The sequence below is a fragment of the Streptomyces sp. NPDC003393 genome, assembly GCF_053589015.1.
The window spans coordinates 1-55,071 of record NZ_JBSFRB010000050.1 but is presented as its reverse complement, the minus strand read 5'-3'; the positions used below and the strand labels follow the sequence as shown (position 1 = coordinate 55,071).

Genomic DNA, 55,071 nt, shown 5'->3' with positions numbered 1-55,071 from the left:
CTGGGGGGGGGGGGGGGGGGGGGCGGCCCGCCCCGCCCCGTGGGGGGGGGGGGGGGGCGCCCCCCGCACCCCCCCGCGGCCCCGGCCCCCCCACCACCCGCCGAGCCGTCGTCAGACCTTCTCGAGGCCGGCGGTTTCCAGCTCGCGAACCAGGCGGGACGCTACGTCCTTGGCGTCTCCGAAGAGCATGAGCGTCTTGTCGAGGTGGTAGAGCTCGTTGTCGACGCCGGCGAAGCCGGTGCTCATCCCTCGTTTGACCACCATGACGGTGCGGGCCGAGGCCACGTCGAGTACCGGCATGCCGTAGATCGGACTGTCCTCACGGGTGCGGGCGGCCGGGTTGGTGACGTCGTTCGCGCCGACCACCAGGGCGACGTCGGCCTGCGGGAAGTCGCTGTTGATCTGGTCCATGTCCAGGATGCGGTCGTAGGGCACGTCGGCCTCCGCGAGGAGGACGTTCATGTGGCCGGGCATGCGTCCGGCGACCGGGTGGATGGCGTAGCGCACCCGCGCACCTCTGCGCTCGAGGATTTCGGCGACTTCCTTGATGCGGTGCTGCGCCTGGGCGACGGCGAGCCCGTAGCCGGGAACGATGATGACGTCTCTGGCCGTCTCGAGGATCATGGCGGCCTCGTCGGGGCCCGCGCTGCGCACCGGCCGGTCCTGCGCGTCACTTCCCCCGGCGGCCGCGGTGGCCTCTACCTGTCCGAAGGCACCGAAGAGCACATTGCGGAAGGACCGGTTCATGGCACGGCTCATCATCACGGACAGCAGGAGGCCGGAGGCCCCGTCGAGCGCGCCAGCGACGATGAGGGCCTTGTTGTCCAGGACGAGCCCCATCGCCGCACCGGACAGTCCGGCATAGGAGTTGAGCAGCGAGATGACGGTGGGCATGTCGGCCCCGCCGATCGGCACGACGAGGAGAATGCCGAACAGCGCGGACGCCCCGATCAGCAGCGGAAACCGTGCGTCGGCCGACGGGGCGACGATCAGCCAGAGCGCGATGAGGACCGCCGCCGTGAACAGGAGCAGATTCACCGGCTGCTGGCCGGGAAAGACCGTCGGGCGGCCCGGGAGGATGCCCTTCAGTTTCCCGAACGCCATGAGGCTGCCGGTGAACGTCACGAACCCCAGGAGGACTTCACACATCAGCGCGGTGGCGGTGAACGTGCCGAGTGACGCGGCGTGCTCGTAGTACTCGGCGGTACCGACGAGCCCTGCGGCCAGCGCGCCGAAGGCGTGGGAGAGGGCGATGCGTTCGGGCATGGCGGTCATCGGCATGTACCTGGCCATGGCGCCGCCGATGACGGAACCGATCACGACGGCCGGCAGGATCCAACGGAAGTCGACGATCTCTTTGTCGACCAGGGTGCCGACGACGGCCGCCGCCATGCCGACCACGGTCAGCAGCAGACCCCGGCGCGCGCTCCGGGGATGAGCCATACCGCGCAGGCCGAGGATGAAGAGGGTGCCGGAGGCCAGGTACAGCAACGGAATGACGATGTCACGCATCGGCCTTGGCCTTTCCTGCGGCGGGGGCTGCGTGGCTCGGCCGGAACATGCGCAGCATGCGGTTGGTGATCAGGAAGCCGCCGACGACGTTGATGCTCGACGCGGTGACGGCGACCGTGCCCAGCACGGTGATGAGCGGGCCGCGGTCGGAGCCGGCCAGCAGCAGGCTGCCGACCAGCGAGATCCCGGCGATCGCGTTGGTCAGGGCCATCAGCGGGGTGTGCAGGAGAGCGGGAACGCGCCGGATGACTTCCAGACCGACGACGGATCCGAGGACCAGGACGTACAGGCCGGCTTCGATGGTTGTTGACATGATCAGTTTCTTTCTGCGGTCACGGCGTGCAGGTGGCCCGCGGCTGAGGCGCTGGGGGCGTCCGAGTCGAGCAGGGTGCGCAGCCGGGGATGGACGACCTGTCCGTCCCGGGTCAGAAGGGTTTCCTGGATGATCGGATCGTCGGTGGTGAGCCGCGGGCCGTCCTCGCCCAGCAGGTGGCGGGCGAAGTTGGCGAGGTTGCGTGCGTACAGGCGGCTGGCGTGGGCTGCCACACCGGCCGGCAGGTTGGTGGGCGCGGTGATCGACACGCCGGAGAGCTCGACGGTCGCGTCGGGCACGGACAGGGCGCAGTTGCCGCCCTGGGCGGCCGCGGCGTCGACGATGACGGATCCCGGGCGCATCGCGCGCACCATCTCCTCCGTGACGAGCACCGGTGCCGGCTTCCCGGGAACCTGAGCGGTGGCGATGACGATGTCGGCGGCGGCGACTTCGGCGGCGAGGACCTCGCGCTGTCGGGCGTAGAACTCCTCCTGCTGCGCCTGGGCGTAGCCGCCGCTGTCTTCGGCCGAGGAGGTGTCCAGGGGCAGGTCGACGAAGACGCCTCCGACGCTCTCGACCTGCTCACGTGCCGCGGCGCGGACGTCGTAGGCGCGGACGACGGCCCCCAGCCTTCGCACGGTGGCGATGGACTGCAGCCCGGCGACGCCCGCACCGAGGACGAGAACACGCGCCGGGGTGATGCTGCCGGCCGCGGTGGTCATCATCGGCAGCATCTTGTCGACCCGCTCGGCCGCGATCAGAGCCGCTCGGTAGCCTGCGACGGCGGACTGCGAGGACAGCACGTCCATCGACTGGGCCCGGGTGATGCGGGGCAGCAGATCGAGGGAGAAGGCGGTGACGCCGTGCTCGGCCAGGCGGCGGACGGGCTCGGGGTGACTGAGCGGGTCAGCCAGGCCCACCAGTACGGCCGCGGGGTGCGTCAGCTTCAGATCCTGGGCGAAGGCCGGGTCGGACGCGTGGCGGCCGGCTCCGGCGAGGTGCACCTGCAGCACCATCTCGGCGCCGAGTGCGTCGGCACGGGTGCCGGACAGGGCGCCGGCGGACAGATAGGAACCGTCGGGATGCCCCGCTCGGTAGCCGGCTCCCTGCTCGATCACGATCTGATGACCTTCGTCGGCCAAGGAGCGGACTTCGTCGGGGGTGAGAGCGACCCGGGTCTCTCCTGGGGCGACTTCACGTGGGACGCCGATGTGCATGTGCGTCATTCCTTTCACGCCGCCGGCAAGTGGTCGGCGCTTGACTCGTATCGGGGGTGCTCGGCGCGCTGAAGGCACGACGGCCGGTGCCCTGGTCGGGCAGGCCCGCGCTGGTCCGGGCCGGGCGCAGGCCGGTGCACGGGGAGGGGCGACACCGCCGACCGGGCCGGCAGCGGACACGGCAGCGGACCGCCCCGCTCGAGGCGGTCCGCTGGAGTCGCGGTCGGGGCCGCGATCGGTCAGACGCCCAGTGCCATGAAGCCGCCGTCCACCGGCAACGTGACACCGGTGATGTAGGCGGCGCTCGGCGAGGCGAGGAAGACGATCGCTGCGGCGATCTCACGGGGCGACGCGAGCCGGGCCAGGGGCACCTGGGACCCCAGGGCCTCGAAGTCCTCCTCGCCGATCATGTCGACCACGTTGTCCGTGCGGGTGTGACCGGGCGCCACCGCGTTGAACCGGACGCCGCGGCCACCGAACTCGACCGCCCACGTGCGCGTGAAGGAGTCGACGGCGGCCTTGGACGCCCCGTACACGGCCGTGCCCCGAACACCGCTCAGACCCGCGATCGTGGTGACGTTGACGACGCTCCCACGGCCCTTGGCGGCCATCTTCGACACCAACGCCTGGGTGAGGAAGAACGTGCCGCGCACATTGGTGTCCAGCAGCGTGGCGAACGCCTCCGGCCCCTGCTCAAGAGTGGGAGCGAAAGGAAAGGCGCCGGCATTGTTCACCAGCACGTCCACGTCCCCCGCCTCCTCGGCGAGCCGACGCACGGAGTCCAGGTCGCTGAGATCGGCCGCGACGAACGTGGCCTTTCCGCCCGCGGCCTCGATCGCGGCGACCGTCTCCGCGCCCTTGGCGGCGTTGCGGCCGGAGACGATCACGGATGCTCCCTGCTCGGCCAGCAGCAGTGCGGCCTCACGGCCGATACCGGAGGTGCTGCCGGTCACCAGGGCGGTCTGGTTCTCGAATTGCATGGGGATACCTTTCGGTGCCGCGGATTTACCGCGCTTCAGGTACGAGTAATTCCGTACCACTGTCGGTGTATCTGATCGTTCCCGCAAATCAGCTCTTCTGCGGGAGGTGAATGCTGAATATCCCTGTGGACTGGGCATTCCTTGTCATGGGTCCATGGATCCGATGGCGGCCATAAGTGGATCGGTGAGCGGAAGCCTCTTCAGGCTTCGCCGACTTCTACCTCTGCGCTTCTGGCGCTCCGAGTGGACTTTTCCCGGGTTGCGGGCTTCCGTTGGCGGCCGCTTGAGCGGGATCAAGGAAGGTGCGCAGACGGAAAAAGGTCGAGCGGGCGACATACAGAACAGGGGAACGGTCCGCGGGTCAGTTCACACTCTGACCGCCATCGACCATCACGGCCTGGCCGGTGACGAACGACGCCCGGTCCGAGAGGAGGAAGAGCGCCACCTGCGCCACGTCCTCCGCCTCACCGAAACGACCGAGCGGGATCTTCTCACCGTGCGGGTGGTGCTCCGAGCCGTCGTCGTTCCTGGTGATCCCGCCTTCCGTCAGCGGGGTGCGGATGATGGTCGGGTTGACGGTGTTGACGCGGATCCCGTCAGGGCCGAGTTCGACCGCCGCCGCGCGGGCCAGTGCCTCGACACCGCCCTTCGTCGCGCTGTAGACGGAGATGCCGTGCGTGCCCAGCTCGGCGAACACCGACCCGTTGAAGACGACGGCCCCACCGTGACCCTGCTTCTTCAGCTGAGCGACCTCGGCCTGGAGGTAGAAGAAGGAGCCCTTCAGATTGCCGTCCACCAAGTGATGCCACGCGGTCTCGTCCACCTCCGTGATCGGGCCGACCGCGGCGGTGCCCGCGTTGTTGAAGGCCACATCCAGCCGGCCGAAACGGTCGACGACCCGCTGCACCACATCAGCGGCGCTCGTGATGTCGGAGGCGTCGGCCTTGATGAACAGGGCCTCGCCGCCGTTCTTCGTGATCTCGTCCACAACCTCCATTCCCGCGCCTTCACGTCGGCCGGTGAAGGCCACCTGCGCACCTTCCTGTGCGAACAGAACGGCGGCAGCACGTCCGATTCCGGAAGTTCCGCCCGTGATCAATGCGACTTTTCCGTCCAGCAGGCCCATCATTACTCCTCGTTTTCTCGGCCCGTGACCGCCGAATATCGTCCGTGGTACCCGGCCGGCTTGCCACCGTGTGGTGACAAGGGTCCTCAGCAATGCCGCATCCGCCGCCATTCCGAGCCGGCTATTACGGGAACCGATGGCCGCGGAAAGAGAAATCAATCGGATGTGCGTTCACAGATCGGCCAGGTCGTCCGGACCGGTCGGCGTGGGCCCGGTACGCCGAGAGCCGGTCCGACGCCGCTGGGGGAGCCGGTGGCGGGGATCCTGCTCATCGGGCGGTGTCATGACGCGCGCGGCGGTGGGCGTGCGCCGGCTGCGTGTCAACGCCCCCGAGGACGGGGGCGTTTCGCGCTGTGAGCGCTGTGAGCTGACTCATCCCCGGACCTGCCATACTGCGGGCGACCGCCAGTTGGAGACCGGGGCCGGAATTGAATACGAGTGCACACCGCGAGAGCGCCCACCCCCGGGCGCGCGGCACTGAGCGTTCGTCGGCACGTCGTGCCGAACTCATCGCGATCGGGCGGCGGTTGTTCGCCGACACCTCCTACGACGCCCTGTCGATGGACGACATCGCGCGGGAGGCCCATGTCGCCAAGGGGCTGATCTACTACTACTTCCAGTCCAAGCGCGGCTACTACCTGGCCATCGTCGAGGACTCGGTCGCCGACCTCGTCACCTTCGCGGCGGGGGGACGCGACCTCCCGGCCGTCGAGCGGGTGCACCGCACCGTCGACGGCTATCTCCGGTACGCGGAACACCACCAGGCCGCCTACCGCACCATCGTCAGCGGCGGGGTCGGTTTCGACGCGGAGGTGCACGCCATCCGTGACGGCGTGCGCGAGGCGATCGTCGCGACCATCGCGGAGGGCGCCTACGGCCGCACCGCCATCGCGCCGCTCGCCCGGATGGGCCTGCTCTCCTGGGTGTGCGGCGTCGAGGGTGCCACCCTGGACTGGATAGACCACCCGGAGCTCTCCCGCGACGCCATGTGCGAACTGCTGGTGAAGACACTGGGCGGTGCCCTGCGAGCCGTGGAGGAACTGGACCCGGCCTATCCCGCCCCTGCCCCCGCACGCCGGAACGGCTGAGAAAGCCGGCCGGGGCCGGCGCGACAGCGGCGGTCCGTCCGGCGGGGCGGGAGCCGGCCATCCCTTTCTTGAAGTAAGCGGTCGTTAACCGGTGACTCCGTGCCGTCGATCGGGCATACTCACAGCGCACAGCCGCTGGTCAGCCGCTTCCGTGACCCGAAAGCGCGAGCATCTGCCGGCTGAGGAAGACTCCGGCGGAGCCGCCCCACCCAAGGCGCACGTCCGCCGATGTGCCCGACAGGGAGGAGAGCGTCGCCATGCCCGACCGCGCCCCGCAACCGGTGGAACGGCAACTGCCCACGGACGAGGCCCGGGACCTGATCTCGCTCGTCCGCGACATCGCGCAGCACGAGATCGCCCCGAAGGCGGCCGAGGAGGAGGACGCCGGGCGCTTCCCGCGCGAGGTCTTCACCCTGATGTCCCGCTCGGGGCTCCTCGGCCTGCCCTACGACTCCGAGTACGCGGGCGGCGACCAGCCGTACGAGGTCTACCTCCAGGTCCTGGAGGAGCTGGCCGCGGCCCGGCTCACCGTCGGACTGGGCCTGAGCGTGCACACCCTGGCCGCGTACGGGCTGGCCGCGTACGGCACCAAGGAGCAGCAGACCGAGCACCTGCCCGCCATGCTCGGCGGCGGACTGCTCGGTGCGTACGCCCTCTCCGAGCCCGCCTCCGGCTCCGACGCCGCCTCGCTGCGCACCAAGGCGGTCCGGGACGGTGACGACTGGGTGATCACGGGCACCAAGGCCTGGATCACGCACGGCGGGATCGCCGACTTCTACACGGTCATGGCCCGCACGGGCGGAGAGGGACCGCGCGGGATCACGGCCTTCCTGGTGCCGGGGGACGCCGAGGGGCTGAACGCGGCGGCACCGGAGAAGAAGATGGGCCTGAAGGGTTCGCCCACCGCCCAGATACACCTCGACGGGGTGCGGGTCTCCGACGACCGCCGGCTCGGGGAGGAGGGCCAGGGCTTCGCCATCGCACTCTCCGCGCTGGACTCGGGGCGGCTCGGTATAGCCGCGTGCGCCATCGGACTCGCCCAGGCGGCGCTCGACGAGGCGGTCGCCTACGCCGCCGACCGGCGGCAGTTCGGGCGGCCGATCGCCGACTTCCAGGGGCTGCGCTTCATGCTCGCCGACATGGCGACGCAGATCGAGGCGGGCCGGTCCCTGTACCTGGCGGCGGCGCGGCTGCGCGACGCGGGCCGGCCGTTCGCCCGGCAGGCGGCCATGGCCAAGCTGTTCTGCACGGACACGGCGATGAAGGTCACCACCGACGCCGTCCAGGTGCTCGGCGGATACGGCTACACCGCGGACTTCCCGGCCGAGCGCTACATGCGCGAAGCGAAGGTGCTGCAGATCGTCGAGGGCACCAACCAGATCCAGCGGATGGTCATCGCCCGTCACGTCGCGGGTCCCGAGACCCGCTGAACTGCCCCAGGCCGGGAAAGGGCGCGGCGAGCCGGACCCACTCCGGATCGTGGCGCCCCGGCAGGGTGCGGCCCCGGTCGGCCCACGCGCGCACCATGTCGCGGTAGATCGGCGGGTCCGGGAGCTGCGGCGGCGCGGGCGGAACCGGTTCCGCGGGCGGCGGCACGAAGATCCGGCGCCGACGTCCGGTTGCCGACTGGATGAGGGTCATACCTGGGCAACGCGGTGCCGGGCGGGCAGGTCACCGATCGCCGGAATCGAGAGTGAGTTCACCGGCGTCCGGGCCCGTGTCACGGCGCACTCTCCCGCACCAGGGCGGTTCCGTGCGCCGTGGTGCAGGGCGGGTGCCGGAGGCGGTGAGCGCGATTCAGGCGGCGTGGCGGCGCATCGCCGGCACGCGCATGGGGCGCGAGCCGGGGCCGCCCACGTGCGAGAAGGGCTGCGTGCGCCAGTCGAGCCCCTGGGGGAGCGTCAACAACAGGGCGGTCTGCTGCTCCTGGGGCTCGACGGACTCGTCCGCCGGCCGGGCGTCCGAGGCCTTGCGGCCGGTGCCCGCGCAGACCGTCAGGCCGAACGGGTTCCACGGCGAGGCGCACAACGCGTGCTCCGGCAGAACCTCCTCGTCCGCCAGCAGGGCGATGGGCTGCGCGCACTCCGGGCAGATCACCCGATACATCTCGAAGGTGTCGTAGGCGTCGATCTCCTCGCCGTCGAAGTCGTCGGGTTCGACGTCCTCCGGCCGGAACGCGAGGACCGACTGCTGCCGCTTGGGCACGGAACGACCAGGACGCTTAAGACTCTGCATGGGATTCTCCCCCTAAGGCTGGGCCGTGAAGGCGCTGCGGCCTCGACCACAGCAAGCATTTCCCGCCCGATCTCGCCGGTAATCACGAGAACATCACGGAGAACGCCGCAGGGCTGTGGTGTTCGTCACATGCCGCGCGCAGGTGCTCGCTGCGGGAGATCCGGCCACCGGGGGCACCGGGCGGGACCTGGGCCGGTGAGTGTCCGAGGAGATCAGCCGCACTGTAGGTTCTTGCGCCATGGAGGAGCTCGACCGACGGATCGTGCAGCTGCTCGTCAAGGACGGGCGGATGAGCTACACCGACCTGGGCAAGGCCACGGGTCTGTCCACATCGGCCGTGCACCAGCGGGTGCGGCGGCTGGAGCAGCGTGGCGTCATCCGCGGTTACGCCGCGGTCGTCGACGCGGAGGCGGTGGGACTGCCCATGACCGCCTTCATCTCGGTCAAACCCTTCGACCCCAGCGCCCCCGACGACATCGCGGACCGCCTGGCCGGCGTCCCGGAGATCGAGGCCTGCCACAGCGTGGCCGGCGACGAGAACTACATCCTGAAGGTACGCGTGGCCACCCCGCACGAACTGGAAGAACTCCTGGCCCGCGTCCGCAGCCTGGCCGGCGTCTCCACCCGTACCACCGTGGTCCTCTCCACCCCGTACGAGTCCCGCCCACCTCGCATCTGAGCCGGGCCGCCCTTCCGGCCCGTCCCGTCGCGCCGGCTCCGCGCCCCCTGGTGTCGGCCCGAGCCGCCGTTGCATCGAGCGGTGCGGCCTGCCGCGCGCCCGCTCGTGCTCCGCGGCGCCCGCGTCGGGGCCCGTGGCCCGGCCGGCCGCGGGACCGAGAGCGCGGCCCCGATCCGCTGTCCGGACGCCCTGCGTGCGGGTGCGCTTCCGGGAGGCGGGAGACTGGTGTTCATGAGTGAGCGCAGCGCCGAACCGCAGACCGTCCTTCTACGCCGCGGCGAGGTCCACAGTCCCGCCGACCCGTTCGCGACCGCGATGGTGGTCGAGGCGGGGCATGTCGCCTGGGTCGGCTCCGAGGGCGCGGCCGACGCGTTCGCCGACGGCGTGGACGAGGTGATCGACCTGGACGGCGCCCTCGTCACCCCGGCGTTCACCGACGCCCACGTGCACACCACCGCCACCGGCCTCGCGCTCACCGGCCTGGACCTGTCCGACGCGCCCTCCCTGGAGGCGGCCCTGGCGCGGGTCCGGGAGTTCGCCGCCGGGCGCCCGGACGACAGGGTCCTGCTCGGCCACGGCTGGGACACTGCCCGCTGGCCCGGCGGCCGTCCCCCGACGCGCGCGGAACTCGACGAGGCCACGGGCGGCCGCCCCCTCTACCTCAGCCGGATCGACGTCCACTCCGCCGTCGTCACCACCGCCCTTCTCGACCTCGTCGGCGGCGATCCGGGTCCCGTGGACGGGCCGCTCACCGCCGGCGCCCACCACGCGGTGCGCACCGCCGCGTTCGGCGCGGTCACCCCTGCCCAGCGCACCGAGGCGCAGCGCGCCGCGCTCGCCCACGCCGCCTCCCTGGGCATCGGCTCGGTGCACGAGTGCGGCGGTCCGGACATCTCCTCCGAGGACGACTTCACGGGCCTGCTGCGGCTGGCCGCCGAGGAACCCGGCCCGCGTGTCGTCGGCTACTGGGCGGAGCAGGACGTCGACAAGGCGCGTGAGCTGGGTGCGCGCGGCGCGGCCGGCGACCTGTTCGTCGACGGATCCATCGGCTCGCACACCGCCTGTCTGCGCGCGCCGTACTCCGACGCCGACCACAGCGGCACCGCCTACCTGGACGCCCGTGCCGTCGCGGCACACGTCATCGCCTGCACGGAAGCGGGCCTCCAGGCCGGCTTCCACGCCATCGGCGACGCCGCCGTCACCGCCGTCGTGGAGGGCGTGCGCGCCGCCGCCGAGAAGGTGGGCCTGGCCCGCGTGCGGGCCGCGAGGCACCGCGTCGAGCATGCCGAGATGCTCACCCCGCAGACCGTCGCGGCCTTCGCCGACCTGGGGCTGACCGCCTCGGTGCAGCCCGCGTTCGACGCGTTGTGGGGTGGCGAGGACGGCATGTACGCCCAGCGCCTGGGGGTCGAGCGGGCCCGTACGCTGAACCCCTTCGCCACGCTGCTGCGCACCGGAGTCCCGCTCGCCTTCGGCTCCGACAGCCCGGTCACACCGCTGGACCCGTGGGGCACGGTCCGTGCGGCCGCCTTCCACCGCACCCCCGAGCACCGTGTCTCCGTGCGCGCGGCCTTCACCGCGCACACGCGGGGCGGCTGGCGGGCGGTCGGACGGGACGACGCGGGCGTCCTGGTGCCCGGCGCCCCGGCGGACTACGCCGTCTGGCGCACGGACGCACTCGTCGTCCAGGCCCCCGACGACCGGGTGGCGCGCTGGTCGACCGATCCCCGCTCCGGAACTCCCGGTCTGCCCGATCTGCACCCGGGCCGTGACCTGCCCCTCTGCCTGCGGACCGTGGTGGGCGGACGGACGGTCTTCGTACGGCCGGGCGAGTGATCTCCGGCGCCGACGCGACGGCGGTCCGGGGGCGCGCGCCCGTCGCGCGACCTGGGAATCCTCCGGGCCGACCCGCCCGGCGCGGGCGACAGGGCCCCTCACGTGGCTGTTTGACAGCCGACGGCAGGGGGCCGGTAGGTTCTGCCGGGTCCACCACCGGACGCCCGACCTGGGAACTTCCGTACCCGTGTCGCAGTGCCGCTGGGTCAGGGACGGTGTGCCGCACCGGGTCACCGTCACGGGAGCCAGGCGCAGCGTCCGCGTCGGCGGGGGAACGTTCCGGACGGTCGGCAGGGTGTGACCCGGGTGGGGCCCGGCCGCTCAGTAGACAACGGCTCTCGGTCGATCCGCAGCCAGCGGGTCCCAGGTCGGCCCGAAGGGCGCCGGGCCCTCCTCCGCAGCACCGCGGATCTCGCGGCACGTCCCGTCCGTCCGGCCCGTCCGGCACACTCGGAAGAAACATCCCGAAAGAGCGTCCCTACCCCGCTCTTGCCGAATCGACACCCCTGAACTCACGAGGTGTCGCATCCCCGCAGGCCGTGGCCACTATGGTGGTCCCCTGCGGATGGACATGAAGGGGCAGCAGTGAACGACGGCGACGGCACCCGCGCGGCTCGGGGCCAGGAGAGGCGGTTCGGCCCGCTCGGCACGGCCTTGGTGATCATTCCGACCTACAACGAGGCGGAGAACATCAAGGCGATCGTGGGCCGGGTGCGCGAGGCCGTCCCCGAGGCGCACGTCCTGGTGGCCGACGACAACAGCCCCGACGGCACGGGCAAGATCGCCGACGAGCTCGCCACCGAGGACGCGCAGGTCCATGTGCTGCACCGCAAGGGCAAGGAAGGCCTCGGGGCCGCCTACCTCGCGGGCTTCCGCTGGGGCCTGGAGCGCGACTACGGCGTGCTGGTCGAGATGGACGCCGACGGCTCCCACCAGCCCGAGGAACTGCCCCGTCTGCTGACCGCCCTGAAGGGCGCGGACCTGGTGCTCGGCTCGCGCTGGGTACCGGGCGGACGCGTGGTGAACTGGCCCAGGACCCGCGAGTTCATCTCCCGCGGCGGCAGCCTGTACTCGCGTCTCGCCCTCGACCTGCCGCTGCGGGACATCACCGGCGGCTACCGGGCCTTCCGCCGGGAGACGCTCGAGGGCCTGGGGCTGCAGGAGGTCGCCTCGCAGGGCTACTGCTTCCAGGTCGACCTGGCGCGCCGGGCCGTGAAGGCCGGCTACCACGTCGTCGAGGTCCCCATCACCTTCGTCGAGCGCGAACTCGGCGACTCCAAGATGAGCCGTGACATCCTCGTGGAGGCGCTGTGGCGGGTGACGGCCTGGGGCGTGGGGGAGCGGGTGACCAAGCTCACCGGCCGGGGCGGCAAGTCCCGGGGATAGCCCTCGTCCGGCGCTGAGCGGACGCCAGGCACACTGGGAGTATGACGACAGGCGCTCCGACCTCTCCGTACTCCACCCCGCCCCGGCGCTCCCGGGCGCGCAGGCTGCTGCCGTTGGGCATCGCGGTCTGGCTGGTGCTGGAGATCTGGCTGCTGACCGTGGTCGCGGGCGCGGCGGGCGGTGTCACGGTCTTCCTGCTGCTGCTCGCCGCCTTCGTGCTCGGCGCCGTGGTGATCAAGCGGGCCGGCCGCCGCGCCTTCCAGAACCTCAACGAGGCTCTTCAGCGGGGCGGCGCCCCCTCCTCGCGTCGCGGCGGCAACGGCCTGATGATGCTGGGCGGCCTGCTCCTGATGATCCCCGGCATGATCTCGGACGCGGTGGGTCTGCTCCTGCTGATCCCGCCGGTCCAGCGCGCCATCGGCCGCTACACCGAGCGCACGGTCGACCGCAGACTCCGCGACGCGGCTCCCGGCACTCTGGGCGACGCCTTCCGGCAGGCCCGCATCCACCGCCCCGACGGCAAGGTCGTCCAGGGTGAGGTGATCAGGGAGGAGCCCGGCGACGACCCGCGCGAGCAGCGCCCGCCTCTGACCCGGTGACCACCGGGCCGTCCGGCGTTCGCGCACGACGCCGTCATGGCCGTAGGGGCAGCGGGGGACCGGGAACGGGCTCCCCCGCACACCCGGGGAACAGAAACCGTACGCACAGCGAAAACCGCGGGCGCCGTACGTCAGGACGTACGGCGCCCGCGGTCAACTCACGTGCACTGGAAAACCGGCCGCCCGAGCCCCGAAGGGGCTACGCGCTCTTGCGGCTGTCCCGGGGATGGACGGCGATGTTCATCGCACCGGAACGCAGCACGGCGAGACGCTCCTCGAGGACCTCTTCGAGCTCCTCACGGGTGCGCCGCTCCATCAGCATGTCCCAGTGCGTACGCGCCGGCTTCGCCTTCTTCTCCTCGGGACCGTCGCCGTCCACGAGAAGTGCCTGGGCCCCGCAGACCTTGCACTCCCACTCCGGCGGGATCTCCGCCTCGACCGAGAAGGGCATCTCGAAACGGTGCCCCTTCTCGCATGCGTACTCCACGGCCTGGCGCGGAGCCAGGTCGATACCGCGGTCCGTCTCGTAGCTGGTCACCACGAGGCGCGTGCCGCGAAGAGCTCGCTCACTCATGAATCGTGCCTCCCGGGCTTGTCGCCCACAGGACAGGTGTCGCTGTCGTCGTCATCCGGTCAACGTCCGGTCGGCGGTAAAGATTCCCGTTCGGATGTCCCGTTCCGGGTCATGTGTCGCCGTCGTAGCCGCAGCCTTGTCAACCAGTGCAGTACCCACCGGCGCCCGGTTTGTCACATCTGTAAGGAGATGTCACCCAGCGTTTCGGCATCTTTGACGCGCAGTAACGGTACGCCTGGCGGGCCAAACGCGTACACTACCGCCCTTTCGCCCGGAGTGCTAAATCCGATCAGGAACCGCATTGCCCGCGTCGTGGATCGCCCGCCGCACCGGCACCCGGGCGAGCAGGACGAATCCGATGACGAAGAACGCCACCAGCGAGATGATCGCGTCCCGGTAGCTCCCCGTCAGCTGGTACGTGACCCCGAACAGCAGCGGTCCCAGCCAGCTCATGCCGCGGTCGCTCATCTCGTACGCGGAGAAGTACTCGGCCTCCTTGCCGGCCGGCACCAGGTGGGAGAAGAGCGACCGGGACAGCGCCTGACTGCCGCCGAGGATCAGCCCGATGCCGGCCGCCAGCACGAAGAACCACACCGGCGCGCCGGCCGGCAGGAAGTACCCGGCGCCGAGGACGAGCGTCCAGGCGACCAGTGATCCGAGGACCGTCCGCTGCGCTCCGTACCTCCGCGCCAGCCGCCCCATCCCCAGGGCGCCCGCCACCGCGAGCACCTGCACCATCAGCACCGCCGTGATCAGGGTGGACTGGCTCAGTCCCAGTTCCTCCGAGCCGTACACCGAGGCCTGGCTGATCACGGTCTGGATGCCGTCGTTGTAGACGAGGTACGCCAGCAGGAAGGACAGGGTGAGCGGCTTGCTCCGCATGTCCCGGACCGTGGCCGCCAGCTGGCGCCAGCCGTGCACCGGCACCCCGCTCGAAGCCGTGCGCCGGTCGCGCAGCCGCCGCAGCGGAACCACGGTGAAGGCGCCCCACCACAGCCCCGCCGAGGCCAGGCAGATGCGCACCGCCGTCGCCTCGGAGACACCGAAGGAGTCGTGGGCGGTGAACAGCACCAGGTTCGCCACCAGTACCAGGGAACCGGCCGCGTAGCCGAAGGCCCAGCCCCGGGAGGAGACCGCGTCCCGCTCGTCGGGCGGCGCGATGAGCGGCAGGTAGGAGTTGTAGAGGACCATCGAGACGGCCACCGAGGCATTGGCGACGATCAGCAGCACGCCACCGAGCAGATAGCGTTGGCCGTCCAGGAGGAACAGTCCGGTCGTCGCGGCGGCGCCCGTGTAGGCGGCGGCCGCCAGCAGCGGCTTCCGGCGGCCGGTGCGGTCGGCCGCCGCCCCCGCGACCGGCATCACCAGGATGGCCAGGATCACCGAGGCCGAGACGCAGTACGCGAAGAACGACCCGGCCCGCACCGGTATCCCCAGCGGATGCACGAAGCCGTCCGCGTCCGCCGCCGACCGGGCGACCGAGGTGAGGTAGGGCCCGATGAACACGGTGAGCACGCTGGTCGAGTAGACGGAGCACGCCCAGTCGTAGAAATACCAGCCGCGCTGCTCGCGCCGCCGGTCGGCGGGCTCGTCGTCCGCCTGTGCCCGCACGGTACCGGTGTCCACCCGTGCCCTCGCTTCCCCGCCGAAGATGCCGCGATGCCGTGCAGGTCCAGGAACCGGGCCGGGGCTCAGGCCCAGACGCCCCGCTCCTCCATGACCTTCCGCAGCGTGTCGATGTGATCGGTCATGATGCCATCGACACCGAGGTCCAGGAGCCGGTGCATCCGCTCCGGTTCGTTGATCGTCCACACGTGCACCTGCAGCCCGCGCGCGTGGGCCGCGCGGAGGAAGAGCGGATCGACCACCGGCACGCCCGACTGGGCGAGCGGCACCTGCGCGGCCACGGCGGACCGGGGCAGCCTGGCCGGCACACCCCAGGAGCGCAGCCGCAGGGCCAGGACCCCTCGCGTCCCGTACGACGTCGCCAGGCGCTCTCCGGCCAGCCGCCGGGCACGGACCAGGCGTGCCTCGGAGAACGAGCCCACGCAGACCCGCCCCCAGGCGTCCGTGCGCGCGATCAGCTCCAACAGGGGTTCCAGCGCGGGCTCCGCCTTGACGTCGACGTTCCAGCGCACCCCGGGGAAGATCTCCAGCAGCTCCTCGAAGAGCGGCACCGGCTCCCTGCCCGCCACCCGGGCCTGCCGCACGTCCTTCCACGGCAGGTCCGCTATCCGGCCCGCCCCGTCGGTCACCCGGTCCAGGCTCGCGTCGTGGAAGGCGACCAGCCGGCCGTCGGCCGTGGCGTGCACATCGGTCTCGATGTACCGGTACCCGAGTTCGACCGCGCGCCGGAACTGCGCCACGGTGTTCTCCAGTCCGTCGCCGGTCCCGCCGCGGTGGGCGAAGGGCAGAGGCCCCGGGTGGTCGAGGAAGGGGTGGCGTACGAGCGTGGTCACGGACGCAGTATCGCCCCTTCGGGTGACGCCGTGGCAACGGCCGCGCTGCCGCCGGTGGCCGTCGGCACGGCGAACAGACGCAGGAAGAGCTGTGCGAGCGGGCCGATCGAGACGGCGTACAACAGGGTGCCGACCCCGACGGTGCCGCCGAGGACGAACCCGGTGACGACGACCGCGACCTCCACCACCGTCCGCGTCAGCCGGATCGAGCGGCCGGTGCGCCGGTGCAGCCCCGTCATCAGCCCGTCCCTGGGCCCGGGCCCGAAGCGGGCGGCGATGTACAGACCGGTGGCCACACCGTTGAGCGCGACGGCCGCCAGGAGCAGCGGAATCCGCACGGTCAGGGCGTGGACGCCGGGCAGCGCGGCAAGCGTGCCGTCCATGGCGAGACCGATGACGACGACGTTGGAGACCGTGCCCAGGCCGGGCCGCTGACGCAGCGGGATCCACAGCAGCAGCACCGCCGCGCCCACGACGATCGACACCACACCGATGGTCAGGCCGCTGCGCTCGGCCAGCCCCTGGTGCAGCACGCCCCACGGCTCCAGGCCGAGGCCCGCCTCGACGAGCAGCCCGGAGCTGACCCCGTACAGGACCAGACCGACGTAGAGCTGAAGGAGTCGCCGCCCGAGACGGCCCTGCTTGGACAAAATGTCCCCCCTGGTGGTGGAAGTGGCCTGCCGCGTGACACTCTGTGGTGGGGAAACGCACCTCATCCATGGCCAATTCGAGGAAGGTGGACTGGTCGACATGGCGCAGTGGACTTCGGCGGTGGGTGCCACCCAGCTCGCCCGGCTGCTCGTCTCCCAGCACAAGCGCCCGGCCGGGCCCGGCACCCGCCGCCCGCCCGCCTACCGTGCCCTCGCCGACGGCATCCGGCTGCTGGTCCTGGAGGGCCGCGTGCCGGTGGCCGCCCGGCTGCCCGCCGAACGTGAGCTGGCCCTGGCCCTGTCCGTCAGCCGCACCACGGTCGCCACCGCCTACGAGGCGCTGCGCACCGAGGGCTTCCTGGAGTCCCGGCGCGGCGCGGGCAGCTGGACCGCCGTGCCCGCCGGCAACCCGTTGCCCGCGCGGGGGCTCGAACCCCTGCCCCCGGAGGCACTGGGCTCGATGATCGACCTGGGTACCGCGGCCCTGCAGGCCCCGGAGCCCTGGCTCACCCGCGCCGTGCAGGGCGCCCTGGAGGAACTGCCGCCGTACGCCCACACGCACGGCGACTACCCGGCCGGCCTGCCCGCCCTGCGCTCGATGATCGCCGAGCGGTACACCGCGCGCGGGATCCCGACCATGCCGGAACAGATCATGGTCACGACGGGCGCCATGGGCGCCATCGACGCCATCTGCCACCTCTTCGGCGGGCGCGGCGAGCGCATCGCCGTGGAGTCGCCGTCCTACGCCAACATCCTTCAGCTGATGCGGGAGGCGGGCGCCCGGCTGGTTCCGGTGGCCATGGCCGAGGGGCTCACCGGATGGGACCTGGACCGCTGGCGCCAGGTGCTGCGGGAGGCCGCTCCCCGGATCGCCTACGTCGTCGCCGACTTCCACAACCCGACCGGCGCCCTCGCCGACGAGGACCAGCGGCGCCGTCTGGTGGAGGCGGCCCGCTCCGCGGGGACCGTGCTCGTCGTCGACGAGACGATGAGCGAGCTGTATCTGGAGCCGGATCTTCACATGCCCCGGCGGGTGTGCGCCTTCGACCCGGCCGGCTCCACGGTGATCACCGTCGGATCCGCCAGCAAGGCCTTCTGGGCCGGGATGCGCATCGGCTGGGTGCGCGCGGCCCCCGACGTGATCCGCAGCCTGGTGGCCGCGCGCGCCTACGCCGACCTGGGCACCCCCGTGCTCGAACAGTTGGCCGTGAACTGGCTGTTCAGCACCGGCGGCTGGGAGGAGGCCGTGGAGCTCCGGCGGGGCCAGGCCCGCGACAACCGCGACGCACTGGTCGCTGCCGTCCGGCGCGGTCTGCCCGACTGGGAGTTCGAGGTCCCGCGGGGCGGCCTGACCCTGTGGGTGCGCACCGGCGGACTGTCCGGCTCCCGCCTGGCCGAGGCGGGCGAGCGCGTGGGCGTACGGGTTCCGTCCGGCCCGCGCTTCGGAGTCGACGGCGCCTTCGAGGGGTACGTCCGCCTGCCGTTCACCGTCTCGGGAGCGGTGGCGGAGGAAGCGGCCACGCGACTCGCGGCGGCGGCCCGGCTGGTGGAGACGGGGGTGACGGGCAACGGCGAGTCCCCGCGCACGTTCGTCGCGTGACCGGGGCAGCCGTGCCTACCGAGCGCCCGACTCCCGTGCCGGGCGGCACGGGCGGGCCGCCCGGGTGCTCCGCGCGGGCGCCTTCGGGCGTGGGGAGACGCCCCGCGCGTGCGGGGGAGCGCATGCACGCTCGGTTCACGCCGGCCCTGCACTCACACGTGATCCACCCCGGCCCTGACCCCCCGCGACCGCCGCGGCCTCAGGACGGCTCGGCCACAGCGGCCCCGGCCACGGCCTCCCCGGGTTCGGGCACCGTCTCCCCGTCCGCCGGAGTCGTCTTGGCCGGCAGCAACTCGAGCACCGCCTCCCGCAACGCCTCACTCACCGAGTCGTCGTACGGATCGGGGGTCGCCGGAACCTGGAGCCGGTGCACGGCCCCCGTGCCCAGCCGCGCATACCCCCGCCCGGGAGGGAAGGCGGACGGCCCCGTCGTGTGCGGCGGCGCGCCCAGCACCGCCTTGACCTGCTCCGCCGTCGCCGGCCCGAGCACGACCCGTGCGCGGGTGTGCTGCCGCAGCGGATCTCCGAGCGCCTCCGCGCTGTCGAACTGCTCGGCCACGACGACCGTGACATTGACCGCGCGGCCGTGCCGCAGCGGCACCTGGAGCAGCGCCTGAGGGTCCTTGCGGCCGTTCGCGGCGGCCAGGTGCGTGAAGGCGGTCGGACGGTCGAGCAGCAACCACAGCGGGCGCCTGGTGTCGTCCGGCGGCGGCTGGCCCGCCTGCCGCGCGCGGTTGACGGCGATCAACCGCCGCTCGGTCTCGGTGGCGGCCCACTCCAGGCTCGCCAGCACCCCGGCCAGCCCGCACTCGACGGCCAGGACGCCGTCACGGCCGGTCAGGCAGGCGTACTCGCCGGTGCCGCCGCCGTCGACGACGAGCACGTCGCCGTACTGGAGGACCTGGAGCGCGATCGAGCGCAGAAGTGTGGAGGTGCCGCTTCCCGGCTGGCCCATGGCCAGCAGATGCGGCTCGGTGGAGCGCGGGCCCGTGCGCCAGACGACCGGCGGCACGTCGTGCTGTTCCGCGCCGAAGGCGAGCGGGAGGGTGCGCTGGACCTCGCTCGGATCGGTGAAGCCCAGCACGGTCTCACCGGGCGCGGTGACGAACCGCTGGGCCGGAATGCCGGTGGGCAGCGGGGTCAGCGCGGTCACCGCGAGTTCGTTGTCCTCCTCGTCCCAGGCGAAGAGGTACTCGCGGCCGCGGCCGGTCTTGACGGCGAGCAGGTGCTCGATCCGCGCCCGCGCCTCGGGCTCGCCGTCGGTGAAGTACGCCGGGTAGCGGATCAGCAGGCGGGCCACGCGGCCCGAGTCGTCGAACGTGTACGAGGGGAAGGCCTTCTGCCACTCACCGCCGTGCGCGTACAGCGGCGCCGGGTCCTCGGTGGCCGAGAAGTACGGCACCAGCGCCTCGTACAGCGAGGACAGGCGGCGGACGTGCGACTCGTCGGGGCCCTCGGGCTCGGGCGGGGTGCGGTCGCGGCCCAGCCAGGCCGCCGCCGCCGTCACCACGACGGTGGCGAGCAGCGGGCCGTACGGGACCATCATCAGGACCAGGATCACGGAGGCCACCAGGAACACCAGCGGGCCGCGCCGGTCCTTGGGGGTGTCCGCCCATCTGCGCCGGCCGGCCACGGCGAGCCGGCACAGACCGCGGGCGATGACGATCAGCGGGTGGAGGATGTCCGTGGCGCTGTCCGCCGCCGTCCGGGCGAGCTCCCGGCTCCGGACGGCCTGCGCGCTGCCTGTGCTCAGAATGCGGGGGAGGGGGCGCCGGGCCACTGCTGCCTCCTGTCGTGCGTACGGGTGAGGGGTCCCCGGGGTGGGTGGCGTCAGAACCTCATGCCGCCGATCAGGCTCGCCAGGGACTCGCCGCCGGCTCTGATGCTCGGAGCGATGGCGGTGCTCGCGAGGTAGAAACCGAACAGGACCGACACGCATGCGTGGGAGGGCTTCAGCCCGTCCTTGCGGAAGAAGATGAAGCCGATGGTGCCGAACAGGACGACGCCTGAGATGGAGAGGATCATGAGAGATCTCCTGGTGTCGAGGGGACAGTCACCCTGAGTCCTTCCAGCATCACAGGATGTATCCATATGACAAAAGGTGCAACTGGGTGAATTTCGTTCGATTTCCCTCGGTCGGCGGAGCCGGCGGACGGGACGGTCGAGCCGCCCTGTCCTGTGCGGCGGGTCCACGGCGATCTTTGCCGCGGGTGCCCCGGGCCATGTGCCGCGCGAGCCAGTACCCTGGCGATTCACCCGTACGGCCGAGCAGCGCTCGCGGTCGTACGCTTCTCCCCGCAGGCCCGCGAAGCGGCGCCCGCACGCACCCCCCAGCAGTACCCGTCCCCAAGCAGTACCCGTCCCCAGCAGTACCTGTTCCCCAGCAGTACCCGCAGTCCCCCAACGCTCGCAGTGAGAGGCGGTCCGGCCATGAGTGAAGCCCCCGACCCCGAGGTCGTGGAGCTGGCGACCAAGATCTTCGACTTGGCCCGGCAGGGGCGGACCGAGGCGCTCGTGGCGTACGTCGACGCGGGTGTCCCGGCCGACCTCACCAACGACCGCGGCGACTCCCTGGTGATGCTCGCCGCCTACCACGGCCACGCCGACGCCGTCCGTGCGCTGCTGGCCCGGGGCGCCGAAGCCGACCGCGTCAACGACCGGGGGCAGACGCCCCTCGCCGGAGCGGTCTTCAAGGGCGAACAGGACGTGATCAAGGCCCTGCTGGAGGGCGGCGCGGACCCTCGCGCGGGCACGCCGTCGGCCCTGGACACGGCCCGGATGTTCGGCCGGGCCGAACTGCTGCGGCTGTTCGGCGAGGAGTCGACCCGGCAGTGAACCCCCATCGCGGGGGACTGCTGAAACAGCATTCTGACCAGTAAAGACACCGAAAACGGGGGAGGCGGTGCGAGACCGCCGGAAATTTCGGTCGCGGCGGCACGGACGCCGGGTCATCATGACGTCGTGATTCACGGACGCGATGGCTGGGCAGGTGTTGCCGCACCGCGCGGACCGTGATCGGTCCGCCTGGGCCACCGACGAGAGGCAGAGGAAGATGGTTCGCAGCAAGCAAGAGACGGCGGGCGCCCCGACGTGTTGTCACGCGGCCAGGTAACGCGTGTTCCCCGGTTGCGTCGACGCTTGATGTGAGGCTGTTTCCCATGTTCGATCCGGTCATAGCGCCCAGCGGTACGCTGCTCGGCCTGCTCCAGCGAGGCCGCGGCGACGGCACACTGCACGCGCTCACCGCCCCGCGCGCCGAAGCGCTCGCGGCCCTCGATCACTGCGTGCTGCACGACCCCCGTCACGACTGGCAGGTCGAGAACCGCTCCCTGTACTACGCCCGGCTCTACCTCGACCTGAACGGGGAGCTGGACGCCATCGAGGCGCACCTCTTCGACCCCGAGGACGTCCTCGACACCGAAGAGTCCCGCACCGGGCTCGCTCTCGCCGTGCTCGGGCACCTCGCCTCCTACGGCAGGCGGGACGCGCTCGTCCTGCTGCGCAGGTACGCCGCCACCGGCGCGAACTGGGCGTGGGCCCTGGACGAACTGGCCCTGCGCGACGACGACGCCGGGCTGCGCGCACTGGCCGCGCCCGTGCTCGCGCGCTTTGCCACCGATGCCGAGGGCGAGGCCGAGCTGGCCGCCGCCGTACGCGACGCCTTCGAGCCACGGCCGTGGCGGCTGTGGGCGGAGGATCCGCGGGCATCGATCGCCACGCGTGTGCGTGCCGCCCACGAGGCCGGCTGCTTCGACCGCTGGCAGCGGCAGATGCGGCCCACCGGGCCGCGCCCGGGCTGGAGCGTGCAGGCCGTGTTCGAGTGGGCCCAGCAGGGCATGGACCGTGGCGCCGCCCTCCACGTCCCGGCCGCCCGCTGCCTGGCCGCCGTGGCCGGTTCCGAGGACCGGCCGGAGATCCTCCGGGCCGCCCGCGGGGGCACGGACGGCGCCCGATGTACCGCCCTGCGCTATCTCGCCGACAGCAACGATCCGGACGCCCTCGACCTGATCGAGACCGCCGTGTCCGACGGCTCGGCCACCGTGGTGGAGGCCGCCGTGGACGCCTTCGAACGCATGCGCAGCGTCGCCGCCGTGGACCGGGCCCGTGGCTGGGCCCGCCGCCCCGACCCGCTGGGCGCCGCCGCCGGCCGGATGCTCGCGTGCCGCGGCGGGGCTCGGGACCGCGACCTCGTCCTCGCCGCCCTGCGGGAGGCCGTCCGGGGCGAAGGCCCCGACGCACCCACCCTGTGCGCCCTCGTCGACGGCACCGGACGCCTCGGCATCTCCTGCGCCGCACCCGTCCTGCGACACGTCTACCGCGAGACCGCATCCTCTCATCTGCGTGGCCGCGCCGCCCGCGCGCTGGCCGCCACCGACCCTTCCTTCCCCGCCGGCTTCGCCGTGGAGTGCCTGTGGGACTGCGAGGAGACCACCCGCGAACTCGCCGCCCGCTACGCCGAGACCGGCGACACCCGGGTCGTCGAGCGGCTGCGGCGGCTCGCCGCCGACCCCGCCGAGGAGGCCGAGGTCCAGACCGCCGTACGCAGCCGGATCAACCCCGACCTGCCGGCCGCGTGAGGGCCGCGGACCGGCTGTGATCCGCCGGTCGCGGGAGCGCCGTTTCCGGGGCGGGACCGTCCGCCGGCGGTGTCAGCGCCGTGCCGGGGGCCCGTCCTGGTCCGCCGGCCGCGCCGCGTCCGGGGCCGGCCGTCCGCCGGCCGCGTGAGCCAGGCGTCCGAGTCCGCCCCGGTCCACCGGCCACGCGGGGGCGCGGGTGGGCGCGGTCCGCTCTGGTGCCGCGATCCGGCTCGCCTCTGCCCTCACCCACGCGGTACTGCTCGTCGCCGGCGTCGGTCAGGAACATCTGCCCCGGTGCGTGGGTGATGGCGAAGGGCGGCCGGGAGGCCGTCAACGCTGCCTGCGGCATCCGGTGTCCGGGCCGGCGAGAACGGGCGGTGCCGCGCCCAGCACCGCAGGGGATCGTTCAACGATCCTCCAATTCCCCCGTTGTTTCGTTCTCGCATCTGCGGTTGAATTCCGGGCATGGCAGAGCAGTTGAAGGGACTGGCCGACGACCGCGCCCTGCTGGGCCGCACCAGCACCGCCGAGCGCGTCTCGGACATCCTCAGAAGCCGTATCGCCGACGGCTACTTCCCGCCCGGCACGCGGCTGTCGGAGGACAGCATCGGCGGCGCCCTCGGCGTCTCCCGCAACACGCTGCGCGAGGCGTTCCGGCTGCTGACGCACGAGCGGCTGCTCGTCCACGAGTTGAACCGCGGTGTCTTCGTACGGGTGCTGACCGTCGAGGACGTCGAGGACATCTACCGCACCCGCCGCCTCGTGGAGTGCGCCGTCGTGCGCGGGCTCGGTCCGGTGCCCTACGCGCTGGACGGACTGGCCGAGGCCGTCGCCGAAGGGCGGCGCGCCACCCGCGAGGGCGACTGGAAGGAGCTGGGTACGGCCAACATCCACTTCCACACCGAGCTGGTGGCGCTCGCGGGCAGCGAGCGCACCGACGAGCTGATGCGCAGCGTCTTCGCCGAACTGCGCCTCGCCTTCCACGTCGTGGACGACCCGCGGCGGCTGCACGAGCCGTACCTCACCCGCAACCAGCAGATCCTCCAGGCCCTCCGGACCGGTGACGGGGAGGGGGCGGAGAAGATGCTCGCGGTCTACCTCGACGACTCGCTGGAGAAGGTCGTGGAGGTGTACCGGCGCCGCGTGGGCGAGGACGCGTAGGAGGGGCGGCCGGAGCCGAGGGGCTCGGGTCGGGACGAGGGACGGGGCCTCGCACGCCGGTGCGGTCGGGGTGGCGCGGGGGGTGCGTCTGCGCCGTTTGGGTCGATGTCGGACCGAGGACCTAGTCTGTGCACCGTGACTTCGCCTGCATCGACGGACCGTGTTCCGCCCCAGCTCAGCGCGGGGCCGCGCCCTGCACCGGGGCCGGCCGCCGACGAGGGACTGGCGCGGCGGCTGCGCGCGCTCGCCTGCACCGCGCCGCTGCACGACCTGGACACGCGCAAGGCGAACCTCGCGGGCGAGTACTCGGTGTACGGCATGGCCGAGGTCGCGCTCGCCGCCATCGACCTCGTCACGCTCAACATGGACTTCGACACCGGTGCCGACCACGAGCAGATCGTCGCCCGGCTGCTGCCGCGCGTCGCCGCGCAGGCCCCTCGGCGGCCGGCCGCCGAGCACGAGCGCGTGGCCCGCTGGGTCCTGGAGAACCTGATCAACGTCGGCAGCGTCGACCGGGGCTTCCGCGCCGTCTACGGCACCTTCGCGCCGGACGGCACGTACGTGCGCCGGGACTACGACTTCAAACTGATCGAAGAGGTGCCCGGCCCCGGCGGCAGCGTCTACCTGCGCACCACGGACGAGGCGGTGAACGTCCTCGTGGGCGCCCTGGACACCGACGTCACCAGCGCGCAGATCGCCGCCGAGGTCAAGCTGGAGGTGCTCATCAACCGGGGCCGCCTCGCCGACGCCCAGCTCGCCGCCGAGCAGGCCCGCTACCGCACCGTGCAGTACTCCGAGACCCTTCGCCGGGCCCTGGAGGCCACCCGGCGCAACGTCCGCGCGGTGGACTGGCTGCGCGCCGTACCGGACATGATCGCCGAGGCCCTGGACCACGTCGCCGACCGCTACCGGCACGAGAACGCGATCCTGACCAACATCCGCAAGGCGCGCGACGAGTCCGAGGACCCCGAGCACAAGCGGCGCGCCGCCGAGCTCGTCGACATCGTCAAGGACTGCATCCGCCGGCACACACAGCTGCAGACCCGGCTGCTGGAGGCCGGCCCCCTCTTCCGCGCCGAACAGGACCGCCAGGCCTTCGCCACCCCCCTGGCCACCTCCGGGACGGACCTCTACGGCCACCTGCTCGCACCGACCCTGCCGCTGCCCCTGGAGCGGGCGATCCGCGTCACCGACGCCTTCTTCGCGCACGGCACCGGGCTGCGCACACCCGTGTCCGTCCGGGTCGGCGACCTCGTGGACCTGCTGCTCACCCCGCCCGTGGAGCGGGAGCACCTGGGCGCGGAGATGCCCGAGCCCGACCTGATCGCCACCCCCGACGACAGCCGGTTCAGCGAGGAGCAACTGGCGGCGGCGACGGAACTGCTCGACCTCCCGGCGGACGCGCCGCGCAGGCTGTCCGGACTGCTGGCCGAGGCGCGGCGCACCGGGGACCCCGATCTCGCGTACCTCGTCGCTCTGCTGGCGGTGCACGCGGCCAGCCCGGCCGTCGGCACCGCCTACCGGCAGGGCGAGGAGAAGCTGCTGTTCGCCGTGGACGACGGCACCGAGCTGGACGACCCCGAGTTCGGCGGCGCCGACCTGATCGTCGGGACCGCGTCGCTGGACGCGGCCGGCATGGCGGCAGACCGGACGGAGGCGGCATGAGTGATCAAGCGCGTGACAAGGAGCCCAACCCGTGAGCGACCACGCCGAGTGGAGTGAGGCGGAGACCCCTGCCCCGGCGGCGGCCGGCACCGTCACCCCCGCCGACGCCGCCGACGCGGCCCGGCTCGTCGCCTTCGGCCTGCAGCCCAAACTGCAGCCCGCGCGCGACCATGAGTACGCCGAGCTGCTGCGCCGCCACCGCGAGGACCCCGCCTTCGCACGCCTCGCGGACGCCGTGGCCGCCGGCCTCGGGCTGATCGTGCTGGAGGTGTCCCCCCGCGCGGGCATGGCGGTGACGGCCGCCGAGGACTCGGTCTTCGCCGTCCGCATGGGCGACTACGCGCGTCGTACCGCCGCCGATTCCGCTGACCGCTTCCTGCACGGACTCGCCCACCTGGCGGTGGCCGCCCTGGCCTTCCCGCGCCCCGAGGACCTGGGCGACGACGGCTACATCGGGCGGGTCACGGTCAACGGAGTCGACGCCTTCGTCCGTCAGGCCTGCCGCCGTCTGGAGGAGCGTGCCGAGGAGCAGGGCGAGAACACCGACCCGGCCACCGACGCGCCCGGACTGGAGGCGGCCTGGCGGATCTGGGCCAGACGCAGCGCGACCGGCGCCACCAAGGACGCCCGCCGCCCCGCCGCCTCCACGACCGGCATCGTCGCCAAGGCCCTGGCGTTCCTCACCGACTCCGGGTTCCTGCAGCGCACCGGCGACGAGAGCGGCGGCACCTACCGCACCACGGCCCGCTACCAGCTCCAGGTGCGCGACATGGCGGGCAGCGCCGCCCTGGCCGAACTCCTCGACCTGGGCGTCGTCCCGGTGACCGACGGCACCCCGAGCCTGCTGCCCGCCGAGGACACCGACGACCTGGATCTGGTGGCCGACGCCGGTCTGCCGTTCCACGCCGCCCCCGCCGAACGCTGAACCGACTCAGCACTCGCCCCGCCCCAACCCAGAACTCCACCGATCTGCCGGAAGACTGACGAGAGTCCGCCATGTACGAGCTGTCCCGGGTCCGCCTCTACTCCATCGGTCCTGCCGGTGCGCGCTACGCCGACACCGTGCTCGACCTGCGGGGCGTGGGCGAGCCGGTGCCCGACCCCGCGCCCGTCCAGGCGGAGTTCTTCGAGGCGGAGCCGGCCGGTCCGCCGCGCCGCCCCGCGCCCGCCGGCGTGCTCTTCCTGGAGAACGGCGGCGGAAAGTCGGTGCTCCTGAAGCTGATCTTCTCGGTGATGCTGCCCGGCCACCGCAACACCCTCGGCGGCGCCAGCTCCGGCGTGCTGCGCAAGTTCCTGCTCGCCGACGACTGCGGTCACGTGGCGCTGGAGTGGCAGCACGTGCAGACCGGCGAGTGCGTGGTCGTCGGCAAGGTGAGCGAGTGGCGCGGACGCCAGGTCTCGGGCGACCCACGCAAGTTCGCCGAGGCCTGGTACTCCTTCCGCCCCGGCCCCGGCCTCACCCTGGACAGCCTCCCCGTCGCCGAGGCCACCGCGGTACGGCCGCCCGCCGAGGGCACTTCCGGCGCGCAGGGTCGGCGCCGCACCATGAAGGGCTTCCGCGACGCGATCACCGAGGCCGACAAGGCCTACCCGCACCTGGAGGTGCACTGGGAGGAGATCCACGAGCGTTGGACCGAGCACCTGGGCGACCTCGGCCTCGACCCCGAACTCTTCCGCTACCAGCGGGAGATGAACGCCGACGAGGGCGAGGCGGCCGGCCTGTTCGCGGTGAAGAAGGACTCCGACTTCACGGACCTGCTGCTGCGCGCGGTCACCGACACCCGTGACACCGACGGCCTCGCCGACCTGGTCGGCGGATTCGGCAACAAGCTGGGCCGGCGCGCCGAACTCATCGCCGAGCGGGACTTCACGGCGGGCTCGGTCGACCTGCTCGGCCGGATCGTCGAGGCCGCCGAGGCCCGCACTCGAGCGCGGGACATCCACACCCAGGCCGAACGGCGCACGCGCACGCTGGCACGGCGGCTGTCCGCCCGGGGGGTGCGGGAACGGGTGCGCGCGGCCGACCTCGCCCAGCGCGTCACCGCCGCCGCCTACGCCGTCACGCACTCCGAGGGCGCACGGGAGCGCAGCGCGCTGATCGCCGCCGAACTCGCCTACCGGCACGCCTCGCTGGCCCTGGCCGCCGCGGAGAAGTCCGCCGCCGCGCAGAAGCGGGAACTGGCCGACGCCCGCACCCTGCACTCCGCCTGGCAGGCCGCCGAGGCCGTACTGCGCCACCGGGCCGCCGCCGACCGCGTGGCCCGGGTCTCCGCCGCCATCCAGGAGGCCGAGCGCGACGCGGCCCCGGCGCTGGCCGCGCGCGCCAAGGCCGCCGTGGATCTCGTACGAGCCCTGCACGCGGCCGCGGAGAGCGCCGAAGCCCTCGCCAACGAGGGCGACGAGCGGTCCGCGCAGCTGCAGGAGGCGGGGGAGACGGCCCATCGTGACGCGACCGCCGCCGCCACCGAGGCGCAGCGGGCTCGCAGCGAGGCCGGCCATCTGCGCCAGCGGCTGACCGAGGTCGAGCAGGAGACCGCCGAGGCCGTCCGTGCCGGCTGGCTCGACGACAGCGCCCCCGACGCCGATCCGGCGCGCGCCGCGCTGGCCGCCAGCGACGCCGAGAAGACGGCCGTCGCCGCCTGGGACGAGGCCCGCGAGGCCGCCCGCAAGGCCACGGAGCACGCACGTGAGGCGGCCGCCGCCGAGACCCGCGCGGAACTCACCGCGGCCCGCGCCGCCGACGCCGCCGCGGCGGCGGACCGGGCCCACCAGGCCGAGCGGCGCGTCGCCGAGGCGCTGGCGGCCGAGGAGCGGCTCGCGGGACTGCTGGGCCTGCCCGGCGCCGTCGCGGCCGGCCGGGCCGCGGTACCCGCTCCCCGGACGGGACCGGACGGCGTCTCGTCGGGCGCCCTGGTCGACGCCACGGCGAGGGCGGCGCACGGGGCACACCCCGGTGCCGACCCGACCGGGCGGCAGGGCACCGGGGGCACGGGTCCGGCGGGCGCCCCGGCCGAGAGCACGCCGCATCCGCCCGCCGAAGGCCCCCTCAGCCCCGAGGACTTGGACCGCTTCGCCGACGAGCTGCGCGAACTCCTCGACGACGCCGTCTCCTCCGCCGAGAGGCACCTGTTCGAACTGCGGACGGCGGCCGCCGACGACGCCCGGATCCTGGGCGCGCTGGGCGACGGCGGCCTGCTCCCGCCCGGCCCCGACGTGCTCGCCACCGTCGAGTTCCTCGGCGAGCACGGCATCCCCGCGCTGCCCGGCTGGCGCTACCTCGCCCAGGCGGTCGACCCCGCCGACCACGCGCGCGTGCTGGCCGCCCGGCCCGAACTGGTCGACGGAGTGGTCATCACCGACCCGGACACGCACGCGCGCGCCCGTGCGGCACTCGCCGAGGCGGCCCTGCTGCCCCGGTCCGCCGTGGCCGTCGGAACCGCGGCCGCCCTGCTCGCCCCCACCCCGGCAGCGGACTCGGCGAACGCCGGCGTCTTCCTGGTGCCGCCGAACCCGGCCATGCACGACGAGCTGGCCGCCGACGAGGAACGGCAGGCGCTGCGCGCCCGGGCGGCCGAGCGGGACGAGGAGATCCGACGCATGGCCGCCCGGCTCGGCAAGGACCGTGAGCTCGCCGCCCGGCTCGCCTCCTGGCGCACCGGCTGCCCCGCCGGTCGGCTGGCCGAACTGGCCGAGACCGCCCGCGACGCCCGCGCGTTCGCCGAGGAGGCCGAGGCAGAGCTCGCCGAGGCACGCACTGCACGCGCGGAGGCCGAGGAGGCCGCCGGCGAGGCCACACAGGCGCGCGACGAACGCCAGGAGGCCGCGCAGAAGGCCCGGCGCGCCGCCGACGCCCTCGCCGGGCTCGCCTTCCGGCTGCGTGAACGCGCCGGCTGGCAGGCCAGACTCCGTGAACTCGCCGACGAGGCGGCCGAGTCGGACGTTCGTGCCCAGACCTGTCTGGAACGGGCCCGCGCGGCCGACGAGGACCGCCGTGCCGCCCAGCGCGCCGCCGACGACGCCCGCCGCACCGCCCGCGCGCTGCGCGCCGAACGCTCGGAGATCGCCGGCGCCCCCGACGACCTGCCCGAGACGGACGGGGACGCGCCGAAGGCGTCCCTGCCGGCCCTCCGCGAGGCCTACCGCGCCGCCTCACAGGTGTACGAGAAGGTCGGCGTGGGCGCCGACCTGCGCGCCGAACAGGCCCGCGCGGAGAGCGACGAGAGCGCGGCGCGCGCCGAACTGGACCGGCTGAGCAACAAGGTCCGCACCCGCGCCGAGCAACTCCTCCAGTCACCGGACGGATCCGACGGTCCGTCCCGGCAGGCCGCCGCCGCCCGTGCCGAGGAACTGGTACAGCTCTTGGAGACCCGGATGTCGTCCGCCAGCGAACAGCTCGGCCGATTGCGCGGCGAGGCCGAGCGGCTGGCACCCGAGGACGGCGAGGCGCACACCGAGCTGCCCGGGGAACTGCTCCCCCGCGACGCCGAGCACGCCCAGGCCCTGCTGCGCACGGCCACCGCGGAACTCGCCTCCCGCACCGAGGCGTTGGCCCAGGCCCGCGAGGCGCACGCGGAACTGCTCGAGGCCCACCGCGCCGCCGAGGAGGCGGCAAGCGGCTTCGACGAGATCGCCGCCATGCTGCGCGACCTGTTGCGCGAGCACAGCACCGACGAGGAGCAGGAGGAGCCGGAGCCGTACCCGGGCAACCCGGAAGCGGCTCGGCAGGCCGCCGCCGAGGCCCGCCGGTCGCTGCGCGGCCTCGCCGCCGACCTCTCCGCCGCCGAGGCCGCCGTGCGCGAGGCGAGCGACGTCCTCGTCCGGCACGCCAACTCCACCCGCTACGAGCAGGTGCGCACCCCCGCCCGGCAGCAGATCCGCGAGCTGCCCGCCTCCGCCCTGCCCGAGCACGCCCGGAAGTGGGCCGAAGCCTTCGCACCCCGGTTGCGTGTCCTCACCGACGAGCTGGCGCAGTTGGAACGCAACCGCGACTCGATCGTCGACCGGTTGCGCGGCCTCGTGGAGTCGGCACTGGCCACGCTCCGCTCCGCCCAGCGCCTGTCCCGCCTGCCCGAAGGCCTCGGCGAGTGGTCGGGGCAGGAGTTCCTGCGCATCCGCTTCGAGGAACCGGACCAGGCCACGCTCACCGAGCGGCTGGGCGAGGTCATCGACGAGGCGACCCGGGCCGCCGTGCGGAAGAACTCCGACCTGCGGCGCGACGGCATGTCCCTGTTGCTGCGCGGGGTGGCCGCCGCGCTCCAGCCCAAGGGCGTCGCCGTGGAGATCCTCAAGCCCGACGCCGTGCTGCGCGCCGAGCGGGTGCCCGTCGGCCAGATGGGCGACGTGTTCTCGGGTGGTCAGCTGCTCACCGCCGCCATCGCCCTGTACTGCACGATGGCCGCGCTGCGCTCCAACGACCGGGGCCGCGACAAGCACCGGCACGCGGGCACGCTGTTCCTGGACAACCCCATCGGCCGCGCCAACGCCACGTACCTGCTGGAGCTCCAGCGGGCCGTCTCCGACGCGCTCGGCGTCCAGCTCCTGTACACCACCGGCCTGTTCGACACCACGGCGCTGGCCGAGTTCCCGCTGGTGATCCGGCTCCGCAACGACGCCGACCTCAGGGCCGGACTGAAGTACATCAGCGTGGAGGAACACCTGCGCCCGGGCCTGCCCCAGCCGACCCCCGCCGGAGAAGCGGTCCACAGCGAGATCACGGCGACCCGGATGTACAAGCGTCCCGCCTGAGGGCTGCCCCGCAATCCCCGGCGGGCGTACGACGGGACAGCCCTCAGGGCCTGTCCGACGATTCCCGTCTGCCCTGCGATCCGACCTGTCAGGAGTGAGACAGCCGGCCCGCGCCACCCCGCCGGTGTATTCGCTGCCGGCCGCGCTCGGCCGCCCGCTCCTCCCGCCGGGCCCTGCGCCGCTCGCGCCGCAGGGCCCGCGCCGTGCTGCTGGGGGCCGAGACCACGCCGTGGCGCTGGTTCCACACCTGGCGGGTCACCCAGACGTCGAGGGCCGCCCAGGTGGCCACCACGGTGCCGGCCACGCCGCCGAGGACCATCGGGAAGGCCAGCCAGGATCCGGTCAGAGTGAACAGGAAGGCCACCACGGCCTGGACGAGGGTCACGGAGATGATCAGCACCGCGCGCACGGCCGCCGTGCGTACCGGGTCCGGCAGCCTCCGCCGCCGCGCGGGCTCCTCGATCCACAGCGGCTTGTAGGCGGACCGCTCGACGGGTTCGCCCACCCCTGCCTCGGCAGGCAGGCCGTATGTCCCTTTCCGGGCGCTCCCCACCGTCGGAATGTCGCGATCAGGTACCTCGGGCGTCTGCCGTGCCGCCGTCCGCGGCTCCCCACCGCTGCCGACGGCCCGCTCGCGCTGCTCCACCGTGCTCATCAACCGTCACTCCCCACCGCCGGCAGGCCGCTCGCCCCGTGCCCGAGGAACCGGCTCCCCACTGACTGCCCGGCTTGCGCCGCTTTACGCCGCCCAGGTGCGGGATGCGGCTCCAGTGGCCCATTCCGCCCCGATGTCCCATGGATAAGGACGAACGAAGCACCACGAGGATTCCCGGCGGGCGAAAGATATCGGCCACCTCGTCAGGTCTGCGGATCCGTTCCGGCCGACCCGCCGTCCACGCGTTCGGGGGCGCCATCTCCCGCCATGCCTGGACAACTCGCCCTCTCTCGCCGACAGAACGGAAGTTCGTCCTCCGGTCGCGTCTTCGAGATACCCGTGTGTCGGTAGTAGGCTCGCGCCGTTTGTTGACGCACACGTGTACCCCCGGCCGCCGGGGGCCGAGCTGGGGGAGGCCATGCCCTTTCGCGGGAAGTCCATCCGCCGGAAGATCGTGGCGCTGCTTCTCGTGCCGCTGCTGTCCCTGGCCGCCATCTGGGCCTTCGCGACGGTGATCACAGGACGCCAGGCGAGCCAGCTGTTCAACGCCTCGTCCGTGGTGGAGGAAATCGCCTACCCCACCGAGGACACCATCCGCGTCCTGCAGCAGGAACGCCGCCAGACCCTCGTCCACCTCGCCGACCCCCGTGCCTCGGACAGCCTCGCCGCGCTCCAGCGCAGCCGGGCCGCCACCGACAAGGCCGTGGCCCAGCTCCGCCGGAACGCGGCGAACGCCGACGTCCGCGACGCACTGGGCACCGGCAGCTCCGGACGGCTGACCGCCGCCCTCGAGGCCTTCGACGGCCTCGACTCCCTGCGCCGCGGCGTCGAGGACCGCAGCGTCGGACGCGCACAGGCGCTCGACCTCTACAACCGCCTGGTCGACCCCTGCTACGTCCTGCTCGCCGACCTCCACGTCGTCGACGACGTCGACCTCGACAAGCAGTACCGCGCCCTGGTCAATCTGGCGCGGGCCCGCGAACTCCTCTCCCGTGAGGACGCGCTGTTCGGCTCCTCCCTGGTGGTCGGCACCCTCACCCGCGACGAGAGCCGCGACATCTCCGAACTCCTGGCCCAGCGCTCCCTGCTCTACGAGGTCAGCCTGCCGCTGCTGCCGGCCTCCGAGCGCGGCCGCTACCAGCGCTTCTGGGCGAATGCCGGCTCCGCCCCGCTGCGGACGGCCGAGCAGGCCGCCGCCTTCACCACCTCCGGCACGCCGCGGGGCGTGAGCGCGAAGAGCTGGGACACCGCCGCCGCCGACGCGCTCGACGACCTCGGCACCCTTGACGACCGGGCCAACGACCGCTTCCAGGACCGGGTCCACCCGGTCGCCATGAAGGTCGTCCTGGAGGCAGCAGTGGCCGGTGTCCTCGGCCTGATCGCCCTGCTCTTCTCCCTCTTCCTGTCCATACGCATCGGCCGCGGCCTCATCCGCGACCTCAGACAACTGCGCCTGGAGGCCCACGAGGCGTCCGGTGTCCGCCTGCCCAGCGTGATGCGCCGTCTGTCCGCCGGCGAACAGGTCGACGTGGAGACCGAGGTACCCCGCCTCGAATACGACAAGAACGAGATCGGCGAGGTCGGCCAGGCTCTGAACACCCTGCAACGGGCCGCCGTCGAAGCCGCCGTGAAGCAGGCCGAACTGCGGGCCGGCGTCTCCGAGGTCTTCGTCAACCTCGCCCGCCGCAGCCAGGTACTGCTCCACAAGCAGCTCACCCTGCTCGACGCCATGGAACGCCGGACCGAGGACACCGAGGAACTGGCCGACCTGTTCCGCCTGGACCACCTGACCACCCGTATGCGCCGGCACGCCGAGGGCCTGGTGATCCTCTCCGGTGCCGCCCCCTCCCGGCAGTGGCGCAAACCCGTGCAGCTGATGGACGTCGTACGCGCCGCGGTCGCCGAGGTCGAGGACTACGAACGCATCGAGGTCCGCCGGCTGCCCCGGGTCGCCCTCACCGGCCCCGCGGTCGCGGATCTCACGCATCTCGTCGCCGAACTCCTGGAGAACGCCACGGTGTTCTCCCCGCCGCACACGGCCGTGCAGGTCCTCGGCGAACGCGTCGCCAACGGCTTCACCCTGGAGATCCACGACCGCGGTCTGGGCATGGCCGCCGAGACACTGCTGGACGCCAATCTCCGGCTGGCCGAGACCCCGGAGTTCGAACTCTCCGACACCGACCGGCTCGGCCTGTTCGTCATCAGCCGGCTCGCCCAGCGGCAGAACGTGCGCGTCTCGCTCCAGCCGTCCCCGTACGGCGGCACCACCGCCGTCGTCTTCATGCCCGACGCTCTGCTCTCGGACGACGTCCCCGACACCAACGGCATCGGCTTCCGGCTCGACCGGGACCGATCGGCCGGGAAGACGGAGCGGGAGGAGAACCGCAGAGCCGCGCTTTCCCCGGCCCCCGTACAGCTTCCAGGACTGCCGGTCTCGCTCCTGGACGGGCCGGTGGAACTGGAAGGGCCCGTCGATCTGGACGCCGTCGAGGACTTCCCGGGCGTCCTCGAGGACGAGGACAGCGAACGCGGTGGCCTGTTCCGCCCCCGCCGCTCCCCGGACCGGCCGCAGCCCGGAGAGACGACGCCCGGCCACACCGGCCGGCCCTGGGAGGGCGCCGGCCTGCGTGGCGGCACACCGCCGCGCATCTCCGAGGGCGAGGACGACAGCCTTCCGACACAGCTGCCCCGGCGCCGGACCCCCAAGCTGGTCAGCTCCAACGGGCGCCCGGTCACCGAACAGCGGCCCCGCCGCGACCGAGCGGACGACAAACCGCTCACGAGCGGCGGCCGGAGCGAATCGGAATCCGCGGCCGCGTTGCCTGCCCGCCGCCCCGACGAGACACCGCTGAGGCCGGCCGGCCAAGCGGCTGACGGCCCCGGCGAGCAGGCCACCGTTGAGACGTCTGCGGGCACCGTTGAGACGTCTGCGGGCACCGTTGAGACGTCTGCGGCCACCGGCGAGACGCCTGCGGCCACTGGCGGGACGTCCCCGGCCACCGGCGAGGCGTCCGAGGGACTGCCCGCCCTTCCGCAGCGTGCCCGCCGGCCCGCCCTCCAGGCAGATCCGGCGGACGACACCGACGGATCGGCCGCGACGGCGTCCGGCGAGCCCGCGCCCGACGCGGGGCACCTGCCCCGGCGGGTACGGCAGGCGAACCTCGCCCCGCAGCTCAGGCAGACACCCGAGCGGCGCACCGAGGACGGGGCCGACCCCGTCGACCGGGATGCCGACGAGGTACGCAGCCGTATGGCCTCGCTCCAGCGCGGCTGGCAGCGCGGCCGTGAGGAGAACGCCGCGGCGGACGACGCCCGCGGCGGCAACACCGCACCAGGAACGACTAAGGGGGACGGTCGATGACCGCACCGAAGACGACCGGCCACACCGCGACCGACAAACGGCAGCTGAACTGGCTCCTCGACGACCTCGTGGACCGGGTCGCCAGCATCCGCAAGGCCATCGTGCTCTCCGGGGACGGCCTGCCGACGGGGGTGTCCAAGGACCTGACCCGGGAGGACGGCGAGCACCTGGCCGCCGTCGCCTCCGGCTTCCACAGCCTCGCCAAGGGCGTGGGCCGGCACTTCGACGCCGGCGGCGTCCGGCAGACCGTCGTCGAGCTGGACGACGCCTTCCTGTTCGTGACCGCCGCCGGCGACGGCAGCTGCCTCGCCGTCCTGTCGGACGCCGACTCCGACGTCGGCCAGGTCGCCTACGAGATGACGCTCCTCGTCAAACGGGTCGGCGTACATCTGGGGGCCGCTCCGCGCACCGATCTGCCCTCCGGCGGGTAGTGGGATGACATGAGCGGAGACGGTCAGGCGACAAGCCACTGGTTCGACGACGACGCCGGACCGGTGGTCCGCCCGTACGCCATGACACGGGGCCGCACCAGCCATGCGGCCCAGCACCGCCTCGACCTGATCGCGGTGGTCGTCACGGAACCCCATGTCGACGACCCGGAGGCGGACCACGCGCTGTCCCCGGAACACGTGGACATCATCGAGCTGTGTCGTGACACCCCGCAGTCGGTGGCCGAACTCGCCGCGGAACTCGACCTGCCCGTCGGTGTGGTGCGCGTCCTCGTAGGTGACCTCGTGGACGAGGAGTACGTCCACGTGAGCCGCCCGGTGCCGCCCGCCGAACTGCCGGACGAGAGCATCCTCCGCGATGTGATCAACGGCCTGCGGGCGCTGTGAGCGGCGCGGAAGCGGGGTGACGACATGGCAGCCTGGCAGTTCTGGGTCGACCGGGGCGGCACCTTCACCGACATCGTCGCGCGGGGCCCCGACGGGCGACTGGTCACCCACAAGCTCTTGTCCGACAACCCGGCGCGGTACGCCGACGCGGCCGTCGCCGGGGTCCGCGCACTCCTGGGCGACTCCCCGGACCCCGTCGAGTCCGTGCGCATGGGCACCACCGTGGCCACCAACGCCCTGCTGGAACGCAAGGGCGAGCGGACCGTCCTGGTCGTCACCCGGGGCTTCCGTGACGCCCTGCGCATCGCCTACCAGAACCGCCCGCACATCTTCGCCCGCCGCATCGACCTGCCCGAACTGCTCCACGAACGAGTCATCGAGGTCGACGAACGCATCGCGGCGGACGGCACCGTACTGCGCGCGCCCGACCTGGACGCCCTCTCCGGCCCCCTCCGACAGGCGTACGACGACGGGATCCGCGCCGTCGCCGTGGTCTGTCTGCACAGCCATCTCCACTCCGCTCACGAGCGGGCCGTCGGCGAGCTGGCCGCGCGCATCGGTTTCCCGCAGATCTCGCTGTCCAGCGAGGTCAGCCCACTGATGAAACTCGTCCCACGCGGGGACACCGCCGTCGTCGACGCCTACCTGTCGCCCGTGCTGCGCCGCTACGTCCAGCACGTCGCCGACGAACTGCGGCATGTACGGCTGATGTTCATGCAGTCCAACGGCGGCCTCGCCGAGGCCGGGCAGTTCCGGGGCAAGGACGCCATCCTGTCCGGGCCCGCCGGGGGCATCGTCGGCATGGCCCGCATGTCGCGACTCGCCGGCTTCGACCGGGTCATCGGGTTCGACATGGGCGGCACCTCCACCGACGTCTCCCACTACGCGGGCGCGTACGAACGCGTCTTCACCACACAGATCGCCGGCGTCCGGCTGCGGGCCCCCATGCTGGACATCCACACCGTGGCCGCCGGCGGCGGCTCCGTACTGCACTTCGACGGCTCCCGCTACCGGGTGGGCCCGGACTCGGCCGGGGCCGACCCGGGACCCGCCTGCTACCGCGGCGGCGGCCCGCTCGCCGTCACCGACGCCAACGTCATGCTCGGCCGTATCCAGCCGGCCCACTTCCCCAAGGTCTTCGGACCCGACGGAGACCAGCCCCTCGACCGGGATCTCGTCCGGGACCGCTTCACCGCCCTCGCCCACGAGATCCGGGAGCGGACCGGCGACGACCGCACCCCGGAGCAGGTCGCCGAGGGCTACCTGCAGATCGCCGTCGCCAACATCGCCAACGCGGTCAAGCGGATCTCCGTGCAGAAGGGGCACGACGTCACGCGCTACGCCCTCACCACCTTCGGCGGCGCGGGTGGGCAGCACGCCTGCATGGTCGCCGACGCGCTCGGCATCCGCACCGTCCTCGTCCCGCCCATGGCGGGGGTCCTTTCCGCCCTCGGCATGGGACTGGCCGACACCACCGCCATGCGCGAGCGGTCGGTCGAGGCACGCCTGGAGCCCGCCGCGATGCCGGGCGTCCTGAAGACCGCCGACGACCTGGAGGGCGCGGCCCGCGCGGAACTGCTGGCCGAGGACGTCCCCGAGGAGCGCATCCGGGTCACCCGGCGCGCCCAGCTGCGCTACGACGGCACCGACACCACCCTCACCGTCGAACTCACCGAGCCCGACACCATGCGGCACGCCTTCGAAGAACGTCATCGCGCCACGTACTCCTTCACGCTCGACCGCCCGATCGTCGTCGAAGCCCTCTCCGTGGAAGCCACCGGCATCACCGAACCCCCCGATCTGTCCGCCCTCAGCCCGTACCGACCCGTCCGCGCGGGCGGCTCCGCGGCCGTGGAGACCGTCCGTCTCCACACCCAGGGCGCCTGGCGCGACGTACCCCTGCGCCGCCGGGAGGATCTGGCACCCGGCGGAACCGTCACCGGCCCGGCGATCATCACCGAGGCCGGCGCGACGAGCGTCGTCGACGACGGCTGGCAGGCCATGGCCACCGACGACGGTCATCTGGTCATGGAACGCACTGCGGTCACGGAGAGTTCCGATCTCGGCACGGAAGCCGACCCGGTCATGCTCGAGGTCTTCAACAACCTCTTCATGTCCATCGCCGAACAGATGGGTGCCCGGCTGCAGTCCACCGCCCAGTCGGTCAACATCAAAGAGCGCCTCGACTTCTCCTGCGCCCTGTTCGACCCGGACGGAAACCTGGTGGCCAACGCGCCGCACATCCCCGTCCACCTGGGCTCGATGGGCACCAGCGTCAAGGAGGTCATCCGCCGCCGCGGCTCCCGGATGCGACCGGGGGACAGCTACGCGGTCAACGACCCGTACCACGGTGGCACCCACCTGCCGGACGTCACCGTCATCACGCCGGTCTTCGACACCTCGGACACGCACGGTGACCGGATCCTCTTCTACGTCGCCTCCCGCGGCCACCACGCCGAGATCGGCGGCATCGCACCGGGCTCCATGCCCGCCGACAGCCGCACCATCGACGAGGAGGGCGTCCTCTTCGACAACTGGCTGCTGGCGGAGGCCGGCCGGCTGCGCGAGGAGGAGACCCACCGGCTGCTGACCGCGGGGCCGTACCCCTCCCGCAACCCGGACACCAACCTCGCCGACCTGCGCGCCCAGATCGCGGCCAACCAGAAGGGCGTCGACGAAGTCGCCCGCATGATCGAGGAGTTCGGGCTGGACGTCGTCCAGGCCTACATGCGGCACGTCCAGGACAACGCCGAGGAGGCCGTCCGCCGGGTCGTCGACGCCCTCGACGACGGCGATTACGCGTACGAGACCGACTCGGGCGCGGTCATCCGGGTCCGCGTCCGCGTGGACCGTGCGCACCGGTCGGCGACGATCGACTTCACCGGCACCTCACCGCAACAGGACACCAACTTCAACGCGCCGCTCTCCGTCGTCAACGCGGCAGTCCTCTACGTCTTCCGGACTCTGGTCGCCGACGACATCCCGCTCAACGACGGCTGTCTGCGGCCCCTGAGGATCGTCGTGCCGCCCGGCTCGATGCTCAGCCCCGAACCCCCGGCCGCCGTCGTGGCGGGCAACGTGGAGACCTCCCAGGCCATCACCGGGGCGCTGTACGCAGCGCTCGGCGTCCAGGCGGAGGGCTCCGGGACGATGAACAACGTCACCTTCGGCAACGAACGCCACCAGTACTACGAGACCGTCGCCTCGGGCTCCGGCGCGGGCGACGGCTTCCCCGGCGCGAGCGTCGTCCAGACCCACATGACCAACTCCCGGCTCACCGACCCCGAAGTCCTCGAATGGCGGCTGCCGGTGCGCCTGGAGGAGTTCTCGGTCCGGCGCGGCAGCGGCGGCGCCGGGCGGTGGCGCGGCGGTGACGGAGCGGTGCGCCGCCTCCGGTTCCTCGAAGCCATGACCGTTTCCACACTGTCCCAGCACCGCAGGATCCCGCCGTACGGCATGGCGGGCGGCGCGCCCGGCGCACGGGGTGCGGCCCGGGTGGAGCGCGTGGACGGCACCGTCGTCGAACTCGGCGGCAGTGATTCGGCGGACGTCGCCCCCGGCGACGTGCTCGTCATCGAAACCCCCGGCGGCGGAGGCTACGGCCCGCCGTCCGGCTCACCTCGAGCAGGAGAACAAAGCGATGATCTTCGGGCGTTCTGAGCGCGGCAAACCCCCGGTCGAGCCCCTCACGCTCAAGATCCTGGTGGCCGGCGGTTTCGGCGTGGGCAAGACGACGCTCGTCGGCGCGGTCAGCGAGATCAGGCCGCTGCGCACCGAGGAACTGCTCACCGAGGTGGGCCGCCCGGTCGACGACGTCAGCGGTGTGGAGGCCAAGCACACCACCACCGTGGCCATGGACTTCGGCCGGATAACGCTCCGCGAGGACCTGGTGCTCTATCTCTTCGGGACGCCCGGACAGGAGCGCTTCTGGTTCATGTGGGACGAGATGTCCGAGGGCGCGCTCGGCGCCGTGGTGCTGGCCGACACCCGCCGTCTGGAGGACTGCTTCGCCGCCGTCGACTACTTCGAACGGCGGTCCATCCCCTTCCTGGTCGGCGTCAACTGCTTCGACGGAGCCCCCCGCCATCCGGTCGAGGCCGTCCGCAGAGCCCTCGACCTCGACGACGACGTTCCGGTGCTGCTGTGCGACGCCCGCGACCGGGAGTCGGTCAAGGAAGTCCTGATCGGAGTCGTCGGGCACGCGATGGCGCTGGCCGCGGAACGCCGCCGGGCCCTCACCACCTGACGCCGCCGACCGGCGGACGTCGCACAAGCCGTACTCCCTCCGGCCGGTGGGCACCGCACGGGCCGTAACTCCCTCCGGCCGGTGGGCAGCGCGCGGGCCGTACTCCCTCCGCTCCGGCCCGTGGGCACCGCACGGCCCCTGCTCCCGCCCGCCGGGGCACGGGCGGCGATGCACGGGCACGCGCGCGTGCGTCACGGCGGTTCACCCGCGGGTCAGCCCTCGCCGTCCTCCAGCCATCCGAAGCTCTTCTCCACCGCCTTGCGCCAGTTGTGGTACTCGCGGTCGCGGACCGAGGCATCCATGGACGGAGTCCACTCGGCGTCCATCCGCCAGTGGGACTTGAGTTCGTCGAGGTCGTTCCAGACGCCGGTGGCGAGCCCGGCCGCGTAGGCGGCGCCCAGACAGGTGGTCTCCGAGATCCTGGGCCGGATCACCGGGACGTCGAGCACGTCCGCCTGGTGCTGCATCAGCAGATCGTTCTTGGTCATGCCGCCGTCGACCTTCAAGGTGGTGAGCTTCACCCCGGAGTCCTGGTACATGGCGTCCACGACCTCGCGTGTCTGCCAGCTGGTCGCCTCCAGCACCGCCCGGGCCAGGTGCGCCTTGGTGACGTACCGGGTCAGGCCGGTGATCACCCCGCGCGCGTCCGAACGCCAGTACGGTGCGAACAGGCCGGAGAACGCGGGCACGATGTACGCCCCGCCGTTGTCCGCCACGCTCGCCGCGAGAGGCTCGATCTCGTCCGCGGTGCGGATGATGCCGAGCTGGTCGCGGAACCACTGCACCAGCGCGCCGGTGATCGCGATGGCCCCCTCCAGACAGTAGACCGGCGGCTCGTCACCGATCTTGTAGCCCATGGTGGTGAGCAGACCGCTCTTCGACGGAACTGGCCGGTTTCCGGTGTTGAGCAGCAGGAAGCTGCCCGTGCCGTAGGTGTTCTTGGCGTCCCCCACGTCGTAGCAGGCCTGGCCGAACACGGCCGCCTGCTGGTCCCCGAGGGCCGATGCCACCGGTACGCCCGCCAGTTGGCCGACGGCGGTCCCGTAGACCTCGGAGGAGGACCTGATCTCGGGCAGGATCGCCGCCGGCACGTTCATGGCGGACAGGATGGACTCGTCCCACTGGAGGGTCTGCAGGTTCATCAGCATGGTGCGGCCGGCGTTGGTGACGTCGGTGACGTGCCGGCCGCCGTCCGTGCCGCCGGTGAGGTTCCAGATCAGCCAGGAATCGATGGTGCCGAAGGCGAGTTCGCCGCGCTCGGCCCGGTCGCGCAGACCGGCCACGTTGTCGAGCAGCCAGGCCGCCTTCGGGCCCGAGAAGTAGCTGGCGAGCGGCAGGCCGGTCTGTTCGCGGAACCGGTCCTGCCCCACGGAGCCGCCGAGTTGGTTGCACAGGCCCGCGGTCCGCGTGTCCTGCCAGACGATCGCGTTGTGCACGGGCTTGCCGGTGGCGCGGTCCCACAGCACGGTCGTCTCACGCTGATTGGTGATGCCCAGTGCGCTGAGCTGGTCGGCGCGCAGCCCGGCCTTGGCGACTGCGCCGGCCACCACCGCCTGCACCTTCGACCAGATCTCGGTGGCGTCGTGCTCCACCCAGCCGGGCTTGGGGAAGATCTGGCGGTGCTCGCGCTGGTCGACGGCGACGATGGCCCCGCTGTGGTCGAAGATGATGCAGCGGCTGGAGGTGGTGCCCTGGTCGATTGCGGCCACGTACTTCTCGGCGTTGTCCGTCATGGCTACCCCTTCGTGGCGAGGGTCGGAAGAAGGCTGCGGTGTGGTCGACGTGCGCGGGCGTACCTCCGATCGCGGAAACGGTGCGCGGAGGCGAGAGATAGGAGAGGTTTCAACCTTTCCGTCCTCGCTCGTATCAGTTTGTCCCAGAATCGCGGGATGCTGCGCGAGATGACCGACAGGCGCGTGACAAGCATGCCGAGGCAGCCGCGTCGCCCGTGGAGAGGAGGCCGGGCGCACGGGTCGCGCACCGGGAACCGGCCAGGACGCGCTGGAGACGCGCGGACACGGCGACCGGCACGGAAAGTGTTCACCCGTACACAAGGAGCGTCAAGGCTGGAACCCCTCGCGTCCTGTTCCAACGGGGGCGGCCTGCCGACTGCCGGTGATGGATCACGTTGCGCGAAGGTGCGCAACCGCTTCCCATGGCGGGCCCGCTCCCGATAGATGTAGGAGACATGACACGCCTGCGCCTGTCCCGTACCCTCCGCGGTGTGATCACCGCGGTGGCCGCCCTGCTGACCGTGACGGCCGTCTCCGCCACCGCCCGGGCCACCCCCGCCGATCCCGGGGCGCCGAAAGACTTCGTGGCCCTGAGCGCCGTGGATCCCACGATCATCCAGGAGATGCGCTACTTCACACCCCACAACTTCGTCGGCGAGCGCGTCGACGGCTACGAGCAGCCGATGTGTGTCCTCACCCGGCCGGCCGCCGAGGCCCTGCACAAGGCCCAGAAGGAACTCCTGCGCCAGGGCTACAGCCTGAAGGTCTACGACTGCTACCGCCCGCAACGCGCCGTGGACCACTTCGTCCGCTGGGCCGAGGACCTCGACGACCAGGCCATGAAGGCGGAGTTCTACCCGCGCGTCGACAAGACCCGGCTGTTCGACGACGGCTACATCGCGGCGAAATCAGGCCACAGCCGCGGCTCGACGACGGACCTCACCATCGTCAGGCTCCCGGCCCGGCCGACCCACCCCTACGTCCCCGGTCAGTCCCTCGTGCCCTGCTATGGGCCCGAGGGCGAGCGCTTTCCGGACAACTCCCTCGACATGGGGACCGGATTCGACTGCTTCGACACTCTCGCGCACACGCTCGACCCCAGGATCCAGGGGCAACAGCACGCCAACCGACTGCTGCTGAAAAGCACCCTGGAGAACCTCGGATTCGTGAACCTCGCCGAGGAGTGGTGGCACTTCACCTACCAGCCCGAGCCCTACCCGGACACCTACTTCGACTTCCCGGTGTCCCGGAAGTCCCTCACCTCGCGGCACTGAGCGACTGCTCGAACATCTGACAGGAGACGCCCTTCCTCTGATCGGATACAGTCCGCCCGTGTCCGAAAATCAACACCTGACTGTCAACTCCGTCCCGGACTGCCACTGTTCGAGCTGCGGAGCGCCCTATGAGGAGGGCGTCTCCGGCTGGCCCCGCACCTGCCGGGCCTGCGGGACCGTGGCCTACCGCAACCCGCTGCCGGTCGCCGTGGCCCTTCAGCCCGTGTACGACACCAAGGGCACCGCCCTGGTCGTGATCACCCGCACCGTGGCCCCCGCGCGCGGGGGCACGGCCCTGCCCGGTGGCTATGTCGACGACCGAGAGGACTGGCGGCACGCCGTCGTGCGCGAGCTCAAGGAGGAGACGGGTATCGACGCGGCCGCCCGCGACGTGCGGCTCGCCGATGCCATGAGCTCGCCCGACGGTCATCTGCTCCTCTTCGGGCTGCTCCCGGAACGCCCGGCCGAAGGTCTGCCGCAGTCCGCCGCCACCGACGAGACCGAGGGCTGGCACCTGCTGCGCAGGCCCGAGGAACTGGCCTTCCCGCTGCACACGCTGGCCGTACGCGCCTGGTTCGAGGGCCGGTACGTCTGAGCGGAGGGCTCCCGCGAGTCGAGGTCACCGCCGGGCCGAGCACTCTTTGGGCTCATGGCCTCCGCGGGTGCATGAGACCTCTCCGGCTCGGCCTCTGCCGGCCCAGCGCGCGGCGCGCTCAGTGCTCGTCGAGGCCTCGGACGCGGAGCGGGCGGGACGCGGCACCCGGCCCCTCGTCCCGCTCGTGCTCCACGACCACCCGCCGGCCACGCAGGCGGACCACGTAGCGCTCGATCTCCGGTTCGGCCCAGCCGTCGCCCGGGTCCGGCACCACCAGCCCACCCCCCGTCCGGCCCGGGGCGGGTGCCCACACCTCCAGCTCCAGCCCACCCTGCTCGCCCCGCACGGGTATCACCGCTCCCGCGCGCGCGAGCACGGGAATCCGCCGCAAGGGGGCGTCGACCACCACCTGCCCCGGCCCCTGGTACGCCCGCCCGGTCGCCGTGTCGTACCAGCGGCCCGGCGGCAGCCGCACCGTCCGCCGTTCCGTGCCAGGCCGGAGCACCGGTGCCACCAGCAGACTGTCGCCGAGCAGGAAGGCGTCCTCGCAGTCGCGCAGGGCGCGGTCCTCCGGTGCGCCCCACCACACCGGGCGCACATAGGGCGCGCCGGTGCGCCGTGCCAGATGCGCCAGCGTCACGAAGTACGGCAGCAGACGCCGGCGCTCGACGAGCGCCACGCGCGCGTGCTCCAGCACCTCGGGCCCGAACTCCCAGGGCTCCCTCCGGCCCGCCCGCAGGCTCGCATGCGTCCGGAACAGCGGCAGGTACGCGCCCAGCTGAAACCAGCGCAGGTACAGCTCCGGCGAGGGACTGCCGTCGAACCCGCCCACGTCCGGCCCCGAGTAGGGCACCCCGCACAGTCCCAGCCCCAGCACCAGCGACATCGAGGCCTTCAGTCCCGGCCAGCCCGTGGCCACACCCCCCGACCAGGTGCCGCCGTAGCGCTGAAGGCCCGCCCACCCCGAGCGGGAGAAGACGAACGGCCGCTCGCCGGGTGCCAACTCGCGCAGCCCCTCGTACCCGGCCCGGGCCATGCACAGACCGTACACGTTGTGCGCCTCACGGTGGTCGCCGCCCCGGCCCTCCAGGGCGTGCCGGGCCGACCGGGGCAGCGTCGTCTCTCCGAAGGCGGCGAAGGAGGTCGGCTCGTTCAGGTCGTGCCAGAACCCCGAGAACCCCTGGCCCAGCCGCTCCTCGTACCGCCGGCCCCACCACTGCCGCACGCGCGCGTGCGTGAAGTCCGGGAAGACCGTCTCCCCGGGCCACGCCACGCCCCGTACGACCTCGCCCGAGGCGTCCCGCACGAAGGCGTCCTCGGCGGTGCCGGCGTCGTACACGGCGTTGCCCGGCGCGGCCCGCACGGCGGGGTCGACGATCGACACCAGCCGTATCCCGTCCCGGCGCAGCTCCTCCGCCAGCACCGGCAGCTTCGGGAAGCGGTCCTGGTCGACGGTGAACACCTGGTGCCGGTCGTAGTGGTCGATGTCCAGGTGCACGGCGTCCAGGGGCAGATCGTGCTCCTGGTACGCCGCGACGATGCGCCGCACCTCCTCCTCGGTGCCGAAGCCCCACCGCGCGTGATGGTGGCCCAGGGCCCACGAGGGCGGCAGCGCCGCCGCCCCCGTGAGGGAGGCCCAGGCGTGCGCCACGCGCGCGGGAGCGCCGACGACCACCCAGCAGCGCAGCGGACCGCCGTCCATCCGCAGTTCGCTCGCACCGGCCCGGTCGTGGCCCGAGCCGGCGCCCTCCTCGCCCTCCCGCAGGACGACCGTGCCGTCCCAGGTGTTGTCGTGGAACGCCAGATGCGTCCCCGCGTCGGCGACCACCCACTGGACCGGCATGGTGATGTACAGCGGGTCGTCACCGGGTTCGAACGAGTGACCGGGGTCGGTGTTCCACAGTCGGTAGGTGCCGTCGCGCAGCCGAGGCCCGCACGCCCGCCCGCCCAGGCCGAAGAACCGCGCGTCGGCGGCCACCTCCGAGCGCTGCAGCCAGCGCCCCGGCCCTCCGCCGGCCGGCTCCCACCACCGGGGCGGCAGATCCCGCCGCAGAGGCACACCTCCGGGTGTGCGTACCTCTATCGCGCCCTGCCGTGAGACGGCGACGGTGACCCGCTCGGCCACGATCCGCCAGCCGCCCTCCTTGTCCGGTTCCAGCACCGCGCGGGGGTCCGGCTCGGGGCAGGGGCCGGCCAGTGCGTACGACGGCTCGGGACCGGCCCCGTCCCAGCCCCAGAAGACGGCACCGTTGACCGCGACCAGGATGCGCAGCTCCGACCGGCTGAACCGCACGATCCCGCCTCCGGGCCCCGGCTCAGCGTCCCGCACCACACCGGGCGTCCGCGCACGCTCGGGCCCCCGCGGCGGCAGGGCCCTGGCGTCGGCGCGCCGCCTGCGCCAGGCAGCCCGTACGGTGCGCAGCCCCTGGGCCGCGCGCACGGAACCGACCGCCTTCACCGAACGCACCAGGTCACGACCGTTCATGCTGCTCACCCTGCCATCGACAGCGCTCCGCGCGCGTGTCGTTCCATTGCCGTTCACGCAGGCCCGGACCACATCGTCTCGACTCGGACCATGTGGGGTGGACCCTGGTGCAGAAGTCGATCACGTGGCATCGTCCGTGTCAGCCGTGTCACGCGCACACCCCAGCACGTGCGCGGACCGACGCACACGACGCGCACAGCCCGGGAGGCGCCCCATGTCGACCGCGAACCCCCTGCCGCTCTGGCAGCCCGATCCGCAGCGCATCGCCCAGGCACGGATCACGAAGTTCCAGGCCTGGGCGGCCGAGCATCTCAATGCGCCCGCCGAGGGCGGGTACGCGGCCCTGCACCGCTGGTCCGTCGACGAACTGGACACCTTCTGGAAGGCCGTCACGGAGTGGTTCGACGTACGTTTCTCGACCCCCTACGCGCGCGTGCTGGGCGACCGCGCCATGCCAGGGGCGCAGTGGTTCCCCGGAGCCACACTGAACTACGCCGAGCACGCCCTGCGCGCCGCTGACGCCCGCGCGCACGAACCGGCGCTCCTGTACGTCGACGAGACCCACGACCCCACCCCGGTGACCTGGTCCGAGCTGCGCCGCCAGGTGGGCTCCCTGGCCGGCGAACTGCGCGCCCTGGGCGTACGCCCCGGAGACCGGGTCAGCGGCTACCTGCCGAACATCCCCCAGGCGGTCGTCGCGCTCCTCGCCGCGGCCGCCGTGGGCGCCGTGTGGACCTCCTGCGCCCCCGACTTCGGCGCCCGCAGCGTCCTGGACCGCTTCCAGCAGGTCGAACCGGTCGTGCTGTTCACGGTCGACGGCTACCGCTACGGCGGCAAGGAGCACGACCGCCGCGACGTCGTCGCCGAACTGCGCCGCGAACTGCCCACCCTGCGCGCCGTCGTCCACATCCCCCTGCTCGGCACCGCGGCCCCCGAGGGCGCCCTGGACTGGTCCGCCCTCACCTCCGCCGACGTCGAGCCGGTCTTCGAACAGGTGCCCTTCGACCATCCGCTGTGGGTCCTGTACTCCTCCGGTACCACCGGCCTGCCCAAGGCCATCGTGCAGTCCCAGGGCGGCATCCTCGTCGAACACCTCAAACAGCTCGGCCTGCACTGCGACCTCGGCCCCGAGGACCGCTTCTTCTGGTACACCTCGACCGGCTGGATGATGTGGAACTTCCTCGTCTCCGGGCTGCTGACCGGCACGACGATCGTCCTGTACGACGGCAGCCCCGGCTATCCCGGCACCGGCGCCCAGTGGGCGGTCGCCGAGCGCACCGGAGCCACCCTCTTCGGCACCTCCGCCGCGTACGTGATGGCCTGCCGCAAGGCCGAGGTCCACCCCGCCCGCGACCACGACCTGTCCAAGGTCCGGTGCGTGGCCACCACCGGCTCCCCGCTGCCGCCCGACGGCTTCCGCTGGCTGCACGACGAGTTCGCCGAGAGCGGCGCCGACCTGTGGATCGCCTCCGTCAGCGGCGGCACCGACGTCTGCTCCTGCTTCGCGGGAGCCGTCCCCACCCTCCCGGTCCACATCGGGGAGCTCCAGGCCCCCTGCCTGGGCACGGACCTGCAGTCCTGGGACCCGAGCGGCGAACCGCTGGTCGGCGAGGTCGGCGAACTCGTCGTCACCAACCCCATGCCGTCGATGCCGATCCACTTCTGGAACGACCCCGACGGCAGCCGCTACCACGACAGCTACTTCGCCATGTACCCCGGCGTATGGCGCCACGGCGACTGGATCACGCTCACCTCCCGCGGCTCGGTGATCATCCACGGCCGCTCCGACTCCACGCTCAACCGCCAGGGCGTACGGATGGGGTCCGCCGACATCTACGAAGCCGTCGAACGGCTGCCCGAGATCAAGGAATCCCTCGTCATCGGGGTCGAACAGCCCGACGGCGGTTACTGGATGCCCCTCTTCGTGCACCTGGTCCCCGGAGCCGTCCTCGACGACGCGCTCCTGGACCGGATCAAGCAGACCATCCGCGAGCAGCTCTCCCCGCGTCACATCCCCGACGAGGTCATCGAGGTGCCGGGCATCCCGCACACCCTCACCGGAAAGCGCATCGAGGTACCCGTCAAGCGACTCCTCCAGGGCACGCCCCTGGAGAAGGCCGTCAACCCCGGGTCCATCGACGACGTCGAACTGCTGCGCTTCTACGAGGACCTGGCCCGCAAACGCGCCTGAGCGCCCCGGTCAGCCCCCGTAGGTGGCCTCGGACTCGCCGAGCACGGCGGCGAAGTCCGAGGCCAGCCGCGCCGCGTCGGCCGGTGCCAGCCCGGCGACCGAGATCCGTACGCCGGGCCCCGACGACAGCCGGAACCGTGCGCCCGCGGCGACCCACCAGCCGTACGACCGCAGCCCGTTCACCACGGCGGACTCGTCCGTCACCGGCACCCACACGTTCATGCCGCTCGCCCCATGAGCCGCGATCCCCCTGGAGGCCAACTCCGCCAGGAGCGCGGTGCGGCGCAGCGTGTACGCCGCGCGCGCCTCGGACACCCGCGTGCGGGCGCCCTCGTCCGTCAGCAGCCCGAGCACCGTCTCCTGGAGCAGATGGCTGACCCAGCCGGACGTCAGCAGCAGCCGCCCGTCGTGACGGGCCAGCGTGGTGGCGTCGCACGCCGCGGCGGCCCAGCGCAGATCGGCGCCCAGGAACTTGCTCACGGTCCGCAGATGCACCCAGCGCGCCGGACCGTCGGCGGTGAGCGTCCGCAGAGGGGCGTCGGTGACCGCCGAGGCGTGGTCGTTCTCGACGACCAGCACGTCCGGGGCCTCGCGCAGTACGTCGACCAGCGCATCGCGACGCTCGGTCGAGAAGCATCCGCCGTAGGGGTTCTGCCCACGCGGACTGCACACCACGGCCCGCGCGCCCGCTCGCAGCGCCTGCCGCAGGGCGTCGGGCCGCATGCCCTCGTCGTCCACCGAAACCGGAACGCTGCGCAACCCCAGCGCGGTCACCAGGTCCAGCAGATGGTGGTACCCGGGATCCTCCATCGCCACGGCGTCACCGGACCGCAGCTCCACGGACAGCAGGCGCCCGACGAGATCCAGCGCACCGTGGGCGAACGTCACGTGCTCCACCGGCACCCCGTCGGGCCGAAGCCAGTCGCGCACGACCTCCTCCAGCCGTGCCAGCCGGGGTGTGGAGCGGTGCGACCGGGCCCCGGGAGCAAGGCGCGACGGCGGCACCAGACCCGGGAGAAACGCGGGATCCGGGTGTCCGCCGGCCAGGTCCCGCAGCCCGGGGGGCACCTTCGGCGGGCGGCGCGAGGCCACCGCCGGGGCCGCGGCCACGACGGTTCCACCGCGGCCCCGGGCCACGACGATGCCGCGCCCCCGCAGCTCCTTGTACGCGGTGGCGACCGTCCCGGGGCTCACCTGGAGATCGTGGGCCAACCGCCGCACCGGCGGCAGCGCGGTGCCGGGAGCCAGGGTGCCCTCTGCCACACCCCGCTCCACGGACGCGGCAATTGCCTTGGCTGTCGTACCAGTGATCGCATATTGTGCTGTCACACCGTCAATTATGTATCAATACATAACTCCATGGCAAGGGGGAGCAGTGGGGACCACCCGCCGCACAGGACGCCCAGGCACAGGACAAGCACGCATCCCCGGCGGACGGGACGGGCGCAGAATGCTCGTCGTCGCCCTGGTCGACCGCACCGGCAGCGGACTGTGGGCATCCGTCTCCGTCCTGTACTTCACCTACGTGTCCGGCCTCTCCGTCGCCGAGGTCGGCACCCTCGCCGCCCTCGCCGGGGCCGTCGGCATCGCCGGCGCCCCCCTCGGCGGCCACCTCGCCGACCGACTGCCCCTCACCCGCGTCCTCATCGCCCTGCAAGTCCTGCGCGCGCTCGCCTCCCTCGCGCTCCTCACCAGCGACCACTTCGCGCTGCTGGTCACCTTCTCCGCCGTGGGCAGCCTCGGCGACCGCGCCGCGAGCGTCCTCACCAAGCTCTACGCCACCCGCGTCGCCGGCCCCGACCGTGTCCGCTACCAGGCCCTCAACCGCACCCTGGCCAACGCAGGCTGGGCACTCGGCGGCCTCGGCGCCGCGGCCGCCCTCACCCTCGGCACCACCGCCGCCTACCGGTGGCTGCTCATCGGCGACGCGCTCTCCTTCGTCGCCGCCGCCCTTCTCACGCTGCGCTGCGCGGAACCCCCGTCCCCCTCCAGAACCGTCGCGGGCTCACACACCGCCGAACCCACCCCCGAGCCCACCAACCCGTGGCGCGACCGTACCTACCTCGGCTACGTCGCCACCGAAACCGTGCTCTTCCTCGACGACGCCGTCTTCAAGGTCGGCCTGCCCCTGTGGATCGCGCACACCGCCGACACACCCCACGGCCTCGCACCCCTGCTCATGGTCCTCAACAACGTCATGGTGGTCGTCCTCCAGGTGCCCCTGGCCCGCTTCGGTGCCACCACGGCGGCCGCCCGCGGCCTCCTGATCCCGCTCGCGGCCACCTACGCCGTGGGCGGCACCGCCATGGCGCTGTCCGCGACCGCCGGCACCGTCGGCGCCACCCTGCTGCTGACCGCGGCGGCCGCCGCCTTCACCACGGCCGAAATGCTCCACGCCACCATCTCCTGGGAGCTGTCCGTCGCCCTCGCCCCCGCCCATGCCCAGGGCACCTACCTGGGCGTCCACGGACTCGCGCAGTCCGCGCAGCGCAGCATCGGGCCGCTCGCCGTCACGGCAGCCATCGCAGCGGGCCCCGCGGGATGGACACTGTTCGGCGCCACCATCGCCCTGACCTGCGTCATCCAGCACCGCACGGTCCGTGACCGACTCGTCCGTCCCCCGTTGTCAGTGCCGCCGGTTACTGTGAGTGAGCAGTGATCGACCGTGCACACAGGGGGAGAACATGGCGCACACCGACCACCAGAGCATGCGACGCGTCCTGCGCCGCGAAATCGCCGGCACCATCGGCCTGCTCACCGACGAACACGACTTCCGCGCCATGCGGCGCTACCGCAGCTTCACCTTCGACGACCACACCACCTACCTCCAGCAGGTCGAGGCACTCCTGCGGACCCGCGCGGCCCAGGGCAGCCACACGGCGGTGGCCCTCTTCGACCCCGAGGAGTACGCCGAATACTGCACCGGCGCCGGCCTCGACCCCGACGCCCCGGCCAGCCGCGCCCGCTTCACCGCCGAGATCGCCACCACCGGCCCGACCGTCCCCTACGACGGACGGCCCCTCGCCGAACTCGTACCCGCCCTCGTCGACGAGGCCGTCCGCCAGGCCACCTGGGAGTACGCCTCCACCCTCCTCGCCCGGCTCGGACCCTGCGCCACCTGTGGCGAGGACATCGGCCGCGCCGCCTTCGACCGAGCCGCCGACCTCCTCACCCGCATCCTCGAGACGGCACCACCGGGAGAGCGGCATCTGGTGTGCAGCGTCACCGCCCCGCCCGAGACTCTTGTCGCCACCCTCCACGCCGACACCGACGACAGCGGCGCCACCCGACTCGACGAGGGTGAGGCACTCGACTTCACCACGGTCCTCGCCCTCGGCATCGCCACCCGCAGGCCCGGCGGACTCGTCATGCGCACCACCCGGCCCACCGGCGCCCGCGACCGTGTCTACGGCTGGCGCCTGCGCGGAGACGGCCTGACCCCCCTCACCGAGGGCGAGGTCTTCGACGCCTACTGCACCGACGCCGAATCCGGCGACCTGATCGGACCGGAATCCGGCGTCGACTACTGCGCACCACCCGACCTCGGAGAGAAAGGCCCCGGAGAGGAGGGACAGCACCCCCGGCACCGCCACTGAACACGTGAAGGGGCGCCCCACGAACGTGGAGCGCCCCTCGACAGCCCGGCCGTACCGGCTCGGGTCCGTCACTCGCCGGACAGCACCGCCTGCGCAGCGCTACGCGCCTCGTCGGCGCTCTCCGCGGCACGCGCGGCCGCCGCCGCACGCTCGCACTGCGCCAGCGTGTGCTTGGCCAGCGTCGCCCGGACATACGGCAGCGACGCCGCACCCATCGACAGGGAGGTGACACCGAGACCGGTCAGCACACACGCGAGCAGTGGATCCGACGCCGCCTCACCACAGACACCGCAGCTCTTGCCCTCGGCCTTCGCCGCCTCGGCCGCCAGCGCCACCAGGTCCAGCAGCGCGGGCTGCCACGGGTCCTGCAGCCGGGACACCGCGCCCACCTGACGGTCCGCGGCGAACGTGTACTGAGCGAGGTCGTTGGTCCCCAGCGACAGGAACTCGACCTCCTGGAGCACCGAGCGGGCCCGCAGCGCGGCCGACGGGATCTCGACCATCGCTCCGAACTTCGCCCGCAGCCCCGCGGCACGGCACGCGTCCGCGAACGCCTTCGCATCGGCCCGGTCCGCGACCATGGGGGCCATGACCTCGAGATAGACCGGCAGCCCCTCCGCCGCCTTGGCCAGCGCCGTCAGCTGCGTCCGCAGCACCTCGGGGTGGTCGAGCAGCGTCCGCAGCCCCCGCACGCCCAGAGCGGGGTTCGGCTCGTCGGCCGGGGTCAGGAAGTCCAGCGGCTTGTCCGCGCCCGCGTCCAGCACCCGCACGACGACACGACCCTCGGGGAAGGCCTCCAGGACCTGCCGGTAGGCCTCGATCTGCTTCTCCTCGGACGGCGCGTTCTTGTTGTCGTCCAGGAACAGGAACTCGGTCCGGAAAAGGCCGACGCCCTCCGCACCGGCCTCGACGGCCGCCGGCACGTCCGCGGGACCGCCGATGTTGGCGAGCAGCGGCACCTTGTGACCGTCGGACGTGGCACCCGGGCCCACCGAGGCCGCCAGCGCCGCCTTGCGCTCCGCGGCCGCCGCCTCCAGCTCGGCCTTCTTCTCGGTGCTCGGGTTCACGAAGATCTCGCCGGTGCTGCCGTCCACCGCGATCATCGTCCCCTCGGCCAATTCCCCGGCGCCGGGCAGTGCCACGACCGCGGGCACCCCGAGCGCACGCGCCAGGATCGCGCTGTGGCTGGTCGGCCCGCCCTCCTCGGTGACGAAGCCCAGCACCAGACCGGGGTCCAGCAGCGCGGTGTCGGCGGGCGCCAGATCCCGGGCGACCAGGACGTACGGCTCGTCGCTGTCCGGCACCCCCGGCATGGGCACGCCGAGCAGCCGCGCGACGATACGGTTCCGCACGTCGTCGAGGTCCGCCACGCGACCCGCCAGGTACTCGCCGGCACCGGCCAGCAGGTCCCGGTATGCGGCGAAGGCGTCGTACACCGCGCGCTCCGCCGTGCTGCCGACGGCGATGCGCCGGTCCACGTCCGCGATCAGCTCGGGGTCCTGCGCCATCATGGCCTGTGCCTCGAGCACGGCCTGGGCCTCGCCCCCGGCGAGGTTGCCGCGCGCCATCAGGTCGGCCGCCACCGCTTCCACCGCCTGGCGGGCGCGCCCCTGCTCGCGCTCCGCCTCCTCCGCCGGTATCTGCCTGGCAGGCGGCTCCAGCACCGCCGTCCCCATGTGCCGTACCTCGCCGATCGCCACTCCGTGGCTCACACCGACGCCTCGCAGCGTTGTCTCCATCTCACCGGTCTCCGATTAGTGCGGCGGGCTCCCGCCACGGTGGTCGTTCTGGTCGCCGTCCTCGTCCTCGAGGACAGCCGGATGTCACTTCCAGGCGAACAGGCCGTCGCCGGCCTTCACATCGCCGCTGTCACGAAGATCGGAGAGGGAGTCGGCGGTGGCCTCCAGGGCCACGACCGGGCACACCGGCGACTTGCCGGCGGCCTCGACGGCGGCGGGGTTCCAGCGCACCACGGCCTGGCCGCGCTTCACGGTGTCGCCCTTGTGCGCCAGCAGTTCGAAGCCTTCGCCGTTGAGCTGCACGGTGTCGATGCCGAGGTGGACGAGCACGCCGTGTCCCTGCTCGTCGACGACGACGAACGCGTGCGGATGCAGCGAGACGATGACACCGTCCACCGGAGCGACCGCCTCGGACGGTTCACGTACGGGGTCGATGGCGGTGCCCGGGCCGACCATGGCGCCGGAGAAGACCGGGTCCGGCACTGCGGCCAGTCCGATGGCGCGTCCGGCGAGCGGGGACGTCACGGTGGTCATGGGAAGCCTCCCAGGGGTGGAGATCGTATGTGCCGCCACTGTCCGTCCCGGACGGCGCACTGTGCAGCAGGTTATGTCACGGTAAGTACCGGATCCGGGCGAGAGCTTACGACAGCTCACGTTGGTGGTCTAGACCACCAATCACGTTGGTTTGCACCCGATCGGCGGACCGATGTAGAGTCGTAGCTCTGTCCGGGGGAGAGAGTGAGGCGGACCAAGCGTCCTCGCTCGGGCAGCACCCAACTTGTCAGATCCTATCTCTGGATCGCCTTCGGCATGTCCGCGGGGCGGTGGTCAGAGAGACCGGAAAAGCCTGATAGAGTTTGGATCACCGAAGGGAAGCGCCCGGAGGAAAGCCCGAGAGGGTGAGTACGAAGGAAGCGTCCGTTCCTTGAGAACTCAACAGCGTGCCAAAAGTCAACGC

The 55,071-nt window shown here is 72.4% G+C and carries 42 protein-coding genes; 23 read left to right on the top strand and 19 right to left on the bottom strand.

Annotated elements, in window-relative coordinates; all coding sequences use genetic code 11:
- Positions 1 to 111: 111 nt before the first annotated feature.
- From ACWDUZ_RS33575 to ACWDUZ_RS33555, 5 genes are all read right to left on the bottom strand, one after another.
- Complete coding sequence (locus ACWDUZ_RS33575; RefSeq protein WP_451635594.1) at positions 112 to 1,512, bottom strand: NAD(P)(+) transhydrogenase (Re/Si-specific) subunit beta; 1,401 nt, start codon at positions 1,510 to 1,512, stop codon at positions 112 to 114.
- Positions 1,505 to 1,825, bottom strand: a complete 321-nt coding sequence (locus ACWDUZ_RS33570) for an NAD(P) transhydrogenase subunit alpha (protein WP_451635593.1) — start codon at positions 1,823 to 1,825, stop codon at positions 1,505 to 1,507. The genes ACWDUZ_RS33575 and ACWDUZ_RS33570 overlap by 8 nt, the downstream gene beginning before the upstream one ends.
- 2 nt (positions 1,826 to 1,827) lie before the next feature.
- Positions 1,828 to 3,042 (bottom strand): NAD(P) transhydrogenase subunit alpha, encoded by a 1,215-nt coding sequence (locus ACWDUZ_RS33565; protein WP_451635592.1) that lies wholly within the window; start codon positions 3,040 to 3,042, stop codon positions 1,828 to 1,830.
- Positions 3,043 to 3,281: 239 nt separating this feature from the next.
- Complete coding sequence (locus tag ACWDUZ_RS33560; protein WP_451635591.1) at positions 3,282 to 4,022, bottom strand: SDR family NAD(P)-dependent oxidoreductase; 741 nt, start codon at positions 4,020 to 4,022, stop codon at positions 3,282 to 3,284.
- A gap of 361 nt (positions 4,023 to 4,383) precedes the next feature.
- A complete protein-coding gene (locus tag ACWDUZ_RS33555; RefSeq protein ID WP_451635590.1) occupies positions 4,384 to 5,259 on the bottom strand; it encodes an SDR family NAD(P)-dependent oxidoreductase in 876 nt (291 codons plus the stop codon).
- A 317-nt stretch (positions 5,260 to 5,576) separates the two neighbouring features.
- On the opposite strand from ACWDUZ_RS33555, the gene ACWDUZ_RS33550 reads away from it, so the two are divergent.
- Both ACWDUZ_RS33550 and ACWDUZ_RS33545 read left to right on the top strand, forming a co-directional pair.
- Positions 5,577 to 6,236 (top strand): TetR/AcrR family transcriptional regulator, encoded by a 660-nt coding sequence (locus ACWDUZ_RS33550; RefSeq protein WP_451635589.1) that lies wholly within the window; start codon positions 5,577 to 5,579, stop codon positions 6,234 to 6,236.
- Positions 6,237 to 6,493: 257 nt separating this feature from the next.
- Positions 6,494 to 7,666, top strand: coding sequence for an acyl-CoA dehydrogenase (locus ACWDUZ_RS33545; protein ID WP_451635588.1), 1,173 nt, complete (start codon positions 6,494 to 6,496; stop codon positions 7,664 to 7,666).
- Here the strand turns inward: ACWDUZ_RS33545 and ACWDUZ_RS33540 are convergent.
- Positions 7,629 to 7,877, bottom strand: a complete 249-nt coding sequence (locus ACWDUZ_RS33540; RefSeq protein ID WP_078917231.1) for a hypothetical protein — start codon at positions 7,875 to 7,877, stop codon at positions 7,629 to 7,631. The genes ACWDUZ_RS33545 and ACWDUZ_RS33540 overlap by 38 nt on opposite strands.
- Before the next feature lie 156 nt (positions 7,878 to 8,033).
- Positions 8,034 to 8,471 (bottom strand): hypothetical protein, encoded by a 438-nt coding sequence (locus tag ACWDUZ_RS33535; protein WP_451635587.1) that lies wholly within the window; start codon positions 8,469 to 8,471, stop codon positions 8,034 to 8,036.
- Between the two features lie 238 nt (positions 8,472 to 8,709).
- Here ACWDUZ_RS33535 and ACWDUZ_RS33530 point away from each other — a divergent pair, with 238 nt between their 5' ends.
- The 4 genes from ACWDUZ_RS33530 to fxsA all read left to right on the top strand — a co-directional run bounded on the left by ACWDUZ_RS33530 (position 8,710) and on the right by fxsA (position 12,971).
- Complete coding sequence (locus ACWDUZ_RS33530) at positions 8,710 to 9,150, top strand: Lrp/AsnC family transcriptional regulator (protein ID WP_451635586.1); 441 nt, start codon at positions 8,710 to 8,712, stop codon at positions 9,148 to 9,150.
- Between the two features lie 231 nt (positions 9,151 to 9,381).
- Positions 9,382 to 10,986 (top strand): amidohydrolase, encoded by a 1,605-nt coding sequence (locus tag ACWDUZ_RS33525; protein WP_451635585.1) that lies wholly within the window; start codon positions 9,382 to 9,384, stop codon positions 10,984 to 10,986.
- Positions 10,987 to 11,571: 585 nt separating this feature from the next.
- The gene (locus tag ACWDUZ_RS33520; protein WP_451635584.1) at positions 11,572 to 12,372 is read left to right on the top strand and encodes a polyprenol monophosphomannose synthase; all 801 of its coding nucleotides are present in this window, start codon (positions 11,572 to 11,574) and stop codon (positions 12,370 to 12,372) included.
- A gap of 41 nt (positions 12,373 to 12,413) precedes the next feature.
- Entirely contained in the window at positions 12,414 to 12,971 is a 558-nt protein-coding gene (fxsA, locus tag ACWDUZ_RS33515; protein WP_451635583.1) for an FxsA family membrane protein, read from the top strand.
- A gap of 199 nt (positions 12,972 to 13,170) precedes the next feature.
- On the opposite strand, the gene ACWDUZ_RS33510 is transcribed toward fxsA, so the two are convergent.
- The 4 genes from ACWDUZ_RS33510 to yczE form a co-directional block, all read right to left on the bottom strand.
- Positions 13,171 to 13,545, bottom strand: a complete 375-nt coding sequence (locus ACWDUZ_RS33510) for an RNA polymerase-binding protein RbpA (protein ID WP_003977404.1) — start codon at positions 13,543 to 13,545, stop codon at positions 13,171 to 13,173.
- A gap of 279 nt (positions 13,546 to 13,824) precedes the next feature.
- Positions 13,825 to 15,171, bottom strand: coding sequence for an MFS transporter (locus ACWDUZ_RS33505; RefSeq protein WP_451635582.1), 1,347 nt, complete (start codon positions 15,169 to 15,171; stop codon positions 13,825 to 13,827).
- Between the two features lie 65 nt (positions 15,172 to 15,236).
- The gene (locus ACWDUZ_RS33500; protein WP_451635581.1) at positions 15,237 to 16,004 is read right to left on the bottom strand and encodes a glycerophosphodiester phosphodiesterase; all 768 of its coding nucleotides are present in this window, start codon (positions 16,002 to 16,004) and stop codon (positions 15,237 to 15,239) included.
- Complete coding sequence (gene yczE, locus ACWDUZ_RS33495) at positions 16,001 to 16,654, bottom strand: membrane protein YczE (protein ID WP_451635580.1); 654 nt, start codon at positions 16,652 to 16,654, stop codon at positions 16,001 to 16,003. The genes ACWDUZ_RS33500 and yczE overlap by 4 nt, the downstream gene beginning before the upstream one ends.
- A 100-nt stretch (positions 16,655 to 16,754) precedes the next feature.
- Between yczE and ACWDUZ_RS33490 the strand changes: the two genes are divergently transcribed.
- Positions 16,755 to 18,254, top strand: coding sequence for an SCO1417 family MocR-like transcription factor (locus ACWDUZ_RS33490; RefSeq protein ID WP_451635579.1), 1,500 nt, complete (start codon positions 16,755 to 16,757; stop codon positions 18,252 to 18,254).
- Between the two features lie 199 nt (positions 18,255 to 18,453).
- On the opposite strand, the gene ACWDUZ_RS33485 is transcribed toward ACWDUZ_RS33490, so the two are convergent.
- Both ACWDUZ_RS33485 and ACWDUZ_RS33480 read right to left on the bottom strand, forming a co-directional pair.
- Positions 18,454 to 20,034, bottom strand: coding sequence for a hypothetical protein (locus tag ACWDUZ_RS33485; protein WP_451635578.1), 1,581 nt, complete (start codon positions 20,032 to 20,034; stop codon positions 18,454 to 18,456).
- Positions 20,035 to 20,084: 50 nt separating this feature from the next.
- Positions 20,085 to 20,279 (bottom strand): hypothetical protein, encoded by a 195-nt coding sequence (locus ACWDUZ_RS33480; RefSeq protein WP_030175692.1) that lies wholly within the window; start codon positions 20,277 to 20,279, stop codon positions 20,085 to 20,087.
- Positions 20,280 to 20,684: 405 nt separating this feature from the next.
- Between ACWDUZ_RS33480 and ACWDUZ_RS33475 the strand changes: the two genes are divergently transcribed.
- The 6 genes from ACWDUZ_RS33475 to ACWDUZ_RS33450 all read left to right on the top strand — a co-directional run bounded on the left by ACWDUZ_RS33475 (position 20,685) and on the right by ACWDUZ_RS33450 (position 31,402).
- On the top strand, positions 20,685 to 21,089 hold the full coding sequence (locus ACWDUZ_RS33475) for an ankyrin repeat domain-containing protein (protein ID WP_451635577.1): 405 nt from the start codon (positions 20,685 to 20,687) through the stop codon (positions 21,087 to 21,089).
- Between the two features lie 323 nt (positions 21,090 to 21,412).
- Positions 21,413 to 22,831 carry a HEAT repeat domain-containing protein gene (locus tag ACWDUZ_RS33470; protein WP_451635576.1) on the top strand — a complete coding sequence of 473 codons (1,419 nt, stop codon included), beginning with the start codon at positions 21,413 to 21,415 and terminating at the stop codon, positions 22,829 to 22,831.
- A gap of 465 nt (positions 22,832 to 23,296) precedes the next feature.
- Positions 23,297 to 23,992 (top strand): GntR family transcriptional regulator, encoded by a 696-nt coding sequence (locus ACWDUZ_RS33465; RefSeq protein ID WP_451635575.1) that lies wholly within the window; start codon positions 23,297 to 23,299, stop codon positions 23,990 to 23,992.
- Between the two features lie 135 nt (positions 23,993 to 24,127).
- Positions 24,128 to 25,657 (top strand): hypothetical protein, encoded by a 1,530-nt coding sequence (locus tag ACWDUZ_RS33460; protein ID WP_451635574.1) that lies wholly within the window; start codon positions 24,128 to 24,130, stop codon positions 25,655 to 25,657.
- A 31-nt stretch (positions 25,658 to 25,688) separates the two neighbouring features.
- Complete coding sequence (locus ACWDUZ_RS33455) at positions 25,689 to 26,582, top strand: hypothetical protein (RefSeq protein WP_451635573.1); 894 nt, start codon at positions 25,689 to 25,691, stop codon at positions 26,580 to 26,582.
- Positions 26,583 to 26,653: 71 nt separating this feature from the next.
- Positions 26,654 to 31,402: a hypothetical protein gene (locus ACWDUZ_RS33450; protein WP_451635572.1), complete on the top strand. Its 4,749-nt coding sequence runs from the start codon at positions 26,654 to 26,656 to the stop codon at positions 31,400 to 31,402.
- Positions 31,403 to 31,490: 88 nt separating this feature from the next.
- On the opposite strand, the gene ACWDUZ_RS33445 is transcribed toward ACWDUZ_RS33450, so the two are convergent.
- Complete coding sequence (locus tag ACWDUZ_RS33445; protein WP_451635571.1) at positions 31,491 to 32,057, bottom strand: hypothetical protein; 567 nt, start codon at positions 32,055 to 32,057, stop codon at positions 31,491 to 31,493.
- Between the two features lie 418 nt (positions 32,058 to 32,475).
- Between ACWDUZ_RS33445 and ACWDUZ_RS33440 the strand changes: the two genes are divergently transcribed.
- The 5 genes from ACWDUZ_RS33440 to ACWDUZ_RS33420 are packed head-to-tail and all read left to right on the top strand — an operon-like array spanning position 32,476 to position 40,500.
- Positions 32,476 to 35,418, top strand: a complete 2,943-nt coding sequence (locus ACWDUZ_RS33440) for a nitrate- and nitrite sensing domain-containing protein (RefSeq protein ID WP_451635570.1) — start codon at positions 32,476 to 32,478, stop codon at positions 35,416 to 35,418.
- Positions 35,415 to 35,849 carry a roadblock/LC7 domain-containing protein gene (locus tag ACWDUZ_RS33435; RefSeq protein WP_451635569.1) on the top strand — a complete coding sequence of 145 codons (435 nt, stop codon included), beginning with the start codon at positions 35,415 to 35,417 and terminating at the stop codon, positions 35,847 to 35,849. Before ACWDUZ_RS33440 ends, ACWDUZ_RS33435 begins: the two co-directional genes overlap by 4 nt.
- Before the next feature lie 9 nt (positions 35,850 to 35,858).
- Positions 35,859 to 36,254: a DUF742 domain-containing protein gene (locus tag ACWDUZ_RS33430; RefSeq protein ID WP_451635568.1), complete on the top strand. Its 396-nt coding sequence runs from the start codon at positions 35,859 to 35,861 to the stop codon at positions 36,252 to 36,254.
- Between the two features lie 24 nt (positions 36,255 to 36,278).
- Positions 36,279 to 39,914, top strand: a complete 3,636-nt coding sequence (locus ACWDUZ_RS33425; protein WP_451635567.1) for a hydantoinase B/oxoprolinase family protein — start codon at positions 36,279 to 36,281, stop codon at positions 39,912 to 39,914.
- A complete protein-coding gene (locus tag ACWDUZ_RS33420; protein WP_451635566.1) occupies positions 39,895 to 40,500 on the top strand; it encodes a GTP-binding protein in 606 nt (201 codons plus the stop codon). The genes ACWDUZ_RS33425 and ACWDUZ_RS33420 overlap by 20 nt, the downstream gene beginning before the upstream one ends.
- 212 nt (positions 40,501 to 40,712) lie before the next feature.
- On the opposite strand, the gene glpK is transcribed toward ACWDUZ_RS33420, so the two are convergent.
- The gene (gene glpK / locus ACWDUZ_RS33415; RefSeq protein WP_451635565.1) at positions 40,713 to 42,233 is read right to left on the bottom strand and encodes a glycerol kinase GlpK; all 1,521 of its coding nucleotides are present in this window, start codon (positions 42,231 to 42,233) and stop codon (positions 40,713 to 40,715) included.
- A gap of 455 nt (positions 42,234 to 42,688) precedes the next feature.
- On the opposite strand from glpK, the gene ACWDUZ_RS33410 reads away from it, so the two are divergent.
- Both ACWDUZ_RS33410 and ACWDUZ_RS33405 read left to right on the top strand, forming a co-directional pair.
- On the top strand, positions 42,689 to 43,507 hold the full coding sequence (locus ACWDUZ_RS33410; protein WP_451635564.1) for a M15 family metallopeptidase: 819 nt from the start codon (positions 42,689 to 42,691) through the stop codon (positions 43,505 to 43,507).
- Between the two features lie 58 nt (positions 43,508 to 43,565).
- Positions 43,566 to 44,102, top strand: a complete 537-nt coding sequence (locus ACWDUZ_RS33405) for an NUDIX domain-containing protein (RefSeq protein WP_451635563.1) — start codon at positions 43,566 to 43,568, stop codon at positions 44,100 to 44,102.
- 118 nt (positions 44,103 to 44,220) lie between these two features.
- On the opposite strand, the gene ACWDUZ_RS33400 is transcribed toward ACWDUZ_RS33405, so the two are convergent.
- Positions 44,221 to 46,587: a glycoside hydrolase family 31 protein gene (locus ACWDUZ_RS33400; protein WP_451635562.1), complete on the bottom strand. Its 2,367-nt coding sequence runs from the start codon at positions 46,585 to 46,587 to the stop codon at positions 44,221 to 44,223.
- Between the two features lie 214 nt (positions 46,588 to 46,801).
- Here ACWDUZ_RS33400 and ACWDUZ_RS33395 point away from each other — a divergent pair, with 214 nt between their 5' ends.
- A complete protein-coding gene (locus tag ACWDUZ_RS33395; protein ID WP_451635561.1) occupies positions 46,802 to 48,778 on the top strand; it encodes an acetoacetate--CoA ligase in 1,977 nt (658 codons plus the stop codon).
- A 9-nt stretch (positions 48,779 to 48,787) separates the two neighbouring features.
- Here ACWDUZ_RS33395 and ACWDUZ_RS33390 read toward each other — a convergent pair whose 3' ends face one another.
- Positions 48,788 to 50,107 carry an aminotransferase class I/II-fold pyridoxal phosphate-dependent enzyme gene (locus ACWDUZ_RS33390; protein WP_451635560.1) on the bottom strand — a complete coding sequence of 440 codons (1,320 nt, stop codon included), beginning with the start codon at positions 50,105 to 50,107 and terminating at the stop codon, positions 48,788 to 48,790.
- 121 nt (positions 50,108 to 50,228) lie between these two features.
- Here ACWDUZ_RS33390 and ACWDUZ_RS33385 point away from each other — a divergent pair, with 121 nt between their 5' ends.
- Both ACWDUZ_RS33385 and ACWDUZ_RS33380 read left to right on the top strand, forming a co-directional pair.
- Positions 50,229 to 51,437 carry an MFS transporter gene (locus ACWDUZ_RS33385; protein WP_451635559.1) on the top strand — a complete coding sequence of 403 codons (1,209 nt, stop codon included), beginning with the start codon at positions 50,229 to 50,231 and terminating at the stop codon, positions 51,435 to 51,437.
- A gap of 25 nt (positions 51,438 to 51,462) precedes the next feature.
- Positions 51,463 to 52,374 (top strand): hypothetical protein, encoded by a 912-nt coding sequence (locus ACWDUZ_RS33380; RefSeq protein ID WP_451635558.1) that lies wholly within the window; start codon positions 51,463 to 51,465, stop codon positions 52,372 to 52,374.
- A gap of 68 nt (positions 52,375 to 52,442) precedes the next feature.
- Here the strand turns inward: ACWDUZ_RS33380 and ptsP are convergent, their stop codons facing one another.
- Entirely contained in the window at positions 52,443 to 54,113 is a 1,671-nt protein-coding gene (gene ptsP, locus ACWDUZ_RS33375) for a phosphoenolpyruvate--protein phosphotransferase (protein WP_451635557.1), read from the bottom strand.
- A gap of 84 nt (positions 54,114 to 54,197) precedes the next feature.
- On the bottom strand, positions 54,198 to 54,647 hold the full coding sequence (locus ACWDUZ_RS33370; protein ID WP_451635556.1) for a PTS sugar transporter subunit IIA: 450 nt from the start codon (positions 54,645 to 54,647) through the stop codon (positions 54,198 to 54,200).
- Positions 54,648 to 55,071 lie beyond the last annotated feature (424 nt).

What these genes read in the sequence shown, in the direction of transcription:
- ACWDUZ_RS33575 (WP_451635594.1), bottom strand. Translation starts at nt 1,512, where the DNA reads ATGCGTGACATCGTCATTCCGTTGCTGTACCTGGCCTCCGGCACCCTC.
- ACWDUZ_RS33570 (WP_451635593.1), bottom strand. Translation starts at nt 1,825, where the DNA reads ATGTCAACAACCATCGAAGCCGGCCTGTACGTCCTGGTCCTCGGATCC.
- ACWDUZ_RS33565 (WP_451635592.1), bottom strand. Translation starts at nt 3,042, where the DNA reads ATGCACATCGGCGTCCCACGTGAAGTCGCCCCAGGAGAGACCCGGGTC.
- ACWDUZ_RS33560 (WP_451635591.1), bottom strand. Translation starts at nt 4,022, where the DNA reads ATGCAATTCGAGAACCAGACCGCCCTGGTGACCGGCAGCACCTCCGGT.
- ACWDUZ_RS33555 (WP_451635590.1), bottom strand. Translation starts at nt 5,259, where the DNA reads ATGGCGGCGGATGCGGCATTGCTGAGGACCCTTGTCACCACACGGTGG.
- ACWDUZ_RS33545 (WP_451635588.1), top strand. Translation starts at nt 6,494, where the DNA reads ATGCCCGACCGCGCCCCGCAACCGGTGGAACGGCAACTGCCCACGGAC.
- ACWDUZ_RS33540 (WP_078917231.1), bottom strand. Translation starts at nt 7,877, where the DNA reads ATGACCCTCATCCAGTCGGCAACCGGACGTCGGCGCCGGATCTTCGTG.
- ACWDUZ_RS33535 (WP_451635587.1), bottom strand. Translation starts at nt 8,471, where the DNA reads ATGCAGAGTCTTAAGCGTCCTGGTCGTTCCGTGCCCAAGCGGCAGCAG.
- ACWDUZ_RS33530 (WP_451635586.1), top strand. Translation starts at nt 8,710, where the DNA reads ATGGAGGAGCTCGACCGACGGATCGTGCAGCTGCTCGTCAAGGACGGG.
- ACWDUZ_RS33525 (WP_451635585.1), top strand. Translation starts at nt 9,382, where the DNA reads ATGAGTGAGCGCAGCGCCGAACCGCAGACCGTCCTTCTACGCCGCGGC.
- fxsA (WP_451635583.1), top strand. Translation starts at nt 12,414, where the DNA reads ATGACGACAGGCGCTCCGACCTCTCCGTACTCCACCCCGCCCCGGCGC.
- ACWDUZ_RS33510 (WP_003977404.1), bottom strand. Translation starts at nt 13,545, where the DNA reads ATGAGTGAGCGAGCTCTTCGCGGCACGCGCCTCGTGGTGACCAGCTAC.
- ACWDUZ_RS33490 (WP_451635579.1), top strand. Translation starts at nt 16,755, where the DNA reads ATGGCGCAGTGGACTTCGGCGGTGGGTGCCACCCAGCTCGCCCGGCTG.
- ACWDUZ_RS33480 (WP_030175692.1), bottom strand. Translation starts at nt 20,279, where the DNA reads ATGATCCTCTCCATCTCAGGCGTCGTCCTGTTCGGCACCATCGGCTTC.
- ACWDUZ_RS33475 (WP_451635577.1), top strand. Translation starts at nt 20,685, where the DNA reads ATGAGTGAAGCCCCCGACCCCGAGGTCGTGGAGCTGGCGACCAAGATC.
- ACWDUZ_RS33470 (WP_451635576.1), top strand. Translation starts at nt 21,413, where the DNA reads ATGTTCGATCCGGTCATAGCGCCCAGCGGTACGCTGCTCGGCCTGCTC.
- ACWDUZ_RS33465 (WP_451635575.1), top strand. Translation starts at nt 23,297, where the DNA reads ATGGCAGAGCAGTTGAAGGGACTGGCCGACGACCGCGCCCTGCTGGGC.
- ACWDUZ_RS33450 (WP_451635572.1), top strand. Translation starts at nt 26,654, where the DNA reads ATGTACGAGCTGTCCCGGGTCCGCCTCTACTCCATCGGTCCTGCCGGT.
- ACWDUZ_RS33445 (WP_451635571.1), bottom strand. Translation starts at nt 32,057, where the DNA reads ATGAGCACGGTGGAGCAGCGCGAGCGGGCCGTCGGCAGCGGTGGGGAG.
- ACWDUZ_RS33440 (WP_451635570.1), top strand. Translation starts at nt 32,476, where the DNA reads ATGCCCTTTCGCGGGAAGTCCATCCGCCGGAAGATCGTGGCGCTGCTT.
- ACWDUZ_RS33435 (WP_451635569.1), top strand. Translation starts at nt 35,415, where the DNA reads ATGACCGCACCGAAGACGACCGGCCACACCGCGACCGACAAACGGCAG.
- ACWDUZ_RS33430 (WP_451635568.1), top strand. Translation starts at nt 35,859, where the DNA reads ATGAGCGGAGACGGTCAGGCGACAAGCCACTGGTTCGACGACGACGCC.
- ACWDUZ_RS33425 (WP_451635567.1), top strand. Translation starts at nt 36,279, where the DNA reads ATGGCAGCCTGGCAGTTCTGGGTCGACCGGGGCGGCACCTTCACCGAC.
- ACWDUZ_RS33420 (WP_451635566.1), top strand. Translation starts at nt 39,895, where the DNA reads ATGATCTTCGGGCGTTCTGAGCGCGGCAAACCCCCGGTCGAGCCCCTC.
- glpK (WP_451635565.1), bottom strand. Translation starts at nt 42,233, where the DNA reads ATGACGGACAACGCCGAGAAGTACGTGGCCGCAATCGACCAGGGCACC.
- ACWDUZ_RS33410 (WP_451635564.1), top strand. Translation starts at nt 42,689, where the DNA reads ATGACACGCCTGCGCCTGTCCCGTACCCTCCGCGGTGTGATCACCGCG.
- ACWDUZ_RS33400 (WP_451635562.1), bottom strand. Translation starts at nt 46,587, where the DNA reads ATGAACGGTCGTGACCTGGTGCGTTCGGTGAAGGCGGTCGGTTCCGTG.
- ACWDUZ_RS33395 (WP_451635561.1), top strand. Translation starts at nt 46,802, where the DNA reads ATGTCGACCGCGAACCCCCTGCCGCTCTGGCAGCCCGATCCGCAGCGC.
- ACWDUZ_RS33385 (WP_451635559.1), top strand. Translation starts at nt 50,229, where the DNA reads ATGCTCGTCGTCGCCCTGGTCGACCGCACCGGCAGCGGACTGTGGGCA.
- ACWDUZ_RS33380 (WP_451635558.1), top strand. Translation starts at nt 51,463, where the DNA reads ATGGCGCACACCGACCACCAGAGCATGCGACGCGTCCTGCGCCGCGAA.
- ptsP (WP_451635557.1), bottom strand. Translation starts at nt 54,113, where the DNA reads ATGGAGACAACGCTGCGAGGCGTCGGTGTGAGCCACGGAGTGGCGATC.
- ACWDUZ_RS33370 (WP_451635556.1), bottom strand. Translation starts at nt 54,647, where the DNA reads ATGACCACCGTGACGTCCCCGCTCGCCGGACGCGCCATCGGACTGGCC.